Origin of the sequence: Hymenobacter persicinus, from assembly GCF_004167665.1 — a bacterium.
GTDB classification, from domain to species: domain Bacteria; phylum Bacteroidota; class Bacteroidia; order Cytophagales; family Hymenobacteraceae; genus Hymenobacter; species Hymenobacter persicinus.
Window position 1 is genome coordinate 1 of sequence record NZ_SEWE01000012.1, and the last position, 55,682, is coordinate 55,682.

A 55,682-nucleotide genomic window follows, 5' to 3' on the forward strand; every position below is an offset into this window, starting at 1 on the left:
GCCCAGCACGACCGTGCCCAGGGGTGGGGATATGGCTTCGTCGGCCACCTGCTGATTCCCGTACCGGTCAGTGGACGAGACGGGTAGGGCCAGTGTCAGGCCGGCTATAAACGGCAGCGTGTAAAGCCAACCCGCCGTGCGGCGCTTCCGAAACAAGCTCAGCAGCGCCCCCGTGGAGTCGGCCTCCCCGGCCCGGGGCTCGTAGCGGGGCAGATACCAGCCGTTGAACAGCAGCACCGCGCCCGAGTCGGCAGGTGCCACGGCGCGGGTAGCTGCGGGAGCCGGCGCCTGGGCCAGCGCGGCCGGGCCGCTCAATAGCAGCACAGCCAGCAGCCAGAGCTTAGGACCCGCCACGGTGCGGGGACGGCTACTTGGCGGGAACGGCTTCAACGGGCTTGTAGTCGATGATGGGCTGATTGAAGAACCGGGGCTTGAGCTTGCGGCGCAGGGACCGGGCCAGGGGCTTACCGGCGGCGTAGTTGGTCAGCACCATTTCGAGCTTGCCGTTGCTGTAGTGCAACAGCTTACCGGCGCCGTAGGCTGCGAAGGGTGCCGCAAACACGAAGGCCAGCGCCCCGTTGTTCGTGTTTTCCTGCACCACGTAGCCGCCGCCCACTACTTGGTTGTTGCTGGGGGCCGTGGCAATGCGGGCCGCTGCCAGGGCCGAACCCACAATCCAGCTCACCCCGCCGCCCTGCCGCCGGCCGTAGAGGTTGATAATGGCCTGGGCCGTGTCGTTGTGCAGGTACTGATTGCGCAGCCCCTGTTTGCGCGTGAGGGATTCGAGGGACTCTTGCTGGGCGAACAGCGGGGTGCTGCTCAGGCTTAGAAATAACAGAGCCAGTATTCGTTTGGTCATAAAAACGGAGGATGGGTAAATACCCGCAATATAAGGCGCGAAAATCAACGCGTAGCAACCATTCAGCCCTGCTGGTCCGCCACGCTGCTCCCAGCAAATCGGCCCTGGGAGGTCCGGCTGGTGCAGGCGGCAACATGGGGGAAGTAATAGTTGTCTACTGATAATGCAACTCCCTGAAAAAGGCAGCATCTTTACTGGCCTGCTACCGTGCTATTTTATCCGTTCGTCCGTACAAGGTTTTTTTGAGCTTCCTACGCGCTGCCTGCGCAGCGTTGCCCGCCTTTCCGGCTTCCCCGGTTATCCCCCCTCCGCCCAAGCTACTGAGCCTGGGTCAGCCTGCTTTTCATCCTTTCTTTTCTCACTTTTCCCCGCTTTATGCCCCTTTCCTTACCCATTACTGGTGCCGCTCAGCCTTCCCCGCGCGAGCCCCGGACCACTTCCGCGGGCCGGCGCACCTGGCGGCCCCTGCTGGCTGCCACCCTCGGCCTGTTTTCCCTGACGGGCGCTTTGGCCCAAAACCAGCCCTTGCCCCTGCCGACTAGCTTAGCGGAGCGCGTTGCGCTGCCCCAGCCGGCCGCCCCCCGCGCGGAGCTGCCCGCCAAGACGGTGAAAGCCCGGCAGGTGCTGGCCAGCATTTCTTCTACCGCCACCGGCGGCAACTGGAGCGACCCAGCCAGCTGGGCCGGGGGCGTCGTGCCAACCAGCGCCGATGACGTGACCATCGTGGGCGGCGCCACCGTCACGCTCGACGTGGCTGCCAGCTGCGCCTCGCTGACGGTAGCGACGGCCGGCTCCCTGCTGACGTCGGCCACCACGGCTTACTCCCTGCAAGTGGGCGGCAGCATCACCAACAACGGTACGCTCGATCTGAGCGCCAACCCCACCACCGGCTCCGACCTGCGCTTCACCGGCGCGGGCAGCGTGACGTTCTCCGGCTCGGGCACCACCGACCTGCAGACGGTTTCGTTGGCCAAGTCGGCGCGGATTGACGTGGTGGACATGAACCTGCCGACGCTCTCGGTGAAGGGCAGCACCACTTCCGGCGACGGTTTCCTGACGACCGTAAACAGCGTTCCGGCCGCCGACATGGCCGGTACGCTCAAGATTTCGGGTACCGCTACTATCAGCAACAAGGTATTCGCCAGCGGCACCTCCTACACCATTCCGACCACCGGCGGCTTCTGGCTGAGCAACCCCAACTACACGGTGGTAGCCCAGAACGGCACGACCACCATTTCCGGCTCCCTGCGCGTGACGGCCGGCACCTTTAACGTGGGTACGGCCATCGGCAACTCTTTGGCCCTGACGGCAGCCTCGGTGCTGACCGTGGACGGCGGCACCATCAACTCGGCCAGCCGCGTGAGCTCATTTACGGCTGCCGCTTCGGCCTTCTCGACCACCTTCACGCTCAGCGCCGGCACCATCAACGTAAACCAGGTGGGCAACGCCGACCTGATTCCGTCCTTCGGCATCAACGGCACGACCGCCATTTCGGGTGGCACCATCAACTTGGTGCAGCGCAGCATCGGCGCCACGCCCCTCGACTACTACGTAGCCGGTACCTACACCTACTCCGGGGGTACCGTGAACGTGGGCACGGCGGCCACGGCCACCAACTTCGACTTCCGCGTCCGCGGCACGTTCCCGAACCTGACCCTCGACAACACGACCAACCCGAAGAGCGCCTTGCTCCAGGGCCAGACCAACGTGTACGGCACCACGCTCACCACGCCCGGTTCCAACCTCAACCTGAATGGTCAGCTGCTGCTGCAACTTGGCGCGGCCATCACCAACAACGGCACCATAACCGGTACGACCACCGCCAGCACCATCTACTTTGCGGGCAGCGTGCCCCAGACCCTGGGCGGCAGCGGCACCTACACCCTGATCCGGACCATTTCGGTGGATAACTCCGGCGGCGGCGCCACGCTGACCGTGCCCGTGACGACCACCCGCGTGAACCTGTTTACGGGCAACCTGAACGGCACCAACAACCTGACCATCGGCGACGGCTCGGCGGCTTTCTTCGTGATTCAGATCGGGGTGGCTTCCAACGTGAACACCAGCGGTTCGCTGACTTCGGCCCCGACTTTCAACATTGGCAGCGGCGCCCTGCAGCTGATTTACGCCCAGGAAACCACCGCCCGCACCACGGGCTTCGAGATTCCCTCGGCCCGCATCGTGGACGCGCTGACCATGGCTAATCCCGCGGGCCTGATTGTGGCCGGCGGCAACCTGACCATCAACGCCAGCGGCGTTTCGACCGGCTCGCTGATTCTGACCAGCGGCATCATCACGACTTCGGCTGCCAACAAAATCATCATCGGCAAGGCCGCGGCTACCCTGCCCACCGGCTCGGCTACTTCGTACGTGAAAGGCCCGCTGGGCATCACTGTGAACAGCGCTACCGCCGTTAACCGCACGTTTGCCGTGGGCGACGCTGGCGGCTGGCGTCCGGTTGTCGTGACGGGTATTACCACCAGCGCCGACCAGATTTTCACCGCTACGGTTATCAACGGAGCCACCGGCGGCACGCCGGTTCCGCCCGTTACCAACCTGAACCCGACCCGCTACGTGCGCCTCGAAAACTCGGCTAACCTGCCGGCTACGGCCCGCGTGCAGCTGAGCTTCGGCGCCGACGACTTTGCCGGTAACGCTGGCACGGCTACCATCGCTCAGGCTCCTTCGGCAGCTGGTGCTTACGCCTCCATCGGCGGCGCCGCCGCCGCCACGCCCACGACCGGTATCATCTCGACCCAGAACCTGACGCCCGGCAACGACTACTTCGTGCTGGCCAACACCGAAGGCGGTCAGCTTTCCAGCTCGCCCGTAGCCGTGTGCACCGGCACTAACGCCGGCACGATTTCGCTGACCAACTTCGTGGGCACCGTAGTGAAGTACCAGTTCGACAACGGCTCCGGCTTTGTGGACGTGCCCGGCAACAACAACAGTCCCACGCTGGCTTTCACCAACCTGACCGCGACGACCACCTACCGCGCCGTTATCCTGACCAGCGACGGCCGCACGGTCTTCTCGGCTCCGGTAACCGTAACGGTAAACCCGCTGCCCCTGGCTTCGCTGACCGCTACCTCGCCGACCACGTTCTGCGGCCCCGGCACGCTGACGCTACAGGCTAACGCCCTGTCGGGTGCGACCTACCAGTTCCTGCTCAACGGTAACCCCATCAGCGGCGCTACCAACGCTACCTACTCCGTGACGGTGGCTGCCAGCGGCAGCTACGCCGTAATCGTGACCAGCGCCGCCGGCTGCTCGGCCACCTCGTCGGCCGTGAACGTAACGGTGAACCCCGCCACTTCGGCCACATTTGCCTACGCCAGCGGCACGTTCTGCAAGAGCGGTACCAACCCCGCCCCAACCATCACCGGCACCACCGGCGGTACGTTCTCCTCGACCTCGGGCCTCGTGATTGATCCGGCTACCGGCACTATCAACCTAGCGGCCTCCAACACGGGCACCTACACCGTGACTTACACCGTGGGTGGTCCTTGCCCCGTTTCGAGCACGGCGACCGTAACGGTAACCAGCGCTCCGGTAGCGACCTTCTCCTACGCCAACGCGGCTTATTGCGTGGGTGGAACCAACCCGGCGCCAGTCTTCCCGACGGGCGCCAGCGGCGGCACGTTCACGACTTCGGGCTCGGGTCTGGTTATCAACGCCACCACCGGCGTTATCAACCTGGCGACCAGCACGGCCGGCACTTATACGGTGGTTAACACCGTAGCGGCTTCGGGCGGCTGCACCGCGGCTTCGGCCACCACGACCGTGACCATCAACGCCCGTCCGGCCACGCCGACCATCAGCGTTGTCTACAACGGCGCCACCACCACGCTCACCTCGAGCTCGGCTACCGGCAACCAGTTCTACCTGAACGGCAACCTGAGTCCCGGCGCTACCGGCCAGACCTACGTGGTGAACACCCCGGCCCAGTTCGGCACCTACTCGGTGGTTGTGACCAACGCCAACGGTTGCGCCTCGCTGCCCTCGGCTACGCTGACCGTGACTTCGGCCGTGAAGCCGCTGGCCGGCTCGTCGCTGAGCGTATTCCCGAACCCGACCCATGACGGCAAGCTCAGCGTGGAGCTGACCGGCTACCGCAAAGCCGTGGAGCTGACCGTGCTCAACGCCCTGGGTCAGCCCGTATTCACGACTTCGGTACCGGCCTCGGCTGGCACGACCGTGAAGGCCGTGAACCTCTCGCAGCTGCCCGCCGGTATCTACATCCTGCGCGCCAAAACCGAGGGCGGCCTCGACACCCGCCGCATCGTGAAGGAATAGTTGGGTAGTACTTCCTGCCCTTAGAAAAGCCCCGGCCGCATTGGCCGGGGCTTTTTTTGTGCCCGTCGGCGCTGGCCGCGGAGGCGCCGAGTTTCTGCCCGGCGCCGTAGCTTTGCCTTATGTCCGTTTTCCAGACCTACCTCCAGCTCGGCTTCTTCCACATCTTCAACCTGCAGGCTTACGACCACCTCGTGTTTCTGCTGGCCTTGTGCGCGCCCTACGTGGCGGCCGACTGGCGGCGGGTAGTGGCGCTGGTCACGAGCTTCACCGTGGGCCACTCCGTCACGCTGGCGCTGGCTACGCTGGGCTTTGTGCGCTACAGCCCCAAGCTGATTGAGGTGCTGATTCCGCTGACCATCCTGCTGACCTGCGCCCTGAACCTGAGCCGGGCCGGGCTGCGCGAAGCTGAACAAAACCGCCGGCCCCTGGTGCTGGCCCTACCCAACGCGCTGGCCGCCGGCTTCGGGCTGATTCACGGGCTGGGCTTCTCCAGCTACCTGCGCGAGCTGCTGGGCCACCAGAGCCGTCCGGTGCTGGAGCTGCTGGCTTTCAACGTGGGCGTGGAGTTGGGCCAGCTGCTGATTGTGGCCCTGATTCTGCTGCTGGGCCTGGTGGTGCTGCGGGCCCTGCGCGCCGCCCGGCGCGACTGGGTGCTGGTCGTCAGCGGGGCGGCGGGAGGCATTGCGGCCGTGCTGCTGCTGCAGAATTTAACCGCCTGAAAGGAATTACGGCCCGCCGTGCAGCGTTGGCCCCTGCACCCGCGTCCTTGCTTTCCGGCCGGCTATGGGCTGCGTAACTTGCCGGACGTCTGATTTGCTTCTTACCACACTGACATATGCTTAAAAAACTTCTCCTGGGCGCTGGCCTCGTGGGAATGGCCGCGGCACCACTGCTGGCCCAGACCACGAATTCCGGCACCGACAAATTTGCCCAGCTCGGCACTACCCTGCCCACCCCGAACACCTACCGCACGGCCTCGGGCGCGCCGGGCTCCGATTACTGGCAGCAGCGCGCCGACTACAACATCCGCGTCAAGCTCGACGACGACAAGCAGGCCATTTCGGGCTCCGAGGACATCACCTACACCAACCTGTCGCCCGACGTGCTGACCTACCTCTGGGTGCAGCTCGACCAGAACATCCTCGACAAGAACTCCATCACGGCGGCCACCCAGGTGAATGCGGTGCAAGATAAAATGTCGTTTCAGGCTCTGGACTACCTGGTCAAGTCGGACTTCGACGGGGGCTTCAAGATTGAGTCGGTGAACGTGAAGGGCGGCAAGGCCCTGCCCTACGTCATCAACCACACCATGATGCGCGTGGATCTGCCCATGCCCCTGCGGCCCAAGCAGGCGTTTACGTTCAGCATTGCCTGGCACTACAACGTGAATGATCAGCTGAAAATCAACCAGCGCAGCGGCTACGAGTTCTTCCCCGACGACAAGAACTACCTCTACGAAATTGCCCAGTTCTACCCCCGCATGGCGGTGTACTCCGACAACCAGGGCTGGCAGCACAAGCAGTTTCTGGGCACCGGCGAGTTTACCCTGCCCTTCGGCGACTACCGGGTAAGCATCACCGCCCCCGCCGACCACGTGGTGGGGGCCACCGGCACGCTCCAGAATCCCGACCAGGTCCTCAGCGCCACCCAGCGCAAGCGCTTTGCCCAGGCGGCTTCGGCCACCAAACCCGTGCTCATCGTGACCCAGCAGGAAGCCGAGAAGGCCGAGCAGGGCCGCGCCAAAGGCACCAAAACCTGGACCTACGCCGCCAAGAACGTGCGGGACTTCGCCTGGGCTTCCTCGCGCAAGTTTATCTGGGATGCCATGGGCATCAAGCAGAACGGCGTGCCGGTGATGTGCATGAGCTACTACCCGAAGGAGGGCAACCCTCTCTGGGGCAAGTATTCCACCGAGGTCGTGGCCCACACCATCAAGACCTACTCCAAGTTCACGATTCCCTACGCCTACCCCGTCGCCATTTCGGTGCACGGCCCGGTGGGCGGCATGGAATACCCGATGCTGTGCTTCAACGGTGGCCGCCCCGAGAAGGACGGCACCTACTCCGCCGACCGGAAATACGGGATGATTTCGGTGATTATCCACGAGGTGGGCCACAACTTCTTCCCCATGATCATCAACTCCGACGAGCGGCAGTGGTCGTGGATGGACGAGGGCCTGAACACCTTCGTGCAGTACCTGACCGAGCAGGAATGGGAACGGGACTACCCCTCGCGCCGCGGCGAGCCCAAGAACATTGTCGACTACATGAAAACCGACAAGAGCCTGCAGACCCCGATTATGACTAACTCGGAGTCGGTGCTGCAATTCGGCCCCAACGCCTACGCCAAGCCCGCCACCGGTCTGAACATGCTGCGCGAAACCATCCTGGGCCGCCAGCTCTTCGACTACGCCTTCAAAACCTACGCCCAGCGCTGGGCCTACAAGCACCCCGAGCCCGCCGACTTCTTCCGCACCATGGAAGACGCCTCGGGCACCGACCTGGACTGGTTCTGGCGCGGCTGGTTCTACACCACCGACCGCACCGACCTTGCCATCGAGGGCGTGAAGTGGTACTCGGTGGATTCGAAAAACCCCGAAATCGAAAACGCCCGCAAGCGGGAAATGCTCAACGCCGAGCCCAAGACCCTCTCCCAGCAGCGCAACCTGCAGGACATCCAGAAAACCCTGGTCGACATCAAGCCTGACCTGAAGGACTTCTACAACTCCTACGACCCGATTGCCACCACCGACGCCGACAAGACCCGCTACCAGCAGTACGTGAGCAAGCTCACGCCCGAGCAGCAGACGCGCCTGAAGGCCGGGCTGAACTTCTACGAGATGGATCTGCGCAACGTGGGCGGCCTGGTGATGCCCGTTATCGTGCAGATGACCTACGAGGACGGCAAGCAGGAAATCGTAAACATTCCGGCCGAAATCTGGCGCAAAAACAACGAGCACGTCACCAAGGTGTTCGTGACCGAAAAGCCGGTGGTGAGCTTCGTGCTGGACCCCTATCTGGAAACGGCCGATACCGACCTGTCGAACAACGCCTACCCGCAGCGGGCCGCGCCTTCGCGCTTCGAGCTGTTTGAGCAGCAGCAGCGCGCTCAGCCCAACCCCATGCAGCAGCAGCAAACGTCGATGCAGCAGAAGGAGCAGAAGCCCGGCACCAGCGCCGGCGGCGCCAACTAGCCCCGCTCTGCTTACCATAGAAAAGCCAGTTACAGCACGCTGTAACTGGCTTTTTTGTTTTTCGCCCCTGGTAACTATTGTTGCCCAAGGGACTGTTTTATTGACGCGCCCGCTTCAAAATTGGCTTAGCTTTACCGGGAATACTTATCCCTGCTATGTCCGACGAGCCAACCGTTCCGATAAACAATCCTTTGACCACTATCTGGTTTCAGCCCCGGCGCACGCTGGAGTCTATTCTGCTCTACCACCCCGACAAGTACGTACCGGTGCTGCTGTGCCTGGGCGGCATTGCGCGGGCCGTGGACCGGGCTTCGCAACAAAATGCGGGCGACAAGATGGGGACGGTGGCCGTGCTGCTGCTGACTTTCGTGGTAGGCGGACTCACGGGTTGGATTTTCTACTACTTCTACGCGTGGATGCTCAGCCTGACGGGCCGCTGGCTGAACGGGACGGCCGGGTCGGAAACCTTCCGCACGGTCCTGGCCTGGTCGCTGGTACCGACTGTGGTTTCCTTGGCACTGCTGCTACCCGAAGTGCTGCTATTCGGCGACGAGTTGTTTAAGAGCACGCCCGCCGATATCTCCTTTTCCGACAGCGTCATCTGGATAGTTATTAGCCTGATTCAACTGACGCTGGGAATCTGGAGCCTAGTGATTTTGGTGCACGGAATTTCACTGGTGCAGCATTTCACGGCTGGCCGAGCCATTCTCAACCTGATTTTGCCCGTGGCCGTTATTCTGGTGCCCATTGTGCTGCTCATTCTGCTAGTGCAATCATTCTGAGTTTTCAGCGCCAACAAAACGGATGAAGTTGTCCGGCTTTGTTGGCGCATGCAACCATCTTTCCGTTCAGCAGCCTCCCGATTATACGCCCTGTATCGGCTCCACTTTTCCTCTGCTGTTATGCGACACTTTTTCCCTGCGCTTGGCTTGCTGGCGACACTGGCCGGCTGTACTACCTGCGGCCCCGACGAGACACCCGCGCCAACCTGCTACTCCGCCAAAGTAGTGGGCGCCGCCTGCATGGATGGGTTGCTGCTGGAAGTAGACCGCCGGTATGCCATTGGCGCGCCCTCGGGTAATTACACCAACCTCGTGGCCGCCGTCAATCTGGAATCTACGGACAGCCTGCGGGTGGCCGGCCAGGTGGTGCGCGCCGGCCAGACTATCTACTTCACCTACCAAACCAGCCCCACGGCCCGGCAGGCTTTCTGTCCCCAAAACACGGTTCCCCTGGCCGTGCCACACGTGGTACTGAGCAATGTTTCTCTCGTGAGCTGCCTTGCCAGCAAGCTCCCGGTTGGGAACTAACTGACCTGGCCCGGTGGGCGCTGACGGAAGTTTTTGGTAGCTTGATGCCCTAACCTTTTCCTCTTAGCCATGGGCCTCCTCGACGCACTACTCGGCAACGCTTCCGCCAACGACATTCAGGAAACGCAGAACGATTTGAACCGCCTGCTCGCTGCCGATGAGCGGGTGGAAAAAGCCTACGCCGTTTTCCGCGACCAAATCATCTTCACCACCAAGCGCCTGATTCTGGTGGATAAGCAGGGGCTAACGGGCACGAAAAAGGAAATCATGAGCGTGCCCTACCGCAGCATCGAGCGGTTTAGCATGGAGACTACCGGCCACTTCGACCTCGACGCGGAGCTCAAGATTTGGGTGCGCGGCCAAACCGAGCCCATCAGCAAAACTTTCCGCGACAACCAAAGCATCCACGACATCGGCAAAGCCCTGGCGGAACACGCGCTGTAAGTGGTGAACTGGTGAGTTGTCGTTCCGCTGGCGCTTTTGGGCTGCCTGTCATTGCTTCGGCTTTGCCTCACAATGACAGCGTACACGGCCGTAACCGCAACGCTGGAACGACAAACTCACCACTTCACCACTTCACCTCACGCTGGCGTCTGAATAGCGGGCGGAGTGGGGTTGTACTCGGGGGTGGCAGTGGCGTGCTCGGCGGCTTTTTTGCCCTTGTCGTCTTTCACGTCGCGGCGGCTGAAGGGGCGGATAATCAGGCGCAGGGCCTGGTCGGAGCTGAAGTAGCTGAAGGCCCAGTCGATAAAGGCCACGACCTTGTTGCGGAAGCCCACCAGCGTCATCAGGTGGACAAACAGCCAGGTCAGCCAGCCAAAGAAGCCGTTGAAGTGCACGTCCTTGGGCAAATCGACCACGGCCTTGTTGCGGCTCACAATGGCCATCACGCCCTTGTTGTTGTACTTGAACGGCTCAGGCTGCTGGCCCAGCAAGATGCGCTGCAGATTTTTGGCCAGCAGGTCGGCCTGCTGCTGGGCCACGGGCGCCAGCATGGGCAGGCCCCGGGGCATGTCCTCGGTCACCATGTTGGCCACGTCGCCGATGGCAAACACGTTCTGGAAGCCCGCCACCTGATTCCACAGGTTCACGTTGATGCGCTTGTTGCGGGCCACGACTTCGGCCGGCAGGCCGGGTACTTCGGCCCCGTTCACGCCGGCAGCCCAGATCAGGTTTTCGGTCGGGATAAAGTCGGTATCAGAGTAGTAGGCGCGGCAGTTTTCAAACCGCTTGATGGACGTATTGAGCCGCACCTGCACGCCCAGATCCTGCATGTAGCGCAGCGCGTCCTGCTGCGACTTCACCGACATGGGTCCCAGCAGCTCCTTGCCGGCTTCCACCAGAATAATCTGCATCTGGCTCAAATCCAGCTCGGGGTAGTCCTTGGGCAGCACGTGCTTGCGCATTTCGGCCAAAGAGCCGCTGATTTCTACGCCCGTCGGGCCGCCGCCGACCACCACAATGTTCATCAGGGCCTGCTTTTCGTCGGGGTTCTCCGTGAGTAGGGCTTTTTCGAAATTCTGGAAAATAAAGCTGCGCAGGTTCAGGGAATTGGGAATGCTCTTGATCTGCATGGCATTCTTCTCCAGGCTTTCGATGCCGAAGAAGTTGGTAAGGGAGCCGGTGGCCAGTACCAAGTGGTCGTAGCGGATTTCGCCCACGCTGGTGTGCACCATGTTGCGGGCCGTATCCACGCGCTCCACGTCGGCCATGCGGTAGAAGAAGTTCTTCTGGCCCGCGAAAATCTTGCGGATCGGGTAGGCAATGCTGTCGGCCTCCAGCGCGCCGGTAGCTACCTGGTAGAGCAGGGGCTGGAAGTTGTGGTAGTTGTTGCGGTCAATCATGACCACCTGCACCGGGGCATCGCGCAGGGCCTTGGCCAGACGCAGCCCCCCAAAACCACACCCCACAATGACGACGCGCGGATGCGCGGAAACCGGAAGATTCGTATCCATAGAAAGGTCAGTAAGGCGGGGCGAAGAAAGGGCTCGGCACAAGCATAGCCCCGCCGGAGTATTTACCGCAAAACCTTCCGTCTTGTTACCGTGGAGCTGCACGCCGCCGCGCGCACCCCCACCTTTTCCCGCCGCGGCCGGCCATGAAAAAGCCCGCTCGGAGCGGGCTTTTCCACAATATGCGGCCTCAGGAGCAGTTGGCGGCTAGTAGTCGACGCCTTCCTTTTTCTTGAACTCCCCGCTTTTCACCTGGTTGATAAGCTGCAGCCAGCTGAACGGGTTCAGCAGCGGGTTGTTGGTCTGGGGCGTGGGCGCCGTGCCCATGCGCCGCGACTGGTCGTACTGCTGGTTTTGCATGGTCTGGCGGTAGTTGCCCATGCTGGTTACCGGCAGGTTGTTGAACATGCGCCGCATTACGCTGGCGCTGAGATTTTCGGCGGCCGCGGAGCCCCGCTCGGTGGGCAGGCGCAGGGCCAGGAAAGCTTCCTTAAAGGCTTTTTCGGTGGCGTAGGGGAAAATGCGTACCTCGGGCAGCACCGTGGCGTCCTCCTTGAGCTGCACAATAACGGAGTAGCTCTGGCGCTGGTAGCCTTCGGGAATGACCACGGTCTGGTTGCGGTAGCCCAGGGAGCGAATCACGATACTGTCGCCGGTGAGCACGGGCAGCGAGAAGTAACCGTAGGCGTTGGTGGCGGTGCCGCGGCCGGCCTTGGGCACGAAGATGGTAGCCCCGGGCACGCCCAGCAGACTGTCGCCGGTGGCAATGATGCCCGAAAACTGCACCACGCGGCGCTGGCCCTGGGCGCGCACCTGCGTCGGGGCCCCGCTCAGCCAGCCAAGCAGGACCAGCGTGAGCGAAAGCCAGAGCGTGCGAAAACGAATAAGATCAGGCATACAAAGCATTACAGACTACAATAATACGGCACTTTGGGGGCCAAAGCCCGGCGCGGGTGTAAATTTGTTCCGTTTTCGGCCCTGCGCCGCCACCCAGACAACAGATGCGTCTCAAACACTTCAACGTTGCATTTGGTCAGCAACTATTCAAAGCTTTCGGCGACGAGTCGCGCGTGCGGATCCTGCACCTGCTGTGGCGCAATCAGGAAATGTGCATCTCCGACCTCGAGCAGGTGCTGGACTTCACGCAAACCAAAACCTCGCGGCAATTATTGTACTTGAAAAATGCGGGTTTGGTGAATTTTCGGCGCCTCGACAACTGGGCCTTCTACTTTCTCAAGGACGAAGCCGCCGACTTGGTTCAGCAGCTGCTGAGCTTCATGGAAAAAGACGCCCAGCTCGTGCACGACCAGCAGATTTACCAGACGCTGTGGTCGAACCGGGAGCTGGCCGCGTACAAGCTGCAAAACCGCCGCTGGACTGGCAAGCCGCTGTAAGTAGGGCGGGCGCCAATTCGAGCCGGTTTTTGTTGTTGTGTTTCGTAAGCCCAAACCCCGCTTTCCCGCCTGCCATGCCGCTCGACTACCACATCTTCGTTTGCAACAACCAGAAAAGCGAGGTCGGCAAGGACGTGGCCAAGGCCCTGAAAATTGCCCTCAAAAAGCAGGGCCTGAAAAACTTTCTGGTGGGCGGGCAGAAACGCCACAGCCGGGTGCAAACCTGCAACTGCCTCGACGTGTGTAAGCAGTGCAAAAAAGGCCCCGGCGCGGCCCTGGTCATCTACCCCGAAGGCACGTTCTACGGCGACGTGAAACCCACTGATGCGGCCGAACTGGTGCAAAAGCACCTCGGCGAGGGCCGGCCGGTGAAGCGCCTGCTGCTGGAGTAGCCCGCTGCCATTACCGCCCGTTGTTAACTTACTTCCCTGAATTTTTCGCTCGTGAAAACCTACCGCCACCTCTTCTTCGACCTCGACCATACGCTGTGGGACTTCGAGAAGAATGCCGACGAAACCTTGCGCCACCTCTTTGAACTCCACCAGCTAGGCCGCTACGGCACGTTTGGCGTCGAGGAGTTTATCGGCGTCTATAGCAGCATCAACCATGCGCTGTGGCGGCTTTACCAGGGCAACAAGATCAGCCAGCAGCAGCTGCGGGCCGTGCGCTTCACCCGGACGCTGACCAAGCTGGGCGTGCCGGAAAATGAGGTTCCGGCCACGATTTCCCAGGAGTTCACCAACCTTCTGCCCCGGAAGGCGGCCGTGTTTCCCTTCACCCACGAGGTGCTCGACTACCTGCAAACCAAGTACACGCTCCACCTGATTACGAACGGCTTCCAGGACGTGCAGCACATCAAGCTTACGTCTTCGGGCCTGACGCCGTACTTTCAAGAAGTTATTACCTCCGAGCACAGCGGCTTTCTGAAGCCCGACCGCCGCATGTTTGCCCACGCCCTGGAGCGCACCGGCGCCACGGCCGCCGAAAGCTTGATGATTGGCGACAACCTGGAGTGCGACGTGCTGGGCGCCTACAACGCCGGCATCGACCAGGTGTACTTCAACCCCGAGCGCCGTCGCCACTTCACCTCCGTCACCCACGAAATAGCCTGCCTGAGCGAGCTGAAGAGCTTTTTATAGTACAGCGTACAAAGTTGACACTACTCCGGGTCCGGCTGCCGACCTTTGCCCGACTATGATTCAACTCCTGGGCATCTCCGGCAAACGAGGCAGCGGCAAGGACACCGTGGCCCGCCTGATTCAGCAGCTCCAGCCCGAGCGCAACTGGCAGATCATGTCCTTCGGCGACGCCATCAAGGCAGTGTGCGCCACGCTGGCCGGCGAAGACGTGGCCCCTTATTACACGCAAACGGGTAAAACCGAGTTGCTGCCCGCCTTTGGCCGCACCCGGGGCGAGATGCTCCAGCAGGTGGGCGGGGCGCTGCGGGCCTGGAACTACGAAATCTGGGTGCAGGCCTTCTTTGCCCGCCTGCCGCCCAACAGCTTCGTCATCGTGCCCGACGTGCGCTTTCCCAACGAGGCCCAGCCCATCCTGGACCGCGGCGGCCTGATGCTGCGCGTGGAAGGCGACCCGCTCAAGCAGCAGGGCGACGGCACCCGCGACGACACCCATCCCTCGGAAACGGTGATGGACACCTACGACCAGTTTGCGGCCGTGCTGCACAACGTGGGTTCCCGCGCCGCGCTGGAGCAGCAGGTGCGTCAGCTGCTGGCCCAGCTCTAAGCCAGGCGGATGAGGCAGGACTCTTCCTTTGCGCTTTGGGGCCGGGCCTGGCTGCTGGTGCCCTTGTCTGTGGTGCTGGCGGCTTCGGTTTCCTGGAAGGCCTGGCAGCGCTGGCAGATTCTGCACGGCACCCGGGCGGCGGCTCACGTGTACCAGAAGCTCGGCAAGGACGGCTCCGGCAGCAGTGGCAAATACCACCTGATAGTGAAGTACGACCACCCGCAGGGCCGGGAATTCTACGCCCGGGTGGAAACCGACCGGAGTACCCACCACGACCTGGCGCTGGACGCCCCGGTGGAGGTGTGCTACCATCTGGACCACCAGCAGGCGCTGCTGGCCGACGAATGGAGCCTGAGCGCAAAGCTGCTCTGCCTGCTGCTTATCAGCCTGTTTCTGCTACACGACGGCTGGGGCGCCAACCACCGCTGGCGGCACCGGCGGCGGGACGGGTATCTGCCGGATTAGCGCTCGGCTACGTAAGCAGCCCGGCGGCTGGGCCAAACCGGCATTCTCTCTACCTTTGCCCCGTCTCCTCCCCAAACGAAAAACCAACACCCAACACCCAACCTATGGCTACCGGCTTTTTCAACGTCCCCGCCCCGATCAACGAGCCCGTGAAGGGCTACGCCCCCAATTCGCCCGAGCGTGTGGAGCTGCTCAAAACTCTGAAGGAGCTCAAGCAGCAGGAGCGCGACATTCCCATGCACATCGGCGGCCAGGAAATTCGCACCGGCAAAAAGAAGAATATCACCCCGCCCCACGACCATCAGCACGTGTTGGCTCAGTTCCACGAAGGCGACGCCAGCCACGTCCAGCAGGCCATCGACGCGGCTCTGGCCGCCCGCGACAACTGGGCCACCATGCCCTGGGAGCACCGCGCCGCCATTTTCCTGAAGGCCGCCGACCTGCTGGCCGGCCCCTACCGGGCCCGCATCAACGCGGCCACCATGCTGGGGCAGAGCAAGAATGCTTTCCAGGCCGAAATCGACGCGGCCTGCGAGCTGATTGACTTCTTCCGCTTCAACGTGCACTTCATGCAGGAAATCTACAAGCAGCAGCCCGAAAGCCTGCCCGGCATGTGGAACCGCCTGGAGCACCGCCCGCTGGAAGGCTTCGTGTTTGCCCTGACGCCCTTCAACTTTACTTCCATTGCCGGCAACCTACCCTCTTCGGCGGCCATGATGGGCAACGTGGTGGTGTGGAAGCCCGCCAACACCCAGATCTACTCGGCCCAGGTGCTGATGGAGCTGTTCAAAGAGGCCGGCGTACCCGACGGCGTCATCAACCTGGTGTACGTCGACGGCCCCACCGCCGGTGAGGTTATCTTCAAGCACCGCGACTTTGCCGGCATCCACTTCACCGGCTCCACGGGCGTGTTCAACGGCATCTGGAAAACCATCGGGGAAAACATCAGCAACTATAAGAGCTACCCGCGCATCGTGGGCGAAACCGGCGGCAAGGACTTTATCCTGGCTCACCCCACGGCCCACGCCAAGGCCGTGGCCGTCGGCATCAGCCGGGGCGCGTTCGAGTTTCAGGGCCAGAAATGCTCAGCGGCTTCGCGGATATACCTGCCCTCGAACCTGGCCGACGAAATTCTGGGCTACGTGAAGGAAGACCTGGCCTCGTTCAAGATGGGCGACGTGGAGGACTTCTCGAACTTTATCAACGCCGTCATCGACGAGAAATCCTTCGATAAGCTGGCCAAGTACATCGACGGCGCCAAGGCCGACGCGGGCGCCGAAATTGTGGCCGGCGGTGGCTACGACAAGTCGAAGGGCTACTTCATCGAGCCCACGGTTATCGTAACCAAGGACCCGAAGTACGTGACCATGTGCGAGGAGCTCTTCGGCCCCGTCGTGACCGTGCACATCTACGACGCCGAGCAGTTCGACGACGTGCTGACCCTGGTGGACACGACCTCGCCCTACGCCCTGACCGGCGCCGTCTTCGCCCAGGACCGCTACGCCATCGACTACGCCTCGAAAAAGCTGGTGCACGCGGCCGGCAACTTCTACATCAACGACAAACCCACCGGCGCCGTGGTCGGCCAGCAGCCCTTCGGCGGGGCCCGCGCCTCCGGCACCAACGATAAGGCCGGCTCCATGCTGAACCTGCTGCGCTGGGTGTCGCCGCGCGCCATCAAGGAAACCTTTGTGCCCGTCACGGACTACCGCTACCCCTTCCTGGGCTCAGCCCCGGCTGAGGATTTGAACCGGGATAAGGGGCTGTAGGCCGCTGTTAGGTTTTAGGTATTGAAAAGGCCGCTTCGGAATTCCGGGGCGGCCTTTTTTCAATTTATAAGCGTCATCTTACCCGCATGAAATTGCTCTACCTATGCGGGCTATTCACCTTGGCTTTTAGCAGTTGTTCACAACCGCCGCCTTATCATCTGCCTGATTCCACCTACTATCGACAGCAGGAAGCAACAGTGCTAACGGCGGTAAGCGGACAAGTTATGACGCATCAGTTTTTCATTGCGCCTTCTACCAAATCGGATACCATTGGCATCTACGATTCTCTAGCCTTCCCGAGCCGCCTGAAGGAGCAGGAAATCAGCAGAGTTATGCGCGACCACAATTTGCCTGCGGAGTTTGCAGAATTGCTGCGTGATACTGTGAACTGGCATCAGGCTCGCCATCCTATTGCCAACTTGCCAATCAGCCAGTTTGGAAAGACCGTGAGCTTTACGCCGAAGTATATTTCCTCTCACAGAGAAGCGTATCCCATTTATCGACTTTCCAGAGCGGTCTTCAATCCGGACTTCACCAAGGCCTACTTTCAGCTCACCTGGGAAGATCCAGGAGGTGGAGTTAAGCAATACATTTTGTGCCGCAAGGAAAATGGCCGTTGGATTGTAAAGGCAGTGGACCGTTGGAATTCATTTAAAATATGAAAAGCAAAAGGCCGCCCCGGGATTCTGGGGCGGCCTTTTTTGTTGCGCAATATGCTATGGCATTCACCTTGGCTTACCAGGGCCGGGCACCTAGCTGCTATTGAAAGTATGCCATTCCGGACCCTGGGCCCCGTAACCTTTGTTCCCAAGCCCCTAAGCCCTACCTTTGCCCTCCAATGCCCGTCCGTACGGGCCTTTAACTGCTGAATCGTATGCTTCTCGCTGTAACCACTAATTACCAGCCGGTTGATTTTCTGCCCATTGTGGTGCAATTCGGCTTGGCCATTGCCTTCGTGGCCTTCGCCATGATTGTGTCTCACCTCGTGGGCCCCAAGCGCCAGAGCAAGGTGAAGGACGCCTCGTTTGAGTGCGGCATCGAGTCGGTGGGCAACGCCCGCACCCCGATTTCGATTAAATACTTCCTGACCGCCATCCTGTTCGTGCTCTTCGACGTGGAGGTTATCTTCATGTACCCCTGGGCCGTGAACTTCCGCACCCTGGGCTGGGACGGCTTCGTGCAGATGATTGTATTCCTGACGCTGCTGATGGCGGGCTTCGTCTACGTCATCAAGAAGGGCATCCTGAAGTGGACCGGCACCCACGCCTAAGTCCAATTCTCCCAAACTTTTGCCGGCGGGCCGGTGTTCGGAAACGGGGACTTCCCCTTCCAAAACGATACTTCCGATGAGTGATATTCGTGTTCCTGAAATAAAGATGGTGGACGCGCCCGACGGCGTGGAGGGCGCGGGCTTCTTTGCCACGTCCCTGGAATCAGTGGTGGGCATGGCCCGGGCCAACTCGCTCTGGCCCCTGCCGTTTGCCACCTCCTGCTGCGGCATCGAGTTCATGGCCACCATGGGCTCCCACTACGACATTTCCCGCTTCGGCTCGGAGCGCCCCTCCTTCTCGCCCCGGCAGGCCGACCTGCTGATGGTAATGGGTACCATTGCCAAGAAAATGGCGCCCATTGTGAAGCAGGTCTACGAGCAGATGGCTGAGCCCCGCTGGGTGCTGGCCATGGGCGCCTGCGCCTGCTCCGGCGGCATCTTCGACTCCTACTCCGTGCTGCAGGGCATCGACCGGATCATCCCCGTCGACGTGTACGTGCCCGGCTGCCCGCCCCGCCCCGAGCAGGTGCTCGACGGCCTGATGCGCGTGCAGGACCTGGCCCGCACCGAATCGATTCGCCGCCGCAACGCCCCCGAGTATCAGGCGCTGCTGGCTTCTTACAACATCAAGTAGTTTGAAACCCGGCCCGTTCGGCAACCTGTCGAACGGGCCGGGTTTCGCCTCTTAGCTTCTCTTACAGGAATGGCTGAAAACACCGAAGAATCGGCTGCCGCGCAGGAAACGGCCGCCGCTCAGGACCCGCAGGCGGCCAAGAACGCCCAACTGCTCGCGCTGCTGCACCGCCAGTTTGGCGCCGACGCGTTTACCGACGTGGAGGAGCCCTACGGCCTGCTGACGGTGACCACCACCCGGGAGCGGATTCACGACATCATGGCCGGCCTGCAGCAGGATCAGGAGTTGCAAATGAACTTCCTGACCACGATGTGCGGCATTCATTACCCTGAGAACGAGGGGAAGGAGCTAGGCATGATTTACCACGTGCACAGCCTGGTGAACAACCTGCGTCTGCGCCTGAAGATTTTCTTCCCCATTGCCGACCCGACGGTTCCTACGCTTACCGACCTTTACGCCACGGCGAACTGGATGGAGCGCGAGGCCTACGACTTCTATGGCATCATCTTCACGGGTCACCCCAACCTGATCCGCATCCTGAATGTGGAAGACATGGATTACCACCCCATGCGCAAGGAATACGCGCTGGAAGACGGTACCCGCGAAGACAAAACCGACCTTTTCTTCGGCCGCTAGGCCCCTGATACCTACATCATGGCAGTAAACGACACGCTGGAAGGCACCCGCAAGATTGTGGAGGAAGCCCGGGAGCAGCAGCACCACACCGGCCTGATTCCGACCCTCAACGACTTCTCCCAGGAGCTGACGACCCTGAATCTGGGCCCGACGCACCCGGCCACGCACGGCATTTTCCAGAACATCCTGCAAATGGATGGGGAGCGGATCATTTCGGGCGTGCCCACCATCGGCTACATCCACCGGGCCTTCGAGAAGATTGCCGAGCGTCGGCCCTTCTACCAGATTACGCCCCTGACGGACCGGATGAACTACTGTTCCAGCCCCATCAACAACATGGGCTGGCACATGACGGTGGAGAAGCTGCTCGGCGTGACGGTGCCCAAGCGCGCTCAGTACATGCGCGTCATTGCCATGGAGCTGGCCCGCATCACCGACCATTTGATCTGCAACTCGATTCTGGGCGTGGACACCGGGGCTTTCACCGGCTTCCTCTACGTGTTCCAGGAGCGCGAGAAGGTCTACGAGATTTACGAGGAAATCTGCGGCGCCCGCCTGACCACCAACATGGGCCGCGTGGGTGGTATGGAGCGTGACTTCTCGGACGTAGCCATTAAGAAGCTGCGCGACTGGCTGAAGACTTTTCCCGCGGTGATGAAGGAGTTTGAGCAGATGTTCAACCGCAACCGCATCTTCATGGACCGCGTGGTGAACGTGGGCCCGATTACCGCGGAGCGCGCCTTGAACTACGGCTTCACCGGCCCCAACCTGCGCGCCGCCGGCGTCGACTACGACGTGCGGGCCATGAACCCCTACTCTTCTTACGAGGACTTCGAGTTTGAAATCCCGGTGGGTACCAAGGGCGACACCTACGACCGGTTTATGGTGCGCAACGAGGAAATCTGGCAGAGCCTGCGCATCATCAACCAGGCCCTGGAAAACCTGCCCGAAGGCCCCTTCCATGCCGATGCCCCGCACTACTACTTGCCCCCCAAGCAGGCCGTGTACAAGAACATGGAGGCCCTGATCTACCACTTCAAGATCATCATGGGCGAGATTGAGGCCCCGGTGGGCGAGGTCTACCACTCCGTGGAAGGCGGCAACGGCGAGCTGGGCTTCTACCTCGTCTCGGACGGGGGCCGCACGCCCTATCGCCTGCACTTCCGCCGCCCTTGCTTCATCTACTACCAGGCTTACCCCGAAATGGTGGTGGGCAGCAGCCTCTCTGACGCCATCGTGACCCTGTCGTCGATGAACGTGATTGCCGGCGAGCTGGACGCGTAGTTTTTTGCTGAATTTGACTTATGGAATCGACCAACGCGCCCGCTAAGCCCCAGTTCTCGGAGGCGGCCAAGGCTGAAATAGACCGTATCTGCAAGCAGTATCCCGCGGAGCGCCGCAAGTCGGCCATGCTGCCGGTGCTGCACATTGCCCAGGCCGAATTCGGAGGCTGGGTGGCGCCCGAGGTGCAGGATCTGGTGGCCGAGGTGCTGGGCGTGAAGCCTATCGAGGTGTACGAAGTTTCGACCTTCTACACCATGTTCAACCTCAAGCCGGTGGGCAAGCACGTGCTGGAAATCTGCCGCACGGGCCCCTGCCAGCTGCGCGGCTCTGACGAGCTGACGGCTGAGCTGGAGCGCATCACCGGCGCCAAAGTCGGCGAAGGCCCTTCGGCCGACGGCCTGTTCACGCTGAAAGAGGTGGAGTGCTTGGCCGCCTGCGGCTTCGCCCCCGTGGTGCAGGTCCGCGAGAAATACTACGAGCAGCTCGACACCGAGGAATCGGTGAATGCCATGCTCTCGGAGCTGCGAAATATGGTGCACCGCCCCGCCCTGCCCTGGGAGGAAACCGGCCTGCCCAACGCCGTAGCCAACAATTAACCGCTTGCCGCTAACCGCTCAGACACTATGGGACGCAAACTGCTGACCGAACATATCAACGTTGAAGGCATCGACACCCTCGAGGTGTACCGCAAGCACGGCGGCTACCGCTCGGTGGAGAAGGCCATCAAAACCATGACCCCCGACGAGGTGGTGGAAGAGGTGAAGAAGTCGGGCCTGCGGGGCCGCGGCGGCGCCGGCTTCCCCACGGGTATGAAGTGGAGCTTCCTGGCCAAGCCCGAGGGCGTGCCGCGCTACCTGGTCTGCAACGCCGACGAGTCGGAGCCGGGCACCTTTAAGGACCGGCAGCTGATGTCGAAGCTGCCCCACCTGCTCATCGAGGGCATGATTACGAGCTCCTACGCCCTGGGCGCCAACACCTCGTACATCTACATCCGCGGCGAGCTGTTGTACGTGCTGCGCATCCTGGAAAAGGCTATTGCCGAAGCCTACGCGGCCGGTTTCCTGGGCAAGAACATCCTGGGCTCGGGCTACGACCTGGACCTGTACGTGCACCCCGGGGGCGGCGCCTACATCTGCGGCGAGGAAACGGCTTTGCTGGAATCCCTGGAAGGCAAGCGCGGCAACCCGCGCAACAAGCCCCCGTTTCCCGCCGTGCAGGGCCTCTACGCCCGCCCCACGGTGGTCAACAACGTGGAGTCCATTGCCGCGGTACCGGTTATCGTCAATGACGGTGGTGATGAGTACGCCAAAATCGGCATTGGCCGGAGCACCGGCACCAAGCTGATTTCGGCCTGCGGCCACCTCAACAAGCCCGGCATCTACGAAATTGAGCTGGGTGTGCCGGTCGAGGAATTTATTTACTCCGACGAGTACTGCGGCGGCATCTGGAAGGGCCGCGACCTGAAGGCCGTCGTAGCCGGCGGCTCCTCGGTGCCGATTCTGCCCAAGGAGCTGATCCTGAAAACCGCCGCCGGCGAGCCCCGCCTGATGACCTACGAGTCGTTGTCGGATGGCGGGTTCGTGACGGGCACCATGCTGGGCTCCGGCGGCTTCATTGCCATGGACGAGACGACCTGCATCGTGCGCAACACCTGGAACTTCTCCCGCTTCTACCACCACGAGTCGTGCGGGCAATGCTCGCCCTGCCGCGAGGGCACGGGCTGGCTGGAGAAAATCCTGCACCGCATCGAGCACGGCCACGGCACGGAGCGCGACATCGACGTGCTGGCCAGCGTGGCCAAGCAAATCGAGGGCAACACCATCTGCCCCCTGGGCGAAGCCGCGGCCTGGCCGGTTTCGGCCGCCATCCGTCACTTCCGCGACGAGTTCGAGTGGCACATCCGCCACCCCCAGGAAGCCACCCGCCCCGGCGTGGTGTATCCGGGCAAAGCAGTACTGGCCTAGCGGCAGACTGTTCCGCTAAAAAGGAACGTCATGCTGAGCGTAGCAAAGCGCAGCCGAAGCATCTCTACCGCTTCGTTGCCAGAGTAATTAATTACCGTTGCGGTAGAGATGCTTCGACTTCGCTCAGCATGACGGTCAAGATTAACATGTGTACCCATCCCAATGGCTAAAATAACCTTCGACGGCATCGAGGTGGAAGTTCCGGACGGAACCACCATTCTCAACGCAGCCCGCACCATCGGCGGCAGCATCGTGCCCCCGGCCATGTGCTACTACACGCCGCTGAAAGGCTCGGGCGGCAAGTGCCGCGCCTGCCTGGTGCGCGTGGCGGCCGGCTCGGCCAAAGACCCGCGCCCCATGCCCAAGCTCGTCGCCTCCTGCGTGACGCCGGTGCAGGACGGCATGGTGGTCGAGAATACCACCTCCCAGCAGGTCCTCGACGTGCGCAAGGGCATCGTGGAGATGCTGCTCATCAACCACCCGCTGGACTGCCCCGTGTGCGACCAGGCCGGGGAGTGTGACCTGCAGAACTTCGCCTTTGAGCACGGTGTGAGCACCACCCGCTACGAAGAAGAGCGCCGCACCTTCGAGAAAATTGACATCGGGCCGCTGATTCAGCTGCACATGACGCGCTGCATCCTGTGCTACCGCTGCGTGTACACCGCCGACCAGCTCACCGAAAAGCGCGTGCACGGCGTGCTGGGCCGCGGCGACGCCGCCGAAATCGGCACCTACATCGAGAACATCATCGACAACGAGTTCAGCGGCAACGTCATCGACGTGTGCCCGGTGGGCGCTTTGACCGACAAGACCTTCCGCTTCAAGCAGCGGGTGTGGTTTACCAAGCCGGTAAATGCCCACCGTGCGTGCGAGAACCCGAAGTGCTGCGGCAAGGTGGTGCTCTGGTACAAGGGCAAGGACGTGATGCGCGTAACGGCCCGCAAGGACCAGTACGGCGAGGTGAAGGAGTGGATCTGCAACACGTGCCGCTTCGACAAGAAGGAAACCGCCGACTGGACCATCGAGGGCCCTGCCCACATCGACCGGTCGTCGGTCATCTCGGCCAACCACTACGAGCTGCCCGTGCTCAACGCCCAGGTTATTGCCGACCTGCCCGAAAGCTCCGTCCGCGACCTGGAGCAGAATCCTCCCATGCGCTTAGGTAACTAACCAATGATCGAACTACCAACCTTAGGCTGGCAATCCATTGTTATCCTCGTCGTATTCGGCGTTTCGCTGCTGATTGCGACCTACTGCACCTACGCGGAACGGGTTATTGCCGCCTTCCTGCAGGACCGCGTGGGCCCCGACCGGGCCGGACCGTTTGGTCTGTTGCAGCCCCTGGCCGATGCCGTGAAGCTCTTCACTAAAGAGGAGTTCTTCCCGGCCGGCGCCAACAAAGCGCTGTTTATCCTGGGTCCCTGCCTGGCCATGATTACGGCCCTGATGTCGTCGGCGGTTATTCCGTTCGGCAACGTGATTCAGTTTGGCAACAACGTGTTTAACCTGCAGGGCATTGAAGTCAACATCGGCATGTTGTGGGTGTTCGGTATCGTGTCGCTGGGCGTGTACGGCGTGATGATTGGCGGCTGGGCTTCCAACAACAAGTTCTCCCTGCTCGGCGCCATCCGCGCTGGCTCCCAAAACATCAGCTACGAGCTGGCCATGGGCATGTCCCTGATTGCCGTGCTGATGATTTCGGGCACCTTGAGCCTGCGCGAAATCACGCTGCAGCAGTCGGCGGCCGGCGAGTGGCACTTCTGGAACATCGTGAAGCAGCCCCTGGGCTTTATTATCTTCCTGGTTTGCGCCTTTGCCGAAACCAACCGCACGCCCTTCGATTTGCCCGAGTGCGAAACCGAGCTGGTGGGTGGCTACCACACCGAGTACAGCTCGATGAAAATGGGCCTGTACCTGTTTGCCGAGTACGTCAACGTATTCGTGGCCTCGGCCGTGATGAGCGTGCTGTACTTCGGCGGCTTCAACTTCCCCTTCCAGTACGAGCTGCGCGACTGGTTCGTGAACAACCAGGGCTGGGCGCTGACTTCGGCCCAGAACCTGATTTCGGTGCTCGGCCTGCTGGGCTTGTTCGCCAAGATCTTCGGCTTCATCTTCTTCTTCATGTGGGTGCGTTGGACCCTGCCCCGCTTCCGCTACGACCAGCTGATGCGCCTGGGCTGGACCATCCTGATTCCGCTGGCCATCTTCAATATCCTGCTCACCGGCGGCCTGATTCTGGGCGGTATCATCAAGTAATACGACCTATGCAGTCCTTAAGCAACAGAGCGAAAAAGCTGGAGGCCAAGCCCATGACGCTGGCCGAGCGGGCCTACCTGCCGGCTATCTTCCAGGGGTTGAGCATCACGATGCGCCACTTTTTTCGGGCCGCCACCAAGCGTCAGGTAACCGTGCGCTACCCCGACGAAGTGCGCCCCTTCTCCCCCATCTTCCGCGGCCTGCACGTGCTCAAGCGCGACGAGCAGGGCCGGGAGCGGTGCACCGCCTGCGGCCTGTGCGCCGTAGCCTGCCCCGCCGAAGCCATTACGATGGTGGCCGGGGAGCGGAAAAAGGGCGAGGAAGGCCTCTACCGAGAGGAGAAGTACGCCGTCAGCTACGAAATCAACATGCTGCGCTGCATCTTCTGCGGCCTTTGTGAGGAAGCCTGCCCGAAAGCCGCCGTGTATTTGCAGCCCGACAAGATGGCCCCGCCGCGCTTCGAACGGGACGAGTTCATCTACGGCAAAGACCGCCTCGTGGAGCCCGTCGACCCGCAGGCCCGCAGCATCCGCGGTATTCAGCTCACGCCCGAGCAGGCTGCGGCCCTGGCCCAGCGCATGGCTCAGCCTGCCTAAGCCACCCCGCCGGTTTTCACCTCTCGTTTGCGCTACTTTCCGCCCATGGCTTCTTCTCCTTCCCTGTTTTTCTTTCTGTCCTTCGTGGCCCTGTTTGCGGCCCTGGGCGTGGTGCTGGCCAAAAACCCGGTGCACAGCGTGCTGTTCCTGATTCTGACGTTCTTCTCGCTGTCGGGGCACTACCTGATTCTGAACGCCCAGTTTCTGGCCGCCGTCAACATCATTGTGTACGCCGGTGCCATCATGGTCTTGTTCCTGTTCGTGATGATGTTTTTGAACCTGAACGTCGACACGGAACCCCACAAACCTTTGTTGTCGAAGGTAGCGGCGGCCGTGGCCGGCGGCTCGTTGCTGCTGGTGCTGGTAGCCGCCCTGCGCGACGTGCAGCCCGGCACCACCTACAACGCCTCGGTGTTCGATTCGCAGATTGGCATGGTCAGCCAGCTGGGCATGATTCTCTACACCAAGTACCTGCTGCCCTTCGAGCTGGCTTCGGTGCTGTTCCTGGTAGCTATGGTTGGCGCGGTGATGCTGGCCAAGCGCGAAACCGGGGAGCGGAACTTCTAGAATTCCGGTAATTTCTTCCATATTGAAAGCGGCACCTGAAGCATCAGGCGCCGCTTTTTTATTCCTATAGATTTCCTTAATCCCGGCTATGCGGCCTCGGTCCTATTTACTTATTCGTTCGAAGCGCACATTCTTTACTACCCTCCTCATTGCTACTCTAACGCTGCTGGGAGTTTGGTTTGTGGGCCTGCGGCAGGATTGGAGCCTGTTTAAAGACTCGCTTGTTGCCGTTTCGATTCTTGCCATTTCGCTGCTTTCCTTTCTTACCGCTGGCTTGTACTTCGGCGTCAAGCTGCGCGACACGCTGGGCAGCGTGACCGAGCACATCAAGAAATTACCCATGCCCGACAGCCTATCCAACCTGAATTTAGGCGATGGGACGGTCAATGCCGGCCACGGCGAGGGCTGCCTCGAAGCAGTAGCTGAAATTTTCATGTGGCTTATCATTGCCCTTGTCGCCGTGTTTGTGCTCTGGATTGCCGCTGCTGTGGTCTGGGCTACTTTTCTTACCTGCACGGCAATCCTGTACTGGCTGTTCTTCCGCGCCCTGCGGTTCGTCTTCCGCCATTCCATGGAATGCAGGGGCCGTTTGGGGCTTAGCCTGCGCTATGGCCTTACCTATGCCACGCTGTACGTAAGCTGGCTGTACGCCATTATTCTGGCGGTCCATTATTTGCACTAACCCTGCCACGACATATAAAAAAGCGTCTCATCAGGCATCATAAGCCCCTTTTCGCTTCTACTTTCCCGTCATGAAATATTTCCCTATTCTACTCGTCCTATTCTTTTCTTCATTGTCCCTGTATGGGCAAAAGAAAGACAACCTTCGGTTCGATATCAAAGCGTTCAGTGAGAAGCAGGAACTCGCTTCTTGGCTAAACCAGTACGACCAGGTAGCCTGGCACACCAGTGACAGCGTTGCCGCGCAGCCACAAAGACGAAAGCAGTTGGATGGAAGCTGGTTTTGCTTTCAAGACCAGCAGCAAGTGTGGCACGCCCTGTATGGCAAATACCAGCAGCACGCCTTCGTGCCTGAATTTCACTATACGGTAATCAACGGTATGATTTCCGAAACCAAGCAAGGCATCGATACTGCCCGGTGCAATGCGTATGCACGAGCTTTACGACTGGTGAACAGAGAAATCAAACCGTTGCGGGATAGCACCGGTGTGCAGTTCAACCCGTTTGTCCGACTTAATCCTGACAAGAGCATTTCCGTCTGGATTTTTCCAGCTTACCAGCCCGATGGCACGGCCGTTTACGGGGGCGAATTTGCTTATAAGCTCAATTCGGCGGGTAATCGGATTGTAGAACGCACCCATTACTTTAAAGGCAAGTTCCTCGGTTTCAAGACCGACAAGCCCCAAGACATCCGGCTGAACTATCGGGACCTGAAAGAGCCAACTCTGGGCAGCATTTTCTTCGTCATCTACTACCGGGAGTATTTCACCCGAATAGTTATTGACAATAGTGAGAGTATTAGCACGCTTTTTCGCGGTGAAAAGGGTGACTACTCGTGGGTTCATACCCAAAAGGCGCTTACTCCCGGGACCAAATCAGGTAACTGACCCCAATTAAAAAGCGGCTCCTGATTCCTCAAGAGCCGCTTTTCGTTTCTACTCAGTTACCGGCGCGTTAAACGCTGTTTCGGCCGCGCCGCGGCGCATCCAGGGCGGGCCGCAGCTGGCGCGCATCTTCTGGCGGAATTTCTCCTGCTCTTCCGGCGTCATGCCGGCCAGGCGGGATTCCATGCGCTGCTTCCAGTCGTTTTTGTGCTGCTGCCACTTGCGGCTGAAGCCCGGGCGCCCCCCGCCCCCGCGGAAGCCGGTGAGCAGACGGGTGAGCAGGAGCAACCCCAGCGTCTGCCAGAAGGTGATGACCGGGCCGTGGAACAGCACGGGCACGAGCCAGTTCCAGAGGCTCATCGTGACGTAGCCCATAGCGGCCACGAACAGCACGCCAAGGAGAATGAATTTGAGGACGCGAAGCGGCCAGGATTTCGGATTCATGTCGTTGTTGCTTTTATGAAGGGCGTCCTGCTAAGCTATTCGCGGCACGACGTTCTTGTTGGTGGGAAGTAGACGGCTTTAGTCCGTAAACAGGTTGTTGTAGAGCACTTGCAGGCGCTGGCGCAGGTGCTGCACGGCGTAGTGCTTGCGCGAAATCAGGGTTTTGAGCGGGACGCCGGTTTCCTCGGCCAGCTCCTTGAAGGTTTTGCCCTCCAGCTCGTGCCACACGAACACGTCGCGCTGGTTTTTGGGCAATTCGTCGAGAGCCTCGGCCAGGGCTTCCATGAGCGTTTCGCGCAGCAGCCGGTTTTCGGGGGCATCGTCGGCGGCGGGCAGCACGTCGGCCAGCAGCAGGGCGCCTTCCTCGTTGTCGTCGGCGTAGCGGAGCATTTCCTCTTCCAGCGAAGCCGTCTTCTTCTTGCGGTAGAGGTCGGTGATACGGTTGCGGGCCACGCGAAACAGCCAGGAAGCCACCTTCTCCACGGGCTTGAGCATCCGGTAGCTCTCGACCAATTCCCCGAACACATCCTGCAGGATGTCCTCGGCGTCGTCGGGGTCGGGCACGCGGCGGCGGATGAAGGCCAGCAGGCGGCCGCGCTGTTCCTGCACGGCGGCTTGAATCTGCTGGTCCTGTCCGCGCATTGAGCCTAAGGGTAAGGTGGGTAGGGCTAGTGCTTCCATTCTGACCAAGCAGACGAAGCGCGGGGAAAAATACTTTATCAGGCTCAGAAAATTTTGCCTGAGGGATATCCGCACCCAGAAGTACGTCATTCTGAACCGGCCGAAGCATCTCCCCTGCTTCGCTGAATTACCAAGCCGACGACCCCACGCGAGATTTCTGAGCAAGCTCGGAATGACGTTCGAAAGATGGCGTGCGACTAGGGGGCGGCTCTGCCCGTTGGCAACGGCCAGCTTACCCTGCCAATTTTTGCGTCATTCCTTGCGACTTCCGCAATCTGCACCTTGCCGGGCCCGCCTGTACTTTTCCCTGTGGATTTCCCGATAGTCTGGCTACCTTTGCCAGCTAAATAACCCCGGCTACGCCTTAGTCGGGCTCTTTGCCTTGTCCGCTGACCCCACTGCATGGAACAGACCATCCCGGAAGTCATTCGCACCGTCCCGCTGGAGTATTACGTGTACTTCGCCACGGCGCTATTTGCCATCGGCGTAACGGGCGTGCTGACCCGGCGCAATGCCATCATCATCTTTATGTGCGTAGAGCTGATGCTTAACGCGGTAAACGTGCTGCTGACGGCCTTCTCGGCCTACCGCTCCGACCCCAACGGGCAGATTTTCGTGTTTTTCATCATGGCCGTGGCCGCCGCCGAAGTATCGGTTGGGCTGGGCATTATCGTGATGATTTACCGCAACTTCCAGAACACCGACGTCAACCTGCTCAACCGCCTGAAGTGGTAATGAGACTCCCGGCCCCGCCGGTCTGGCCCCGCCGGACCTGAAGGGCTGGGTTTTCTTTTAGCATACCTTTCTATGCAAGAAACTGTAATCCCCGCGGCCAGCGCCCCGTATTCCACGCTGCTGTACGTTCTGATTCCGCTGCTGCCGTTTCTGGGCTTCCTGATCAACGGCCTGCTGAACAAAAAGCTTTCGGGCACGGTGGCCGGCGCCATCGGCTCCCTGACGGTGCTGGGCTCCTTCCTGATTTCGGTGTACCTGTTCACCACCTTTCAGTACCAGTACACGGTGAAGCTGTTCGACTGGATTTCGGTCGATACCCTGCAGATTCCTTTTTCCTACCAGATTGACCAACTCAGTCTGATTATGCTGCTGCTGGTCACGGGCGTGGGCTTCCTGATTCACGTGTACAGCATCGGCTACATGCACCACGACGAGAACGTGGGCAAGTTCTTCGCCTTTCTGAACCTGTTCGTGTTCAGCATGCTGGTGCTGGTGCTGGGGGCCAACTTCGTGATTCTGTTCATCGGCTGGGAAGGCGTGGGACTGTGCTCCTACCTGCTCATCGGCTTCTGGAACAAGGAAACGGCCAACAACAACGCCGCCAAGAAAGCCTTCATTATCAACCGCGTCGGCGACCTGGGCTTTCTGCTGGGCATCTTTTTGATCTACCTGAATTTCGGCTCGGTGCAGTACGCCGAGGTGTTCCACAAGGCCAGCACTCTGCAAATCGGGACGGGCGTCGTGACGGCCATTACCCTGCTGCTGTTCGTGGGCGCCATGGGTAAGTCGGCCCAGCTGCCGCTCTACACCTGGCTGCCCGACGCCATGGCCGGCCCCACCCCGGTTTCGGCCCTGATTCACGCCGCCACGATGGTAACGGCCGGTATCTACATGGTGCTGCGCTCGAACGTACTCTTCACCCTGGCTCCCGACACGCTCAACGTCGTGGCCTGGATTGGCGGCATCACCGCGTTGTTTGCCGCCACCATCGGTCTGGCCCAGAACGACATCAAGAAGGTGCTGGCCTATTCCACGGTGTCCCAGCTCGGCTACATGTTCCTGGCCTTGGGCGTCATGGGCTACAGCACGTCGCTGTTTCACGTGCTCACCCACGCCTTCTTCAAGGCCCTGATGTTTCTCGGTGCCGGCTCGGTGATTCACGCCATGAGCAACGAGCAGGACATCCGCCGCATGGGCGGCCTGCGCAAGGCCCTGCCGATTACGTTTATCACCTTCCTGATCGGCTGCCTGGCTATTTCGGGCATTCCGCCGTTTTCGGGCTTCTTCTCCAAGGATGAAATCCTGGAGCACGTGTATCAGCACAACAAGATCCTGTGGGGCATCGGCATGGTCACGGCCTTCCTGACGGCCTTCTACATGTTCCGCCTGCTGTTCCTGACTTTCTTCGGCGAGTTCCGCGGCACCGAGGAGCAGAAGCACCACCTGCATGAGTCGCCGGCTAGCATGACGCTGCCGCTGATTATTCTGGCCATTCTGGCGGCCGTGGGCGGCTTTATGGGCGCCCCGATGTTCGTGGGCAAGCATTACCTGGCCGACTACCTCGCCCCGCTGTTCACCTACTCGAAGCGCCTGAACCCCGAGGCGTTTGCCACTGAGCTGGACCACGGCACCGAGCTGATGCTCATCGGCCTGTCGGTAGCCGCTGGGGTGCTGGGTATCCTGTTTGCCTACGTGCAGTACGTGAGCCGCCGGGTGCGCCCAGCCGAGGACGACGCCCACCGCTCGGCCGCCGAAAGCCTGGTCTACCACAAATATTACATCGACGAGCTGTATAACGCCCTGTTCGTGCGCCCCGTCATGTGGCTCTCGACCGGCCTGTACCGCTTCGTGGAGCAGGGCATCATCGACCCGATTGTCAACGGCTTCGGCCGCGTCACGCTCGGAGGCGGGCAGCTCTTGCGCTACGTGCAAACCGGCTACGTGGGCCTCTACCTGATTCTGATTGTGGTCGGCATCGTGCTGGTGCTGGGCCTGAACCTGATGCGGCTCTAACCCTGCGACCTATGAAAGGCTTTCTTACCCTGTGCCTGCTTTTCGTTGCCAGCGCGGCCTTCGCCCAGAAGGTGGAGGTAAAGGACGATGCCGTGCTGGTCGACGGCGGCAAGTACGCCTTGGTCGAGCAGGACGGCTGCAAACTCATGGACACCCAGTGCATCTACTACCTCAAGTCGTTGGATGGCAAGCGTCAGCTCGCCGTCAAGCAGCTTGAGTTTGTGGATCCGGCCACGATGAGTGCCTCCCACCCCGACGGGCGCACGCTGTTTCTGCAGTTCGTTTTCCTGGGTTCGGGCACTAAAGCGGAAATTCCGTTTCCCGCCACCCTGCACCTGCGAGCCCTCGACGTGGCGCGCAGAGTGGCCAAAGCCCAGCTGTTTGCCAACGGCAGCCTCAACGATCAGGCCGCCGCAGACTTCGTCACTACCCACGGCATGCCCTTTTCCGAGCGTCGCAGTGAGTTGGGCGGTCCTAAGGTTATTGTCATCGAAAAAAACTAAGGCCGTTTCGGCACCCTCCTCGGCGTCCGCAGCTATTCTGCTCGCGTGAAACTTGATTTTCCACATGCTGACTGTCTTTCTCCTACTCTTTCCCGTCGCGGCGGCCCTGCTGCTGCACTTTGCCAAAGGCAATGCAGCCCGCGTAATGGCCCTGGGCGCGGCGCTGGTCGAATTCGCGGTGGCGGTGTACGCCGCCGTTATTTCCCAGCTCACGGCCCAAACCCAGTTTGAAGTCAACGTGCCCTGGATTGCCTCCTCGGGCATCAACTTCCACGTCGGCATGGACGGGCTGAGCTTGGTGCTGGTGCTGCTGACGGCCTTTCTGGTGCCGCTCATCATCCTGGCTTCCTTCCGCCACGACTACCCCAACGCCTCCGCTTTTTACGCCCTGATTCTGTTTATGCAGACGGGCCTGATTGGGGTGTTCGTGTCCCTGGACGCCTTCCTGTTCTACTTCTTCTGGGAAGTGGCCCTGATTCCGATTTACTTCCTGGCTGGCGTCTGGGGCTCGGAGCGCCGCATTGCCGTCACGTTTAAGTTCTTCCTGTACACCATCATCGGCTCGCTGTTTATGCTGGCCGCCTTCGTGTACCTCTACTTCCAGACCGGCCTGCACGGCGCCGCCCGCTCGTCCGACCTGCTGGCCTTCTACAACCTCACGCTCAGCTCCGACCAGCAAAGCTGGGTGTTCTGGCTGATCTTCATTGCCTTCGCCGTGAAGATGCCGATTTTCCCCTTCCACACCTGGCAGCCCGACACCTACACCGAGTCGCCGACGCCGGCCACCATGCTGCTTTCGGGCATCATGCTCAAGATGGGTATCTACGGCACGCTGCGCTGGCTCTTGCCCATCGTACCCAAGGGCGTCAGCCACTGGGGGCCGCTGGTGATGGTGCTCTGCATTATCGGTATCATCTACGGGGCCATCATTGCCATCCGCCAGCGCGACGTAAAGCGCCTCATTGCCTACTCTTCCCTCTCCCACGTGGGGCTGATGGCCGCCGGCGTGTTTTCCCTGACCATGATAGGGCTGCAGGGCACCGTGATTCAGATGCTGGCCCACGGCGTGAACGTGGTGGGCATGTTCTTCATTGCCGACATCATCCAGCGCCGCACCGGCACCCGCGACATTGCTGAACTCGGGGGCCTGACCAAAAACACTCCCGCTCTGTCCGTGACCTTCCTGGTGCTGCTGCTCAGCACCGTGGCCTTGCCTCTCACCGCCGGCTTCGTGGGTGAGTTTCTGCTCCTGGGCGGCGTGTACCAGTACAATCACTGGATGGGCGCCGTAGCCGGCCTGACCATTATTCTGGGCGCGGTGTATCTGCTGCGCATGTTCCAGCGCGTGATGCTCGGTCCCGACACCCAGTTCACGGCCACTATCAAGGACCTGACCGGTTCCGAGCTGGCCGTGCTGGTGCCCTTGATTGTGCTGGTGTTCTGGCTGGGCCTGTTTCCCGGCACGTTTATGCGCATCTCCGAGCCGGCCATCACGCAGATCATGACGATAGTCACCCGCTAAGCCCCCGATTCCGACGACATGACTTCTATTATTCTGCTCTCCGTCCTTGGCATCATCAATCTGTTTCTGGGCTTTCTGCGCTCCAACAAGATTCTGCTGCCGGCCGCCATGGTCATCCTGGCCCTCGTGTTCGGGGCCAACCTGCTCGACTGGAACGCGGCTCCCGAGTCGTACTTCAGCGGTATGCTTACCATCGACCGGTACTCGGTAGCCTTCACCGGCATCGTGACCCTGACCACGCTGCTGCTGATTCCTTTTTCCCAGAAATACGTGCGCGACGGCCAGGAAAACCTGGCGGAATACTACTCGCTGCTGCTGTTCTCGCTCGTGGGCGCCATCATGATGGTTAGCTACGACAACCTGCTGATGCTGTTCGTGGGCATCGAAATCCTGAGCGTGGCTATGTACGTGGTAGCCGGCTCCGACAAGCGCAACGTGCGCTCCAACGAAGCCGCGCTGAAGTACTTCCTGATGGGTTCCTTCGCCACCGGCATCCTGCTCTTCGGCATCGCCCTGGTCTACGGCGCTACCGGCGCCTTCAGCCTGATTGACATTGCTGGCGCCGTCGTGCAGCCCGCCAACGCCACCTTCCGCCCCATGCTCTACATCGGCATGCTGCTGATGTTTGTCGGCATCAGCTTCAAGGTGTCGGCCGCGCCCTTCCACTACTGGACGCCCGACGTGTACGAAGGCACCCCGACTTTCTTCACGGCCTTTATGAGCACGGTGGTTAAGACGGCCGGTTTCGCCGCCTTCTTCAAGCTGCTGATGGTGGCTTTCCAGGCCGCCGAAAGCTTCTGGATTCCGACCATCATGGCCATTACGGTTCTGACCCTGCTCATCGGCAACGTGGGCGCCGTGGCCCAGACCAGCGTGAAGCGCATGCTGGCTTACTCGAGCATTTCGCACGCCGGTTACTTGTTCATCGGCCTGGTGGCCCTGAACGGCAAGCTTTCCGCCAACGGTATTTTCTTCTACTCCCTGGCCTACTCGGTAGCTACGGTGGCCTCGTTCGGGGTGCTCAAGCTCGTGGCCGACCAGCGCCAGCGCGAGGATTACGCCGTGCTCAACGGCCTGGCCAAGACCAACCCCCTGCTGGCTTTCGTGATGACGGTGGCCATGCTGTCGTTGGCCGGCATTCCGCTCACCGGTGGCTTCTTTGGCAAGTTCTTCATCTTCGGCGCAGCCATGGACAAGGGCTACATCGGCCTGGTGGTTTTCGCCGTGCTCATGTCGATGGTCAGCATCTATTACTACCTGCGGCCCGTCATTGCCATGTACATGCGCCCGGCCGAGGAAGACATGACCGAGCCGGTGGCCGTGGGCCCGTTCCAGTCCGCTATTCTGGTGCTGCTGGCGTTGCTCACGATTCTACTGGGCGTGCTGCCCGGTTTGCTGAGCAAGGTGCTGTAAGCAGCCCCGACCAGTACTAAAAACAAAGAAGAGCGGCCTGCGGGCCGCTCTTCTTTGTTGCTGCTTGCATCTTCAGCCTTACTTGTGGGTCACCCGGATGCTGATCCGGCGGTTTTGTGCCCGGCCCAGCGGGGTGGCATTGTCGGCCACGCCGTGTTTGCCCCCGTAGCCTTTGGCCTCGATTCGGCTCAGTGGAATGCCCATCGACACCAGTTCCGACATGGCTGCGTTGGCCCGGTCCTCGCTTAGCTTCAGGTTGGCCAGCACGTTGCCGGTGATGTCGGTATAGCCCCCAATCTTGACCCGCGCGTTGGGGAAGCTTTTCAGGATGCTGGCTACGTTGCGCAGCTGCTGCCGCGACTCGTCGGTGAGCGTCGCTTTCTTGGTGTCGAAGTACACCCGGTCAAAGTTGATCCAGCCCTTGGTGCGGTTGATGGAGTCGACCTGGGTGGCGTCGTCGGCCAGAAAGGCGTAGAGCCGATTTTCAGTCGAATTCACCCCAACCGTCTGGGTCGTGCCATCCACCAGGGTCAGGGTGATGGGACGGCCGGGGTCGTAGATGTAGTTGCCGGTGGCTGCGTCGTAGCGCCCGGCCGGATCTTCGGCCGGGCGCTGGGCCGGGGTTGGCGTGGTCGTAGCCGCCGCGGCCGGTACCAGACTCACCGGCACGCCTTCCGCGGCCGGATTTTTCAGACGATTCTGCACAAACAGGTATTCGAGCACGCCGCCGGCCACCACCAGTAGCAGTAGCAAAGCCCAGCGCATGGCGCTACTCGTCGTGGCCGGAGCCGCCACGGGGCGGTAGTCCCGCTCACTGCCGAGCCGGGGCGTCACGTCGGCCGGGGCCAGCGGGGCGGGGCTCTGGGGCTCGTAGCGCGGGGCCGGGGCCGGCGGGTTCAGGCTGCTCGTATTCAGCTGCAGGGCCTCCAGAATGCTGGCTTTCTGCTGCTCCAACCAGGCGAATAGTTCGGGCGCGCTCAGTTCTTTCTGGTGGGCGTGGGCGCCCAGAGTGTGGAGCACGGCCTGGGCCACCATGCTCAGCAGCGTCTCAACTGAGGACGATTTCAGGCGGGTACCCTCGGCAATCTGACTAATGGTTGGGCCATAATTTTCACCCAGCAAGCCCCACATGAGTTCCGTACGCCGCTTGAGCCGGTCGGCGGTGAGTAACTCCGGCAGGCCGCCGGTATCGGTGGCCTGGTCGGCCAGGGTCCAGAGGGCTTCCACTCCCCCGGGCCGCTCGGCGCGGGCAATAAAACTGCTGAGAACAAGCGGGATAATCTTCGCCAATGCTTTGCCGACTCCCCGCTCATTCTCCCCGACCACCGCACTGGCCTGACTCACGGTATCTTCCGTAAAGTACGTCTCGACCTCTTCCAACAGGTTTTGTTGCATAGCAGTAAAGTTTACACGTGTACGTTTAAGTAATAATACTAATTTTTAAATAAAAAGTAATATGATCAACCCAATACGCACTCCCACTTGCCGGCATAAAATTATGCCCGGGCAGTTATAGCAGAGCCAGCAAGTGGGATTATATGCGGCGCATTACGGCGCTGGGTTCGTCAGCGTAAATCACGGCCTGGTCGGGGAAGGGCTCCTCACCCCGGAACTTCTGCAACAGCCGGGCAGTGGTAATGATGTCCTTCTGGCAGTAGTGCACGATGCGGGGCAGGTCCTTGTCGGTGTAGAACACGCGGGCCACGTCGGCGCCGGTGATGTCGTCCTTGGGCGTGGGAATGTTGAACATGGCCGCCAGCAAGGACAGCGACGTGTACGATTTCCGGTCGCCAAACTTCCAGAGCTCCATCGTGTCGAGGTGGGCTACCTCCCAGGGTTTACGGCCGGCAATGTCGAGTTGGGGCGGCAGGGGCAGGCCGTTGATGAGCAGGCGGCGGCCCAGGTAGGGAAAGTCGAACTCCTTGCCGTTGTGGGCGCAGAGCAGAAAGTTGGGCTTGCGGGCCAGCAACGCCGAAAACTCCCGCAGCATAGTCGGCTCATCGTGGTCGGCGAAGCTCTTGACGCGGAAGCGCCACTGCTCCTCCTGCCGGTCGAAGGTGAAGCAGCCCACCGAAATGCACACCACGCGGCCAAACTCGGCGTAAATCCCGGCTTGCTCAAACAGGGTGGCCGCTTCCAGGTACGAGGGCATTTCCTCCACGTCGGCGCGGCTCGAGCTCCAGCCTTTTTCCCGGCGCAGGGCGTGGCACTTGTGCTCCCAGAGCAGACGCAGCATGTCGTTGAGCTCGTCGTGGCAGCCCACGCAGGGCACCGTTTCGATATCGAGCACGAACAGCTGGTCGAGGGGAGTTTTGTGCAGAATCTGCATAACGGGGGCCTATAATCGTATCCGGATACCGAAGATAGGCTATTCGGCCGCTTGCGGGGCGTTTGAAACGAAATTTTCTCCGCGGCGCAGCTGATCCGGCAGCCCTTGCCCTGGCCCGGCCAGCCCGGATTTCAGCCAGCCTCGGCGGGACAGATTTCTCAACCGCCCGAAAAAAAACCGCCCTCTCCCGGCGGTGTGAAACCGGGAGGGGCGGGAGTCGGTCGGAATGTCCGGGGCACGACGGCCGCGAAGTTGCCGGACAGCGAAAGGGCTGAGCGGAGCAGGCTTAGGCCAGGGCGGGACGCCCGGTAAGCCAAAGACCCATCATCATCAGAAGCAATTGGCGGCGTGGCTTGGACATGGCGACAGACAGTTGGCGGGATATCCAGTGGCTCCGGAGGCCGTCCGCGGAAGCGGAGTTGCCGGGGTCATTGGTCGACATGAAGGTGCGGTTTTCCGGGGCCCAGCACAATCACATGATAATGTGAGCCGGGCGCGGCGGCCTAGGTCAGCCCCTGGCGCAGGGCCTTGGACACGGCCTCGGTCATGGAGCGCACGTGCAGCTTTTCGTAGATTTTTTTGATGTGGGAGCGGACCGTGTCGATGCTGATGCCCCGGTCGGCGGCAATCATCTTGTAGCTGTAGCCTTCCACGAGCAGCCCCAACACTTCCTGCTCCCGGGCGCTGAGGCTGGCCAACGACTCTTCCTGCTGGGCCGCCACCGGGGCCTTGGTGCGCGGAAACAGGCGCAGCACCTGCCGGGCAATGCCGGGCGTCATCGGGGCCCCACCCTGCCGCACCTCCCCGATGGCTTCGAGCAGCTTGGCGGGCGGCGTTTTCTTGAGCAGGTAGCCGTCGGCGCCGGCGCAGATGGCCTCAAACACCCGGTCATTGTCCTCGAACACGGTCAGCATCACCACGTTCACCTTGGGTGTGGCCACCTTGATGTGGCGCAGCCCCTCGATGCCGGTCATCCCGGGCATGTCGATGTCCATCAGCACCACGTCGGGGGTGAAGCGGGCCACGTCGGCGGGGGCCTGCATGCAGTTGCCCAGCGCCCCGACCAGCTCCAGGCCCGGGGAGCCGGCCAGCAGCTGGCTCAGGCTGGTGCGCAGGTCGTAGTTGTCTTCGTAAATCAGGACGCGCGTCGGGGTTTGCATGGCGGAGATGGATAAGGGGTTACCAGTCCTCAAGTTACGAAGCCCGGCAGTAGCCGGCCGCTACATGATGATGTGGCCTAGCTGGTCAGCGGCAGGCTCAGCCGCAGCGTGGTGCCCTGGCCGGGAGTGCTGTGAATGGTCAGCTCCCCGTGCAGGGCGGCGGCGCGGGCCCGCATGTTGGTCATGCCGTTGCCCCCGCCCTGGGCCGGGGCGGCGGGGTCGAAGCCGATGCCGTCGTCCTGCACCAGCAGCACGAGACGGGTGTGCTCAAAGGTTAGGGCAATGGTGGCGTGCTGGCAGTGGGCGTACTTAGCCAGGTTGTTCACGGCCTCCTTGAAGAGCAGAAAAAACTCCCGGCGCGCGCGCATGGTCAGCTTCAGGCCCGCTACCGAGGGGTCGGTGCGGAAGTGCAGGTCGATGCCGCGGGCTTCGAGCACGTCGGAGGCGAAGCTGCGCATGCGGGCCGTCACGTCTTCCAGCGAGTCGTGGGCGGGGTTGATGGTCCAGACGATGTCGTCCATGGCGTCGAGCATGCGGTGGGAGCTTTCCCCGATCTGCTCGAGCACCGCCGCGGCCTGCTCGGGGCGGTCCTGGCGCTGGTGGTTGCGGGCAATCTGGCTCAGGATGGAAATGCTGCTCAGCGTGGAGCCCATGTCGTCGTGCAGGTCGCGGGCAATGCTGTGGCGCACGCCTTCCAGGGCCAGCACCTGCCGGATGCGCAGCTGGTAGGCCAGAAACAGCAGAGCCAGCACCACCCAGCTGATCAGAATTCGAAACCACCAGGTGCGGTACCAGGGCGGCTGCACCACCACCACCAACGCCGTACCCTGCGGATTCCAGACCCCATCGTTGTTGGCCGCCCGCACCCGGAACGTATAGGTGCCCGGGTCGAGGTTGGTGTAGGTGGCCTCGTGCCGGGTGCCGGCCAGTACCCAGCCCGGGTCAAAGTTTTCAAGCTTGTAGGCGTAGCGGTTCTTGTCGGGCAGGCGGTAGTTGAGGGCCGCAAACTCCAGGGAAAAAAAGTAGTCCTGGGGCGAGAGGCGGATGCTGCGCCGCTCCGTGATGCTGGTATCGAGCTCCACGAGCTGGTCGAATTTGCGGAAGCCGGTGAGTACCACCGGGGGCGGCACGGCGTTGGTCGGCACGGTGGCGGGCCGGAAGCTCACCAGCCCCTTGACCCCGCCGAAATACAGCCGGCCGCTGCCACCGCGGTGGAAGGCGCCGGCATTGAACTCGTCGTGGGGCAGCCCGTCGCGCACGTCGAAGGTGTGAAACTGGTTGGAAGCGGGCGTGAGCCGGGCCAGGCCCTTGTTGGTCGACATCCACAGGTCGTGGTGCTCGTCTTCCAGAATGCCGTATACCACGTCGTTGGGCAGGCCCTGGGGCTCCCGAAACGTGGTAAAGTGCTGCTCCCCGTCGTAGCGGCACAGCCCCCCGCCCTCGGTGCCGAACCAGACGCGCCCGGCTTGGTCTTGCATAATGCAGCGCACCCGGTTGCTGCTCAGGCTGGTCGGGGTGCGGTTGTCGGTGCGGAAGGTTTCGAAGGTGCGGGTGGCAGGATTGTAGCGGCAGAGTCCGTCGCCGGTGCCCACCCACACGGCGCCGCGCTGGTCCTGGAGCACGGCGCGCACGAAGTTGTTGCACAGGCTGCGCGGGTCGCGCGGGTCGTGGCGAAACACGGTGAAGCGCTGCGCATCCGGCTCAAAGAGCGTCAGGCCGGCCTCCGTCCCGATCCAGAGGCGGTTCTGGCGGTCCAGGTACAACGAGCGGATAAAGTCGGCGCTGAGCGAATTGGGCCGGGCCGGGTCGTGGCGGTAGTGGGTGAAGCGGGTGGCGCCGGGCTCCAGGCAGTCGAGCCCCTCGCTCTGGGTGCCCACCCACAGGCGGCCCTGCTGGTCGAAGCACAGGGCCCGGATAAAGTCCTCGCTCAGGCTGCCGGGGTCGGCGGGGTCGTGGCGAAACTGCCGCCGCTGCTTCGTGACCGGGTCGTAGCACACCAGCCCTTCGCTTTCGGTCCCGACCCACACCCGGCGCTGGGCGTCCTCGCTCACGGCCCACACCGAGTTGGGCAGCCCCGGCGTAATCGGGTAGCGCGTGAAGGCGGCGGGCCGGGCCTCGAAGCTGCACACCCCGCCTTCGGTGCCGGCCCACAGCAGCCCCGAGCGGTCCTGAAACAGGGAAAGCACCACATTGTCGGCCAACGAGTGGGGCGTGGCCAGCTCGTGCCGGTACGTGACAAAGCCCCCCGACCCGGGCAGGTAGCGCGCCAGGCCCGCCCCCGTGCCCACCCACAGCAGGCCCTGGGCATCGAGCCACACGGCCTTGATGGCATCGCTGGGCAGGCTGCCCGCCGCGGTTGGGCTGGCCCGGAAAAGGCGGGGCCCGGCTAATCCGGCGGGCAGGTAACCCAGCCCGTCGGCTTCGGTGCCCACCCACAGGCCCCCGCGGGCGTCGGGGCACAGCGCCGTGATGGACGAGGAAGCCGGCCAGCGGCCCGCGGCCTCCAGCGTCCCGGTTGCCTCGTTCAGCCGGCTCACTTGCCCTTCGCCGGTGCCCACCCACAGCTCCCCCTGCCGGTCCTCGGTGATGGTACGGATGGAGTTGCGGCGGGCGGTGGCCGACTCGGCGAAGCGGTGGCGGAACAGCTGAAAGCGGCCGGTTTGGGGGTTGAAGCGTTGCAGGCCGGTTTCGGTGCCCACCCACACCTGCCCCCGCCGGTCGCAGAACACCGACCACACGAAGTTGTCGATCAGGCTGCCGGCGCTGTCGGCGTCGTGTTGAAAGGCGCGAAACCGCTCGGTCAGCGGGTTGTAGCGGCACACGCCCCCGCCCCCGGTGCCCACCCAGAGCTGGCCCTGCTGGTCGGGGGCCAGGGCCCGGATAAAGTTGCTGCTCAGGCTGCCGGCCCGCTGGGCGTCGTTGCGGAAGATGCGGAAACCGGTGCCGTCGTAGCGGCTCAGCCCGTCTTGGGTGCCCAGCCAGAGGAAGCCCCGGCGGTCCTGAGTCAGGCAGTACACGCTGTTTTCCGACAGGCCGTTGGTGCTCGACAGGGTGCGAAACGTGGGACTCGGCGCCGGCTGGGCTAGGGCGCCGCGCAGCCCGGCCAGGCTCAGCACCAGCCCCAGCACGCTCCACCGCAGCCAGTTAACGAGAGAATTACGCATGCGCACAACAGATAGCCCCGGAATACTTCGGCCGTAGGTCGGGTGCCGGCCCACGGGGCTGCAACCTAGGTATTTCCCGCCGTTTGCCCATACTCCAGCCCGGCAGCTTGGGCCCCGCCAGCTCGGGTGCAGCGTGGCCTCGACCAGCCAGTCTGCTCCGCACGGCCCACATTCGGGCGCAAGCCTTATCTTGTCTGGGCGTCGGTGGGGCTACTTCCGCCTGGGCACTTTAGTCGACTACTGCCACAGTTTCCTACCCTTCGGGTACGGCCAGCTATTCTCCGAAATCAATGCTCATACCATCTTCTCCCCTGCCTTCCCCTACTATCAGCTCCGCCGAAATGGGCAGCCTGGGCGTTCGGCACTTAAAGCGCTTCTGGGCGCGCCAACTCGCCAACGGTACCGGTCAGGCGGCCGACAGCACCGAGCAGGACTGGCGTTTCGACAACCTGGTGCTCAATGCCCTGGGCCTGGCGCTGGGCGAAACCCTTAGCTACCTGATGCAGGCCCGCCCCGACTTTGCCGAGTTTGAGCGCTGGGTGCTGGCCCGCAACGAAGGACCGCTCGACGCTGGACTGCTGGCGCGCCTGAACAGCACCCTGGCCGGGCAGCCCTACACTGCCGCCGCCCTGGCCCCCCTGCACGCCCTGGATGCCCTCGACGACGTGCTCAGCCCGGAAGATTTGCGCCACTGGGATGAGCATGGCTACGTCATTGTCCGCAATGCGGTGTCGCGGGAGCAGGCGCGGGCCACCGAACAGGCCGTCTGGGAAATGCTGGAAATGCGGCCTGACGACGTGGCGTCCTGGTACGAGAAGCCCATTGGCAGGGGTATCATGATGGATTTCTACCACCACCCTACGCTGCGGGCCAACCGCCACGCTCCCCGGATCCAGAAAGCCTATGCCCAGCTCTGGCAGACGTCCGACCTCTGGGCGACTACCGACCGGACCAGCTTCAACCCGCCCGAAACGCCGGCCCTACCTCACCAAGGCTTCCAGCTGCACTGGGACGTGAGCCTGCAGCCCCCTTTTCACTTCGGTACCCAGGGCCTGCTCTACCTCTGCGACACCCCGGCGGAGCAGGGCGCCTTTCGCTGCGTGCCCGGCTTTCACCGCCGCCTGGAAAGCTGGCTGCGGGAGTTGCCCGCCGGTACCGACCCGCGCGACGTCACCCTCGACGCGCAGGCCGTACCCATTGCCGCCCAGGCTGGCGACTTCATTATCTGGCACCACTTTCTGCCCCACGGCAGCAGCCCCAACCGCGGCACCTACCCCCGCATCGTGCAGTACCTGAACATGTACCCGGTGGACTTCCGGGAGACGATGGCGTGGCGGTAGGCAGCTTATAGGCTTTTATAGAAATGACGTCTACAAGCCCATTTGAGTACGCCGAAGTAATCAACATCTTAGCTGAAGGACTGCGTCTAGGTTTGTTTACTAAGCAGCAAGTAACGCAGTGGGCCGACAGCTTCATTTTGCGGGACGAGCAGCCAGATATCTTCTTTATTGAACTCGCCCTGAGCCCTAATGATGATGAGGCACTTACGGTTTTAACCGAAGCCGTCGGTAGTATGTCTGCGGAGACAACTCCTCGGCCCTTGTTTGGCGCTATCTACGGGCAAGTACTGAGACAGGAGAAATCCATTGTAGAGGCGGCCCTTAGCTTGTCACCCTTTACATGGGAGGGTGAGCTGCTGACCAAGCGGGAATTCGACGTTGTAAATGACCTTTACTATACCGCTGACCTCGCCGATGCAGTAGGTGAATCCGATCTGGCAGTATTGGAAAAAAACACGTTAGAGTTTCTTGCTCCCTATCAGAACTACACCATCGAGAACTATGCTCACTGGAATGAGCTCGACCAAGAAATCAATTTAAAGCTCGCTCCCCCATCCTTATCCGATGACGTAATTCAAAAAGCGGCAACTCTCCAAGGGCCGGCAACTCCCGTCAGAAAACATTGGTGGCAGTTTTGGAAATGACAGCAACGACAAGCGGCTCCTGATCTACCAGGAGCCGCTTCTGCATTTTGCGCTAAAAAAATATTTACTTCTTCTCCACCACCTTCGTCTCGATGCTCAATTCCTTAAGCTGAGCATCGGAAATGGTGGAGGGCGAGTCAATCATGACGTCGCGGCCGGAGTTGTTTTTGGGGAAGGCAATGAAGTCCCGGATGGAGTCGGCACCGCCGAAGAGGCTGCAGAGCCGGTCGAAGCCGAAGGCAATGCCGCCGTGGGGCGGAGCGCCGTACTCGAAGGCGTCGAGCAGGAAGCCGAACTGGGCCTTGGCTTCTTCGTCACTGAAGCCCAAGAGGCTGAACATCTGGGCCTGCACGGCCCGGTCGTGGATGCGGATGGAGCCGCCGCCCACTTCCACGCCGTTGATGACCATGTCGTAGGCGTTGGCCCGCACCTGCCCAATGGTATCGGGATTGTTGAGCAGGTGCATGTCCTCGGGCTTGGGCGAGGTGAAAGGATGGTGCATGGCGAAGTAGCGGCCTTCCTCTTCCAGGTATTCGAGCAACGGAAAATCAACCACCCACAGCGGGCTGAACGTGTCTTTGTGGCGCAGGCCGAGGCGCTGGCCCATTTCCAGGCGCAGCTCCGAGAGGGCCTTGCGGGTTTTGTCGATGGGGCCAGCCAGCAGCAGCAGCAGGTCGCCGGGGTTGGCGCCCATGGCCGCGCTCCACTTCTGGAGCTCTTCCTGGGAGTAGAACTTGTCTACCGACGACTTCACGTTGCCATCGGCTTCCACGCGGGCGTAGACCAGGCCAGTGGCGCCCACCTGGGGCTTTTTCACAAAATCGGTGAGTTCATCAATCTGCTTGCGGGTGTAGGCGGCGCAGGTAATGGCGTTGATGCCCACGACCAGCTCGGCGCTGTCGAAAACCGGGAAGCCCTGGCCTTTCACCACGTCGTTGAGCTCCACGAAGCGCATGTCGAAGCGGGTGTCGGGCTTGTCGTTGCCGTACTGACGCATGGCGTCGGCGTAGGTCATGCGGGGCAAAGTCCCGATGTCGATGCCCTTCACTTCCTGAAACAAGTACTGCACCAGGCCCTCAAACGTGTTCAGGATGTCTTCCTGCTCCACGAAGGCCATTTCGCAGTCGATTTGGGTGAACTCGGGCTGACGGTCGGCGCGCAGATCCTCGTCGCGGAAACACTTCACGATCTGGAAGTACCGGTCGAAGCCCGACACCATCAGCAGCTGCTTGAAGGTCTGGGGCGACTGGGGCAGGGCGTAGAACTCGCCGGGGTTCATGCGGGAAGGCACCACGAAGTCGCGGGCACCTTCGGGCGTGCTCTTAATCAGCACCGGCGTCTCGACCTCGATAAACTCCTGGCCGTCGAGGTAGCGGCGCACGGCCTGGGCCAGGCGGTGGCGCAGCATCAGGTTCTGGCGCACCGGGGTGCGGCGCAAATCCAGGTAGCGGTACTTCATGCGCAGGTCGTCGCCCCCGTCGGTTTCGTCCTCAATCAGGAAGGGCGGCAGCTTGGCCGGGTTCAGCACCTCCAGCTTCTCAACCCGGATTTCAATGTCGCCGGTGGGCAGCTTGTCGTTTTTGGAGTAACGCTCGGCCACTTTGCCGGTCACGCTAAGCACAAACTCGCGGCCCAGGTTACGGGCTTGCTCGCGCACCTCGGCGCTTTCCACGCCTTCTTCCAGCGCCAGCTGGGTCAGACCATACCGGTCGCGCAAGACAATCCAGGAGATGCCACCCGCGTCGCGGGTGCGCTGCACCCAGCCGGTGAGCGTAACGGTTTGGCCAACATGGTCGAGGCGAAGTTCGCCACAGGTGTGCGTTCTGAGCATGGTAAGGAGCACTGAGTTCGGTAACTCCGGCGAAGGTAGGCAAGAAAAATAAGTCGGGAAGGGCAGCAAACGTGGTCTGGCAGTGGGCCCTGAAGCTCCGCCGCCTGCCGGCGGGGGCCGTCAGACCAGTAGAAACCACTCCGGGCCGCTGGCCAGCCCGGTTAGCATGGCTCGGTCTGGCCGGCAACCCCCACCCCGTTTTTTTGGTACGGAGTATGTAATACACCTTCCAGACCCTGACCTTTTTTGCCTTCCATCACCTTTCCCGATATGAAACGTACCGCTCTGCTGGCTGCCGCCGCTGCCCTGCTTACCTTCTCGGCCGCCCAGGCCCAAACCAGCCCCACCAAGGTCAAGACCAAAGCCAAGTCGGAGACGACCGGAACCGTGGTGAAAACCAAGGCCCAGACCGACGCCGAGCCCGTAACCCTGAGCGGCCCCATCAAACGGGTGGAAACGCTGTCGGGCATCGACGTCTTCCCAGACCCGAACTCGGGCACCATCTTCCTGAGCTTCACCCAGCAGTTTACCAAGCCCGGCACGCTGGTCATGACCGACTATAAGAACAAGGCCATCTACAGCACTACGCTCGATCCGGCCAACAACACTGGTCAGCCCGTGGACCTGGGCCGCATTCCGGCCGGCACCTACCTGGTAGAGGCCAAAACCGGCAACTACGTGTACTGGAAGAAAGTCCGCATCAAGTATCCTTACAAAATGGTGAAGAAGGGCTAAGCCCGCTTTTGCCCCGATTCTGGCCTCCGAAACCCGTCCGGTTTCGGAGGTTTTCGTTTGGGGCCGCCCCCAGGGCACGGCCGCCCGCCGTTTGTCGTTCTGCGTCTCGTAGTACCTTGCCGTTGCAACTATGAAAACCAACCCGCTTTTTTCCCGCCTCGCCGCCCTGCTGCTGGTGCTCACGCTGGCTTCGTTTGCCGGCCCCAAGCTCACCAAGACGGCCATCACCAAAACCCTGACCGTGGGGGTTCCGGCCGGCTTTATGGCCCTGCCCGACGACGGTATTGCCGCCAAGTACCCGGCCGCGCGCCGGCCGCTGGCCGTGTATTCCGACCCCGCCGGCCGCATCGACTTCAGCGTAGCCCAGAAGCCGACCACCTTTACCGACCGGGATTACGCCCTGCTGCTGAAGATTTACAAAGCCAGCATTCAGAACATGTACTCCAAGGTGCAGTTTCTGACCGAGGACATCCGCACCGTCAACAAGCGCGACTTCGTGACGCTGGAGTTTGTGTCCAGCGTGAATGACACCCGGCGCGGTTCCAACCTGGCGCCCATTCGCAAGTACCAGCTCGTGCAGTACGCCATTCAGGGCGACCAGCTCTTCGTGTTCACCTTCGATGCCCCCGCCGACGAGCAGGCTCAGTGGCAGCCCACGGCCCAGGCCGTGATGAAAAGCATCGTTATGAAGTGATTCAGCGTCTTAGTGAGTTAGTGAGTTGTTCTTATTGAGCTATTGACATCAGCTGAACATCAAACTCCCTAATTCACTAACTCACCATCTCACCACCCATGACCCTTTCCCTGTATTCCGACGAGCAGTACATGCGCGAGGCGCTCAAGCAGGCCCGCTACGCGCTGGCGGAAGATGAAATTCCGATTGGCGCGGTCGTGGTGATGGACAAGCAAATCATTGCCCGGGCCTACAACCAGACCGAAAAGCTGCGTGACGTGACGGCCCACGCCGAAATGCTGGCTTTGACGGCCGCGGCCAACTTCGTGGGCAACAAGTACCTGGCCGAGTGTACGCTCTACGTGACCGTGGAGCCCTGCGTGATGTGCGCGGGCGCCAGCTTCTGGGCCCAGGTGAAGCGCGTGGTGTACGGGGCCAGCGAGGAAAAGCGCGGCTTCCGGCGCTACGGCAACCTGCTGCACCCGCGCACCGAACTGGTTACGGGCATCCTGGCCGACGAATGCGCCGCGCTGATGCAGGAGTTCTTCACCCAAAAGCGGAAATAATCTACTTTTGAGCTCTTCCCAGCGGCCCCGCCGTAACCATGCAGCCCGCCGGGCGGTTATTACCCTAGTACTCACCCTCGTTTTTTCCTTCCAACCCTAAACCACTTTCTTATGGCTTTCGAACTGCCCAAGCTGCCCTACGACTATAGCGCCCTGGAGCCCCACATCGACGCGCAGACGATGGAAATTCACCACTCCAAGCACCATCAGGCCTACGTCACGAACCTCAACAACGCCATTGCCGGCACGGAGCTGGAAGGCAAGTCGCTCGAGGAGCTCATGCACAGCATTGCCACCGTGCCCCCAGCGGTGCGCAACAACGGCGGCGGCCACTGGAACCACTCCCTGTTCTGGACCGTGCTGGGCCCGAACGGCGGTGGTGAGCCCACCGGCGCGGTAGGCGAAGCTATTACCAAGGCTTTCGGCTCGTACGAGAAGTTCAAGGAAGAATTCACCAAGGCGGCCACCACGCGCTTCGGCTCGGGCTGGGCCTGGCTCTGCAAGCAGGCCGACGGCTCGGTGCAGATCTGCTCGACGCCCAACCAGGACAACCCGCTCATGCCCGACACCGGCTGCAAAGGCACCCCGGTGCTGGGCCTCGACGTGTGGGAGCACGCCTACTACCTGAAGTACCAGAACCGCCGCCCCGACTACATTGCGGCCTTCTACAACCTCATCAACTGGGACGAGGTAAACCGCCGCTTCAACGAAGCCCAGTAAGCTGCCCGGTTTCCACAAAAAGGCCCCGCCACTTCCGGCGGGGCCTTTTTTTTGCAGTGCAAGCTGGCTAATTCAGGAAGTCGAGCCCGAGTCTGGGGGCTGCAGGTAGCGCTGCAGGGCCTGCACGTAGACTTCAAATGCGGTGATGCCCCGGGGCGTGATGGCGCAGCGGGTGAGCGGGTAGCTGCCGTTCATTTCGCGGGTCATGCTCAGGTAACCGGCCTCCTTGAGCTTGCCCAGCTGCACGCTCAGGTTGCCGGCCGTAGCCCCGGTTTTCTCCTTCAAAAACGTGAATTCGGCCTCCCGCACGCTCAGCAGCAACGACATTACGGCCAGCCGCAGCTGGGAGTGCAGCAGCGGGTCGAGGTCCTCAAACGGCGCGGCCACGGCGGAAGCGTGCTTTGAGCAGATGCCCGGGAATGATATAGGACACCACCACCGCGGCGGCCAGCAGCAGCAGCTGAGTCGGAAACGACACCAGAAAAGCGGCCGTAGCCAGCAGCCAGCAGGCGGCCCCACCGAAGACCAGCGGCCGGAACCGTAGTGCCCCACCGGTGACGAACGTGCCCAGCCCGTAGAGCGCAATCATGAACGGGTAGGCCAGCTGCCAGCCGTGGGTCATGCCGAAGCCCACTATCATCAGCAGCAGCACGCCCATGCCGGCCCAGAAAAAGCCCAGAAACTGGCCCAACGGCGTCTGCACGGTGCGGTGCTTTTCCTGCTGGTAGTGGTAGAAGCCGGTAATAATCCCGCCCAGGGGCATCAGCGCCCAGGGCAGCCAGGGCCGGGCGGAGCCGGTTTGCAGCAGCACGTAATTGGCCAGCGCGGCGCCCAGCACCAGCCAGCCCCAGAACAGAAAGTCGAAGGACCGGTCACTGAGGTCTTCCTTGGCCGCCTGAATCATCTGCTGAATCAGAAGCAGGCTTTCGGCACCGGTCATAGGTTTGTCGGAGGGTTCCATGCGGAAAAGTAGCAGTAAACGAGGAAACGAAGAACGACGGGAGCCGCCTAGCGGCCTTCGGGCTCGTCGAGCAGAAAGTCGAAGAACGGATTGACGCGCAGACGGTCCGGCATTGGCCGCGGGGCCGGGTGAGCCGGGGGCGTCGCTGGGGGCCGGACCGGCGTCAGCAGGCTCAGCGCCGCCGCGGCCAGGGCGGCTACGGCCGCCAGCAGCCCCAGCACCGCCGCCGGCTGGCCGGCTACCAACCCCAGGCCTACCCCGCTGCCCAGCAGCGCCAGGGCCCACCCAGCTTGGCGAACCAGCGGGGCCGGCCCACGGAAGAAGCCGGAACGACGCGAATAAGAACGGACTGGCAGCATGACGAAAGCAGGTTGGTTCCGAAGGATGATGCAAACATAAACCAGTTTACAATATAAACTACATTACCAGACAAACTTTATTTCCGACGCCGGATCAGGGGTGAAAAACGCGGGTTGGCCGTTTCTGATTTTCATTATCTTTGACGGTCCGGTTTTTTCCTACCGGGCGTGCCTTGTTCCTTTCGTTTCTCTTTATGCACAGATTTGCCGGGCTCCTTGGCGCGCCGCCGATTCCGGAACCAGTATTTCCCCGCCGCCCGCGGCGCGGCCCCGGCCTCTAGCCGAAGCCCCGAACCACCGGCCATCCAAGCTCCCGCCCCGCATTTCCCTCCCCGATTTTTCCGGAGCCGGCCCAGGCCCCAACCATTGCGCGGGCCGGCTTAGCGCGTCTCACTTTACTCTGCTCTCCCTTTTCATCTCAATTCCCACGGGAAGGAATCCGGTATCCACAAAAAGCCCCCGCTTCCTTCGTCTTCAACCCGAACCTGCATGAACACCAAGCTGCGCTTAATTGTATTGAGTTTCCTTCAGTTCTTTATCTGGGGCTCCTGGCTGATAACCATTGGCGCGTACTGGTTCCAAACCAAGCAATGGTCGGGAGCGGAGTTTGGCGCCATCTTCTCCACCATGGGCATTGCGGCCATCTTCATGCCCTCCCTGATGGGCATCGTGGCCGATAAGTGGGTGAATGCCGAGAAGCTCTTCGGTGTTCTGCACATTCTGGGCGGCATCGTGCTGTTTACCGTGCCGATGGTCGACAACCCGACCAGCATGTTCTGGGTGATGCTGCTGAACATGATTTTCTACATGCCCACGCTGGCATTGTCCATTGCCGTGTCGTACTCGGTGCTCAAGAGCAAGGGCGGCGACGTGGTCAAGGACTACCCGCCCATCCGGGTGTGGGGCACCATCGGCTTTATCGTAGCCATGTGGACGGTGAGCTTGCTGGGCATCGAGAAATCGGCCAGCCAGTTCTACGTAGCGGCCGGCGCTGCCATTCTGCTGGGTATTTACTCCTTCACGCTGCCCGCCTGCCCGCCCCCGTCCAAGAATGCGCAGGGCCGCTCTTTCGTGGATGCTCTGGGCCTGAAGTCGTTTGCCCTGCTGCGCGACACCAAGATGGCGACCTTCTTCCTGTTTGCCCTGCTGCTGGGCGCCGCCTTGCAGCTCACCAACGCCTACGGCGACACGTTCCTGCACGATTTCGACAAGGTGCCCGCCTACCAGAACACGCTGGCCGTGCGCTACCCGGCCATCATCATGTCCATCTCCCAGATTTCGGAGACGCTGTTCATTCTGGCTATTCCGTTTTTCCTGCGCCGGTTTGGCATCAAGCAGGTGATGTTCTTCAGCATGATTGCCTGGGTGCTGCGTTTCGGTCTGTTTGCCTACGGTAATCCCGGCACGGGCCTCTGGATGATTATCCTGTCCTGCATCGTCTACGGCATGGCCTTCGACTTCTTCAACATCTCGGGCTCCTTGTTCGTCGAAACCCAAACCGACTCCAGCATCCGGGCCAGCGCTCAGGGCTTGTTTATGATGATGACTAACGGCTTTGGGGCCGTGCTGGGCAGCTCGCTCAGCGGCATTATCATCCAGAACTACTTCACCATGGCCGACGGCACCAAGGACTGGCACAGCATCTGGCTGACCTTCGCCCTGTATTCTTTGGTTATTGCCGTGCTGTTCGTTATCCTTTTCAAGCACAAGCACAACCCGCAAACCACCGTCAACGCTCACCCCGAGCCTCTGCTGACGGTAGAGCAGGCTTAGTCATTCGTGAGGGTGAGCTCCAAACTAACGGCCTTATGCTCTTTGCAGTATAAAAAGAGCATATAACTAGTCTACGTTTGGCAAATAAAAAATCCCGCTTTGCAGGCTGCAAAGCGGGATTTTTTATTGTTTTCGCACCGCAGCGCGAACCAAAGCTCCGGGCAGCTTAGAACTGCTCGTCGGCGCCGAAGAAGAAGTTGCCTTCGATCTGGGCGTTTTCGTCCGAGTCGGAGCCGTGCACGGCGTTGGCTTCGATGCTCTTGGCGTACTTCTTCCGAATGGTGCCTTCGGCGGCCTGGGCGGGGTTGGTGGCGCCAATCAGGGTGCGGAAGTCAGCCACGGCGTTGTCCTTCTCCAGGATAGCGGCCACGATGGGGCCCGACGACATGTACTTCACCAGGTCGCCGTAGAACGGACGCTCGGCGTGGACTTCGTAGAATTTGCCGGCGCGCTCGGGCGTCAGCAGAACTTTCTTCAGGGATACGATGCGGAAGCCACCTTCTTCGATCATGCTCAGGATCCCACCGATGTGGTTTTCCTGGGTTGCGTCGGGCTTAATCATCGTGAACGTGCGGTTCGTGGCCATGGGGAGTTGTTTTAAGGCTGAAAAATGAGGTAGCAAAAAGCAGGGCAACGCGCTGAGCGAATTGCGGGCACAAAAGTAGCCGAATATTACCGGAGAAATAACGGCGGACAACTAAAAGCCAAATTCAACGGGCCGCTGGGGCCACTGGCAGCGTCAGGAAGCCGGTTGGGCTGATTTTCCGGGCCGTGGGGCCGGCGGCCCGAACCCAAATCGGGGCCCGGAATGTTAGGAGCGCAAGGAATCTGGAGAATATTTCCGACTTTTGCCGCCTTGCTTCCGGCTTAACACGCCGAATTTCAGCCACCTATCAGTAGGTAATGTCCACTATCAGCGAACTGAAGGAGCTGCTCGCGCAGCCCCGGCAGATTTTCATCACCACCCACCACAAGCCCGACGCCGATGCCCTCGGCTCGTCTTTGGGCCTGGCGGGCTACCTGCGGAAGAAAGGTCACCACGTCACGGTGGTCACGCCTTCCGACTACCCCGATTTCCTGGCCTGGATGCCCGGCAACGACTCGGTCATCGTGTATGACCCGCGGCGCAACGACGCGCAGGTGCGGGAAATCATTGGCACGGCGGAGGTCATCTTTTGCCTCGACTTCAGCTGTCTGGGCCGCATCAACGAGATGGGCGAGTACATCCGGCAGGCCCCGGGCACCAAGGTGCTCATCGACCACCACCTCGAGCCCGAGCAGTTTGCCGACCTCGATTTCTCCAACCCCAAGGCGGCCGCCACGGCGGAGCTGGTGTTTGAGGTAATCCGGGATTTGGGCGACCAGGACTTGATTGACGTGGGCATGGGCGAGAGCCTCTACGCCGGCATCATGACCGACACGGGCTCGTTTCGCCACCCCAGCACCTCGCGCAACGTGCATTTGATCATTGCCGAGCTGCTCAACGCCGGCATCGACCTTTCGTCGGTGCACCGCCGCATCTACGACTCCCACTCCGAGATGCGCCTACGCTTTCTGGGTTTTGTGCTCAAGGATAAGCTGGTGGTGCTGCGCGAATACAACACGGCCTACATTGCCATTACTCAGGACGAGCTGCGCCAGTACCAGTCCAAAACCGGGGACACCGAGGGGCTGGTCAACTTCGCGCTCAGCATCGAGGGCGTCGTGTTTGCCGCCGTGCTCATCGACCGGGGCCAGGCCGTCAAGATTTCCTTCCGCTCGGTTGGCGACTTCTCGGTCAATGAGTTTGCCCGCAAAAACTTCAATGGCGGCGGCCACCACAACGCGTCCGGCGGCATCAGCCACGACCCGCTCGACGTGACCGTGCAGCGCTTCCTGGACCTGCTGCCCGCCTACCAGACCCAGCTTGTGACGGCCCCGTTAGCGGTTGCGCCGCCCGCGGCGTAACTTGCCCCAAAATCTTCTTTCCAATTCTTCCCTTTTCATGCTCCTTCAACGCAATTTTCTGAGCCTGGCCCTGGCGGCCGGCGTCATGAGCCTAGCCTCCTGCACCAAGGGCGGCGGTGATTTCGCCAAGACTCCCTCCGGTATTGAGTACAAAGTCTTCAAAAACGAAGGCGGCAAATACAGCGGCCGGGAAGTAGCCGCCACCGGCGACGAAACCTACAAGTCCCGCCTGGGCAAGATCCTGGCGCTGAACGTGGAGTACCGCACTTACAAAGACTCCATCCTGTTCAACTCGCGCAAGCAGCAGGGCCTGCCGATGCGCATTGAGCTCCAGGACGTGAAAGTGAAGGGCGGCATCGAGGAAGCCATTGCCATGCTCCAGCCCGGCGACTCGGCCATCTTCCGCTTCAACGTGGACACGATTTTCGCCAAGTCGTTCAAGCAGCCCGTGCCACCGTTCATGAAGCCCAAAGCCGGCAAAGATGCCAAGGCTGAGCCCGCTTTCATGACCATGTACGTGAAGGCCGACAAGCTCCAGACCCGCGAGGAGGCTACGGCCGACCAGCAGAAGCAGATGGAGGAGCAGCAGAAAAAGATGATGGCCTACGCGGAAGAGCAGATCAAGAAGGACGACGTGATTCTGCAGGACTACATCAAGAAAAACAACCTGACGGCCAAGAAGGACCCCTCGGGCATCTACTACGTGGTAACCAAGCCCGGCACCGGCGCCGCACCCAAGCAGGGCCAGACCGTGTCGGTACTCTACAAGGGCTCGTTGCTCGACGGCAAAGTGTTCGACTCGTCGGAGAAGATGGGCAACAAGCCGATCGAGTTTCCGCTGGGCGTGGGCCAGGTGATTCCGGGCTGGGACAAGGGCATTGCCCTGCTCAACAAGGGCACTAAGGCCACGCTGCTGATTCCGTCGTCGCTGGCCTACGGGCAGCGCGGCGCCGGCCAGGACATTCCGGCCGATGCCCCCCTGCGTTTCGACGTGGAACTGGTTGACGTTAAGTAGTCGTTAGCGCACATACAGGCCGTCGTACCTGCGCCCTTGGGACGGGTGCGACGGCTTTTTTTTGCATGAAGCACTCCATGAAAAAACGCGTTTTCAGCCCGGCCCGCCGCTTTCTGCTGGTGGCAGTCCTCGGCGCCGGCAGTTTGCTCAGCGCCTGCAAGAAGGACTACGTGAAGATTGATGACAAGCTCATCAACAAGTACCTGACCGACAACCAGATTACCAACGCCCAGCGGCAGGAGTCGGGCCTGTACTACGTGCCCTACACCACCGACAGCGTGGCCGTGCAGGCCAAGGCCGGCCGGACCGTGTCGGTGCTTTACACCGGCAAGTTGCTGAATGGGACCATTTTCGACGCCTCGGCCCGCCACGGCAACGTGCCCATCAGCTTCGTGCTGGGTCAGGGCCGGGTTATCAAGGGCTGGGACGAGGGCATTGCCCTGATGCACAAGGGCGACAAAGGCCTGCTGCTGATTCCGTCGGCGCTGGCCTACGGTGAAGCCGGCTCCCCGCCCTCGATTCCGAAAAATGCGCCCCTGCAGTTTGAGGTGCAGCTCGTGGATGTCCGGTAACTCTGAAACAACGGCGCCCCGGACCCTATGCAACCCGGTCCGGCCGTTTTTTCTCCTTTAAGTATGATGATGAACATTTCAACGAAACAATTCGGGCTCACCCGCCTGGTCGTAGCCCTGCTGGCTCTGACCTCGCTGCTGAGCGCCTGCAAGAAGGAAACCAGCACTCAGAAAGCATTCCGGGAGCACGAAGAGGCCCAGAAGATAATCGACGACGCCGAAATCCAGGACTACTTCACCCGCCACAACATCAACAGCAGCAAGTACCAGCGCCTGGAGTCGGGCGTGTACCTGGTGGATGCCGATACCGTAGCCAATGGGACCGGTCCTAACGTGGTCAGCGGGCAGACGGTGCAGGTGAAGTATACCGGCCGCTTTATCAAGGCCAGCCGCGAAGACGTTATCTTCGACCAGTCGTTCGGCAACCGCACGCTCTGCCAGTGCTTCGAAGTGCTGGTCGACCAGAGCGCCGTTATCAAGGGCTGGCACGAGGCCATCAAGAACATGAAGCTGGGCACTCGTAAGCGGGTGTTTATTCCTTCGTACATGGCCTACGGTCCGACCGGCTCGGCCCTGATCCCCGCCGATGAGCCGCTGATGTTCTACATGGAAATTTCCAAGGTCAAGTAGCGTTGGCAGCCCTGACCCGCCTCTGGCCCGTTGTAGTGCTGGTGTTGCTGCTGACGGCTTCGGCAGCCACCGCCCGCCCCGCTCCCGCCGACACCGTGCGGCTCAGCAGCGGCGTGCGGTACGTGGTGCGCCAGCCCGGCGCGGGCGCCCCCGCCCAGCCCGGCGACCGGATGGCGGTGCACTACACCGGCTTTCTGCC

57 protein-coding genes (1 of these 57 running past the window's edge) are annotated in these 55,682 nt (G+C 61.4%); 42 read left to right on the forward strand and 15 right to left on the reverse strand.

The genetic code is table 11. The features are described from left to right. Window positions 1–354 (reverse strand): hypothetical protein (locus tag EWM57_RS07625; RefSeq protein WP_207218280.1); only part of this gene is annotated, 354 nt, incomplete at its 3' end. Window positions 355–367: 13 nt separating this feature from the next. After that, on the reverse strand, window positions 368–859 hold the full coding sequence (locus tag EWM57_RS07630; protein ID WP_129920547.1) for a hypothetical protein: 492 nt from the start codon (window positions 857–859) through the stop codon (window positions 368–370). Between the two features lie 375 nt (window positions 860–1,234). Between EWM57_RS07630 and EWM57_RS07635 the strand changes: the two genes are divergently transcribed. The 6 genes from EWM57_RS07635 (at window position 1,235) to EWM57_RS07660 (ending at window position 10,102) form a co-directional block, all read left to right on the forward strand. Further along, window positions 1,235–5,155 carry a T9SS type A sorting domain-containing protein gene (locus EWM57_RS07635; RefSeq protein WP_129920548.1) on the forward strand — a complete coding sequence of 1,307 codons (3,921 nt, stop codon included), beginning with the start codon at window positions 1,235–1,237 and terminating at the stop codon, window positions 5,153–5,155. Window positions 5,156–5,274: 119 nt separating this feature from the next. Beyond that, window positions 5,275–5,874 carry a HupE/UreJ family protein gene (locus EWM57_RS07640; RefSeq protein ID WP_129920549.1) on the forward strand — a complete coding sequence of 200 codons (600 nt, stop codon included), beginning with the start codon at window positions 5,275–5,277 and terminating at the stop codon, window positions 5,872–5,874. A 116-nt stretch (window positions 5,875–5,990) separates the two neighbouring features. Continuing rightward, a complete protein-coding gene (locus EWM57_RS07645) occupies window positions 5,991–8,348 on the forward strand; it encodes a M1 family metallopeptidase (RefSeq protein ID WP_129920550.1) in 2,358 nt (785 codons plus the stop codon). Between the two features lie 155 nt (window positions 8,349–8,503). Further along, window positions 8,504–9,130, forward strand: a complete 627-nt coding sequence (locus EWM57_RS07650; RefSeq protein WP_129920551.1) for a Yip1 family protein — start codon at window positions 8,504–8,506, stop codon at window positions 9,128–9,130. A gap of 120 nt (window positions 9,131–9,250) precedes the next feature. Continuing rightward, entirely contained in the window at window positions 9,251–9,658 is a 408-nt protein-coding gene (locus EWM57_RS07655) for a hypothetical protein (RefSeq protein ID WP_129920552.1), read from the forward strand. Between the two features lie 69 nt (window positions 9,659–9,727). Further along, complete coding sequence (locus EWM57_RS07660) at window positions 9,728–10,102, forward strand: PH domain-containing protein (RefSeq protein ID WP_129920553.1); 375 nt, start codon at window positions 9,728–9,730, stop codon at window positions 10,100–10,102. 137 nt (window positions 10,103–10,239) lie between these two features. On the opposite strand, the gene EWM57_RS07665 is transcribed toward EWM57_RS07660, so the two are convergent. Beyond that, on the reverse strand, window positions 10,240–11,613 hold the full coding sequence (locus EWM57_RS07665; RefSeq protein ID WP_129920554.1) for an NAD(P)/FAD-dependent oxidoreductase: 1,374 nt from the start codon (window positions 11,611–11,613) through the stop codon (window positions 10,240–10,242). A 204-nt stretch (window positions 11,614–11,817) separates the two neighbouring features. Beyond that, complete coding sequence (locus EWM57_RS07670) at window positions 11,818–12,507, reverse strand: carboxypeptidase-like regulatory domain-containing protein (RefSeq protein ID WP_165370450.1); 690 nt, start codon at window positions 12,505–12,507, stop codon at window positions 11,818–11,820. A gap of 104 nt (window positions 12,508–12,611) precedes the next feature. On the opposite strand from EWM57_RS07670, the gene EWM57_RS07675 reads away from it, so the two are divergent. The 19 genes from EWM57_RS07675 to EWM57_RS07765 all read left to right on the forward strand — a co-directional run bounded on the left by EWM57_RS07675 (window position 12,612) and on the right by EWM57_RS07765 (window position 27,756). After that, window positions 12,612–13,004 carry an ArsR/SmtB family transcription factor gene (locus tag EWM57_RS07675; RefSeq protein ID WP_129920556.1) on the forward strand — a complete coding sequence of 131 codons (393 nt, stop codon included), beginning with the start codon at window positions 12,612–12,614 and terminating at the stop codon, window positions 13,002–13,004. Between the two features lie 74 nt (window positions 13,005–13,078). Then, the gene (locus EWM57_RS07680) at window positions 13,079–13,396 is read left to right on the forward strand and encodes a (2Fe-2S) ferredoxin domain-containing protein (protein ID WP_129920557.1); all 318 of its coding nucleotides are present in this window, start codon (window positions 13,079–13,081) and stop codon (window positions 13,394–13,396) included. 51 nt (window positions 13,397–13,447) lie between these two features. Beyond that, window positions 13,448–14,143, forward strand: a complete 696-nt coding sequence (locus EWM57_RS07685) for a YjjG family noncanonical pyrimidine nucleotidase (RefSeq protein WP_129920558.1) — start codon at window positions 13,448–13,450, stop codon at window positions 14,141–14,143. 55 nt (window positions 14,144–14,198) lie between these two features. After that, complete coding sequence (locus tag EWM57_RS07690; RefSeq protein WP_129920559.1) at window positions 14,199–14,747, forward strand: nucleoside/nucleotide kinase family protein; 549 nt, start codon at window positions 14,199–14,201, stop codon at window positions 14,745–14,747. Window positions 14,748–14,756: 9 nt separating this feature from the next. Then, a complete protein-coding gene (locus EWM57_RS07695; RefSeq protein WP_129920560.1) occupies window positions 14,757–15,212 on the forward strand; it encodes a hypothetical protein in 456 nt (151 codons plus the stop codon). Window positions 15,213–15,316: 104 nt separating this feature from the next. After that, complete coding sequence (pruA, locus tag EWM57_RS07700) at window positions 15,317–16,981, forward strand: L-glutamate gamma-semialdehyde dehydrogenase (protein ID WP_129920561.1); 1,665 nt, start codon at window positions 15,317–15,319, stop codon at window positions 16,979–16,981. Window positions 16,982–17,067: 86 nt separating this feature from the next. Beyond that, window positions 17,068–17,643 carry a hypothetical protein gene (locus EWM57_RS07705; protein WP_129920562.1) on the forward strand — a complete coding sequence of 192 codons (576 nt, stop codon included), beginning with the start codon at window positions 17,068–17,070 and terminating at the stop codon, window positions 17,641–17,643. 212 nt (window positions 17,644–17,855) lie between these two features. Continuing rightward, window positions 17,856–18,251: an NADH-quinone oxidoreductase subunit A gene (locus EWM57_RS07710; RefSeq protein ID WP_129920563.1), complete on the forward strand. Its 396-nt coding sequence runs from the start codon at window positions 17,856–17,858 to the stop codon at window positions 18,249–18,251. Between the two features lie 76 nt (window positions 18,252–18,327). Next, a complete protein-coding gene (locus EWM57_RS07715; RefSeq protein ID WP_073109614.1) occupies window positions 18,328–18,885 on the forward strand; it encodes an NADH-quinone oxidoreductase subunit B in 558 nt (185 codons plus the stop codon). A gap of 69 nt (window positions 18,886–18,954) precedes the next feature. Next, a complete protein-coding gene (locus EWM57_RS07720; protein ID WP_129920564.1) occupies window positions 18,955–19,521 on the forward strand; it encodes an NADH-quinone oxidoreductase subunit C in 567 nt (188 codons plus the stop codon). Between the two features lie 18 nt (window positions 19,522–19,539). Beyond that, window positions 19,540–20,805: an NADH-quinone oxidoreductase subunit D gene (locus tag EWM57_RS07725; protein ID WP_129920565.1), complete on the forward strand. Its 1,266-nt coding sequence runs from the start codon at window positions 19,540–19,542 to the stop codon at window positions 20,803–20,805. A gap of 20 nt (window positions 20,806–20,825) precedes the next feature. Beyond that, on the forward strand, window positions 20,826–21,401 hold the full coding sequence (locus tag EWM57_RS07730) for an NADH-quinone oxidoreductase subunit NuoE family protein (RefSeq protein WP_129920566.1): 576 nt from the start codon (window positions 20,826–20,828) through the stop codon (window positions 21,399–21,401). Between the two features lie 27 nt (window positions 21,402–21,428). Beyond that, window positions 21,429–22,769, forward strand: a complete 1,341-nt coding sequence (gene nuoF / locus EWM57_RS07735) for an NADH-quinone oxidoreductase subunit NuoF (protein WP_129920567.1) — start codon at window positions 21,429–21,431, stop codon at window positions 22,767–22,769. A gap of 162 nt (window positions 22,770–22,931) precedes the next feature. Next, window positions 22,932–23,939, forward strand: a complete 1,008-nt coding sequence (locus tag EWM57_RS07740) for a 2Fe-2S iron-sulfur cluster-binding protein (RefSeq protein WP_129920568.1) — start codon at window positions 22,932–22,934, stop codon at window positions 23,937–23,939. Between the two features lie 3 nt (window positions 23,940–23,942). Then, window positions 23,943–25,025, forward strand: coding sequence for an NADH-quinone oxidoreductase subunit NuoH (gene nuoH / locus EWM57_RS07745; RefSeq protein WP_129920569.1), 1,083 nt, complete (start codon window positions 23,943–23,945; stop codon window positions 25,023–25,025). Between the two features lie 8 nt (window positions 25,026–25,033). Beyond that, window positions 25,034–25,621: a NuoI/complex I 23 kDa subunit family protein gene (locus EWM57_RS07750; RefSeq protein ID WP_129920570.1), complete on the forward strand. Its 588-nt coding sequence runs from the start codon at window positions 25,034–25,036 to the stop codon at window positions 25,619–25,621. Window positions 25,622–25,666: 45 nt separating this feature from the next. Then, a complete protein-coding gene (locus EWM57_RS07755) occupies window positions 25,667–26,188 on the forward strand; it encodes an NADH-quinone oxidoreductase subunit J family protein (RefSeq protein WP_129920571.1) in 522 nt (173 codons plus the stop codon). 88 nt (window positions 26,189–26,276) lie between these two features. Next, window positions 26,277–26,870, forward strand: a complete 594-nt coding sequence (locus EWM57_RS07760) for a hypothetical protein (RefSeq protein ID WP_129920572.1) — start codon at window positions 26,277–26,279, stop codon at window positions 26,868–26,870. Between the two features lie 70 nt (window positions 26,871–26,940). Further along, window positions 26,941–27,756 carry a hypothetical protein gene (locus EWM57_RS07765; RefSeq protein WP_129920573.1) on the forward strand — a complete coding sequence of 272 codons (816 nt, stop codon included), beginning with the start codon at window positions 26,941–26,943 and terminating at the stop codon, window positions 27,754–27,756. Between the two features lie 48 nt (window positions 27,757–27,804). On the opposite strand, the gene EWM57_RS07770 is transcribed toward EWM57_RS07765, so the two are convergent. Next, complete coding sequence (locus EWM57_RS07770; protein ID WP_207218281.1) at window positions 27,805–28,197, reverse strand: hypothetical protein; 393 nt, start codon at window positions 28,195–28,197, stop codon at window positions 27,805–27,807. Window positions 28,198–28,275: 78 nt separating this feature from the next. Further along, entirely contained in the window at window positions 28,276–28,839 is a 564-nt protein-coding gene (locus EWM57_RS07775; RefSeq protein ID WP_129920574.1) for an RNA polymerase sigma factor, read from the reverse strand. Window positions 28,840–29,280: 441 nt separating this feature from the next. Here EWM57_RS07775 and nuoK point away from each other — a divergent pair, with 441 nt between their 5' ends. From nuoK to EWM57_RS07800, 5 genes are all read left to right on the forward strand, one after another. Beyond that, complete coding sequence (gene nuoK, locus EWM57_RS07780) at window positions 29,281–29,613, forward strand: NADH-quinone oxidoreductase subunit NuoK (protein WP_073109636.1); 333 nt, start codon at window positions 29,281–29,283, stop codon at window positions 29,611–29,613. A gap of 72 nt (window positions 29,614–29,685) precedes the next feature. Beyond that, the gene (nuoL, locus tag EWM57_RS07785; protein ID WP_129920575.1) at window positions 29,686–31,626 is read left to right on the forward strand and encodes an NADH-quinone oxidoreductase subunit L; all 1,941 of its coding nucleotides are present in this window, start codon (window positions 29,686–29,688) and stop codon (window positions 31,624–31,626) included. Between the two features lie 11 nt (window positions 31,627–31,637). After that, window positions 31,638–32,129 (forward strand): hypothetical protein, encoded by a 492-nt coding sequence (locus tag EWM57_RS07790; RefSeq protein WP_129920576.1) that lies wholly within the window; start codon window positions 31,638–31,640, stop codon window positions 32,127–32,129. 64 nt (window positions 32,130–32,193) lie between these two features. Beyond that, on the forward strand, window positions 32,194–33,651 hold the full coding sequence (locus EWM57_RS07795) for a complex I subunit 4 family protein (protein WP_129920577.1): 1,458 nt from the start codon (window positions 32,194–32,196) through the stop codon (window positions 33,649–33,651). An 18-nt stretch (window positions 33,652–33,669) separates the two neighbouring features. After that, window positions 33,670–35,064, forward strand: a complete 1,395-nt coding sequence (locus tag EWM57_RS07800) for an NADH-quinone oxidoreductase subunit N (RefSeq protein ID WP_129920578.1) — start codon at window positions 33,670–33,672, stop codon at window positions 35,062–35,064. Between the two features lie 78 nt (window positions 35,065–35,142). Here EWM57_RS07800 and EWM57_RS07805 read toward each other — a convergent pair whose 3' ends face one another. From EWM57_RS07805 to EWM57_RS07820, 4 genes are all read right to left on the reverse strand, one after another. Next, on the reverse strand, window positions 35,143–36,459 hold the full coding sequence (locus tag EWM57_RS07805) for an OmpA family protein (protein ID WP_129920579.1): 1,317 nt from the start codon (window positions 36,457–36,459) through the stop codon (window positions 35,143–35,145). Between the two features lie 139 nt (window positions 36,460–36,598). Continuing rightward, window positions 36,599–37,393, reverse strand: coding sequence for a 3'-5' exonuclease (locus EWM57_RS07810; RefSeq protein ID WP_207218282.1), 795 nt, complete (start codon window positions 37,391–37,393; stop codon window positions 36,599–36,601). 503 nt (window positions 37,394–37,896) lie between these two features. Beyond that, window positions 37,897–38,553 (reverse strand): response regulator, encoded by a 657-nt coding sequence (locus tag EWM57_RS07815; RefSeq protein WP_129920580.1) that lies wholly within the window; start codon window positions 38,551–38,553, stop codon window positions 37,897–37,899. 77 nt (window positions 38,554–38,630) lie between these two features. Beyond that, on the reverse strand, window positions 38,631–41,717 hold the full coding sequence (locus EWM57_RS07820) for a sensor histidine kinase (protein WP_129920581.1): 3,087 nt from the start codon (window positions 41,715–41,717) through the stop codon (window positions 38,631–38,633). A gap of 290 nt (window positions 41,718–42,007) precedes the next feature. Here EWM57_RS07820 and EWM57_RS07825 point away from each other — a divergent pair, with 290 nt between their 5' ends. Together EWM57_RS07825 and EWM57_RS07830 are read left to right on the forward strand one after the other, a co-directional pair. Continuing rightward, window positions 42,008–43,057 carry a phytanoyl-CoA dioxygenase family protein gene (locus tag EWM57_RS07825; protein ID WP_207218283.1) on the forward strand — a complete coding sequence of 350 codons (1,050 nt, stop codon included), beginning with the start codon at window positions 42,008–42,010 and terminating at the stop codon, window positions 43,055–43,057. Window positions 43,058–43,080: 23 nt separating this feature from the next. Continuing rightward, a complete protein-coding gene (locus EWM57_RS07830) occupies window positions 43,081–43,701 on the forward strand; it encodes a translin family protein (RefSeq protein WP_129920582.1) in 621 nt (206 codons plus the stop codon). A gap of 64 nt (window positions 43,702–43,765) precedes the next feature. Here the strand turns inward: EWM57_RS07830 and aspS are convergent, their stop codons facing one another. Then, window positions 43,766–45,532: an aspartate--tRNA ligase gene (gene aspS, locus EWM57_RS07835; RefSeq protein WP_129920583.1), complete on the reverse strand. Its 1,767-nt coding sequence runs from the start codon at window positions 45,530–45,532 to the stop codon at window positions 43,766–43,768. 270 nt (window positions 45,533–45,802) lie between these two features. Here aspS and EWM57_RS07840 point away from each other — a divergent pair, with 270 nt between their 5' ends. From EWM57_RS07840 to EWM57_RS07855, 4 genes are all read left to right on the forward strand, one after another. Next, window positions 45,803–46,267, forward strand: a complete 465-nt coding sequence (locus tag EWM57_RS07840) for a T9SS type A sorting domain-containing protein (protein WP_129920584.1) — start codon at window positions 45,803–45,805, stop codon at window positions 46,265–46,267. Between the two features lie 130 nt (window positions 46,268–46,397). Next, on the forward strand, window positions 46,398–46,961 hold the full coding sequence (locus EWM57_RS07845) for a hypothetical protein (protein WP_129920585.1): 564 nt from the start codon (window positions 46,398–46,400) through the stop codon (window positions 46,959–46,961). 98 nt (window positions 46,962–47,059) lie between these two features. Then, window positions 47,060–47,506: a nucleoside deaminase gene (locus EWM57_RS07850; RefSeq protein ID WP_129920586.1), complete on the forward strand. Its 447-nt coding sequence runs from the start codon at window positions 47,060–47,062 to the stop codon at window positions 47,504–47,506. 111 nt (window positions 47,507–47,617) lie between these two features. Beyond that, window positions 47,618–48,226 (forward strand): superoxide dismutase, encoded by a 609-nt coding sequence (locus EWM57_RS07855; protein WP_129920587.1) that lies wholly within the window; start codon window positions 47,618–47,620, stop codon window positions 48,224–48,226. A 72-nt stretch (window positions 48,227–48,298) separates the two neighbouring features. Here the strand turns inward: EWM57_RS07855 and EWM57_RS07860 are convergent, their stop codons facing one another. Genes EWM57_RS07860 through EWM57_RS21120 form a run of 3 tightly spaced genes read right to left on the reverse strand, consistent with a single transcriptional unit; the run spans window position 48,299 to window position 49,546 of the window. After that, window positions 48,299–48,613 carry a winged helix-turn-helix domain-containing protein gene (locus EWM57_RS07860; RefSeq protein ID WP_242510012.1) on the reverse strand — a complete coding sequence of 105 codons (315 nt, stop codon included), beginning with the start codon at window positions 48,611–48,613 and terminating at the stop codon, window positions 48,299–48,301. Further along, window positions 48,597–49,187 carry a hypothetical protein gene (locus tag EWM57_RS21115; RefSeq protein ID WP_165370451.1) on the reverse strand — a complete coding sequence of 197 codons (591 nt, stop codon included), beginning with the start codon at window positions 49,185–49,187 and terminating at the stop codon, window positions 48,597–48,599. The genes EWM57_RS07860 and EWM57_RS21115 overlap by 17 nt, the downstream gene beginning before the upstream one ends. Before the next feature lie 47 nt (window positions 49,188–49,234). Next, window positions 49,235–49,546 (reverse strand): hypothetical protein, encoded by a 312-nt coding sequence (locus EWM57_RS21120; protein WP_165370452.1) that lies wholly within the window; start codon window positions 49,544–49,546, stop codon window positions 49,235–49,237. A gap of 489 nt (window positions 49,547–50,035) precedes the next feature. Here EWM57_RS21120 and EWM57_RS07870 point away from each other — a divergent pair, with 489 nt between their 5' ends. Beyond that, a complete protein-coding gene (locus tag EWM57_RS07870) occupies window positions 50,036–51,319 on the forward strand; it encodes a nucleoside permease (RefSeq protein ID WP_129920588.1) in 1,284 nt (427 codons plus the stop codon). 166 nt (window positions 51,320–51,485) lie between these two features. On the opposite strand, the gene EWM57_RS07875 is transcribed toward EWM57_RS07870, so the two are convergent. Next, window positions 51,486–51,905, reverse strand: a complete 420-nt coding sequence (locus tag EWM57_RS07875; RefSeq protein WP_129920589.1) for a nucleoside-diphosphate kinase — start codon at window positions 51,903–51,905, stop codon at window positions 51,486–51,488. Between the two features lie 317 nt (window positions 51,906–52,222). Here EWM57_RS07875 and EWM57_RS07880 point away from each other — a divergent pair, with 317 nt between their 5' ends. The 5 genes from EWM57_RS07880 to EWM57_RS21545 form a co-directional block, all read left to right on the forward strand. Continuing rightward, window positions 52,223–53,266: a DHH family phosphoesterase gene (locus EWM57_RS07880; RefSeq protein ID WP_129920590.1), complete on the forward strand. Its 1,044-nt coding sequence runs from the start codon at window positions 52,223–52,225 to the stop codon at window positions 53,264–53,266. Between the two features lie 37 nt (window positions 53,267–53,303). Then, complete coding sequence (locus EWM57_RS07885; RefSeq protein WP_129920591.1) at window positions 53,304–54,281, forward strand: FKBP-type peptidyl-prolyl cis-trans isomerase; 978 nt, start codon at window positions 53,304–53,306, stop codon at window positions 54,279–54,281. 77 nt (window positions 54,282–54,358) lie between these two features. Continuing rightward, window positions 54,359–54,853: an FKBP-type peptidyl-prolyl cis-trans isomerase gene (locus EWM57_RS07890; RefSeq protein ID WP_242510013.1), complete on the forward strand. Its 495-nt coding sequence runs from the start codon at window positions 54,359–54,361 to the stop codon at window positions 54,851–54,853. Window positions 54,854–54,916: 63 nt separating this feature from the next. Further along, window positions 54,917–55,483, forward strand: coding sequence for an FKBP-type peptidyl-prolyl cis-trans isomerase (locus EWM57_RS07895; RefSeq protein WP_165370453.1), 567 nt, complete (start codon window positions 54,917–54,919; stop codon window positions 55,481–55,483). Window positions 55,484–55,485: 2 nt separating this feature from the next. Next, window positions 55,486–55,682, forward strand: the start of a protein-coding gene (locus tag EWM57_RS21545; RefSeq protein ID WP_129920594.1) for an FKBP-type peptidyl-prolyl cis-trans isomerase. The gene runs 253 nt beyond the window's last position; only the first 197 of its 450 coding nucleotides appear in the window; its start codon is at window positions 55,486–55,488; its stop codon lies beyond the right edge, outside the window.

Bases quoted from the DNA above. Each gene is read 5' to 3' on its own strand.
- EWM57_RS07630 (WP_129920547.1), bottom strand. From the start codon at position 859: ATGACCAAACGAATACTGGCTCTGTTATTTCTAAGCCTGAGCAGCACC.
- EWM57_RS07635 (WP_129920548.1), top strand. From the start codon at position 1,235: ATGCCCCTTTCCTTACCCATTACTGGTGCCGCTCAGCCTTCCCCGCGC.
- EWM57_RS07640 (WP_129920549.1), top strand. From the start codon at position 5,275: ATGTCCGTTTTCCAGACCTACCTCCAGCTCGGCTTCTTCCACATCTTC.
- EWM57_RS07645 (WP_129920550.1), top strand. From the start codon at position 5,991: ATGCTTAAAAAACTTCTCCTGGGCGCTGGCCTCGTGGGAATGGCCGCG.
- EWM57_RS07650 (WP_129920551.1), top strand. From the start codon at position 8,504: ATGTCCGACGAGCCAACCGTTCCGATAAACAATCCTTTGACCACTATC.
- EWM57_RS07655 (WP_129920552.1), top strand. From the start codon at position 9,251: ATGCGACACTTTTTCCCTGCGCTTGGCTTGCTGGCGACACTGGCCGGC.
- EWM57_RS07660 (WP_129920553.1), top strand. From the start codon at position 9,728: ATGGGCCTCCTCGACGCACTACTCGGCAACGCTTCCGCCAACGACATT.
- EWM57_RS07665 (WP_129920554.1), bottom strand. From the start codon at position 11,613: ATGGATACGAATCTTCCGGTTTCCGCGCATCCGCGCGTCGTCATTGTG.
- EWM57_RS07670 (WP_165370450.1), bottom strand. From the start codon at position 12,507: ATGCCTGATCTTATTCGTTTTCGCACGCTCTGGCTTTCGCTCACGCTG.
- EWM57_RS07675 (WP_129920556.1), top strand. From the start codon at position 12,612: ATGCGTCTCAAACACTTCAACGTTGCATTTGGTCAGCAACTATTCAAA.
- EWM57_RS07680 (WP_129920557.1), top strand. From the start codon at position 13,079: ATGCCGCTCGACTACCACATCTTCGTTTGCAACAACCAGAAAAGCGAG.
- EWM57_RS07690 (WP_129920559.1), top strand. From the start codon at position 14,199: ATGATTCAACTCCTGGGCATCTCCGGCAAACGAGGCAGCGGCAAGGAC.
- EWM57_RS07695 (WP_129920560.1), top strand. From the start codon at position 14,757: ATGAGGCAGGACTCTTCCTTTGCGCTTTGGGGCCGGGCCTGGCTGCTG.
- pruA (WP_129920561.1), top strand. From the start codon at position 15,317: ATGGCTACCGGCTTTTTCAACGTCCCCGCCCCGATCAACGAGCCCGTG.
- EWM57_RS07705 (WP_129920562.1), top strand. From the start codon at position 17,068: ATGAAATTGCTCTACCTATGCGGGCTATTCACCTTGGCTTTTAGCAGT.
- EWM57_RS07710 (WP_129920563.1), top strand. From the start codon at position 17,856: ATGCTTCTCGCTGTAACCACTAATTACCAGCCGGTTGATTTTCTGCCC.
- EWM57_RS07715 (WP_073109614.1), top strand. From the start codon at position 18,328: ATGAGTGATATTCGTGTTCCTGAAATAAAGATGGTGGACGCGCCCGAC.
- EWM57_RS07720 (WP_129920564.1), top strand. From the start codon at position 18,955: ATGGCTGAAAACACCGAAGAATCGGCTGCCGCGCAGGAAACGGCCGCC.
- EWM57_RS07725 (WP_129920565.1), top strand. From the start codon at position 19,540: ATGGCAGTAAACGACACGCTGGAAGGCACCCGCAAGATTGTGGAGGAA.
- EWM57_RS07730 (WP_129920566.1), top strand. From the start codon at position 20,826: ATGGAATCGACCAACGCGCCCGCTAAGCCCCAGTTCTCGGAGGCGGCC.
- nuoF (WP_129920567.1), top strand. From the start codon at position 21,429: ATGGGACGCAAACTGCTGACCGAACATATCAACGTTGAAGGCATCGAC.
- EWM57_RS07740 (WP_129920568.1), top strand. From the start codon at position 22,932: ATGGCTAAAATAACCTTCGACGGCATCGAGGTGGAAGTTCCGGACGGA.
- nuoH (WP_129920569.1), top strand. From the start codon at position 23,943: ATGATCGAACTACCAACCTTAGGCTGGCAATCCATTGTTATCCTCGTC.
- EWM57_RS07750 (WP_129920570.1), top strand. From the start codon at position 25,034: ATGCAGTCCTTAAGCAACAGAGCGAAAAAGCTGGAGGCCAAGCCCATG.
- EWM57_RS07755 (WP_129920571.1), top strand. From the start codon at position 25,667: ATGGCTTCTTCTCCTTCCCTGTTTTTCTTTCTGTCCTTCGTGGCCCTG.
- EWM57_RS07760 (WP_129920572.1), top strand. From the start codon at position 26,277: ATGCGGCCTCGGTCCTATTTACTTATTCGTTCGAAGCGCACATTCTTT.
- EWM57_RS07765 (WP_129920573.1), top strand. From the start codon at position 26,941: ATGAAATATTTCCCTATTCTACTCGTCCTATTCTTTTCTTCATTGTCC.
- EWM57_RS07770 (WP_207218281.1), bottom strand. From the start codon at position 28,197: ATGAATCCGAAATCCTGGCCGCTTCGCGTCCTCAAATTCATTCTCCTT.
- EWM57_RS07775 (WP_129920574.1), bottom strand. From the start codon at position 28,839: ATGCGCGGACAGGACCAGCAGATTCAAGCCGCCGTGCAGGAACAGCGC.
- nuoK (WP_073109636.1), top strand. From the start codon at position 29,281: ATGGAACAGACCATCCCGGAAGTCATTCGCACCGTCCCGCTGGAGTAT.
- nuoL (WP_129920575.1), top strand. From the start codon at position 29,686: ATGCAAGAAACTGTAATCCCCGCGGCCAGCGCCCCGTATTCCACGCTG.
- EWM57_RS07790 (WP_129920576.1), top strand. From the start codon at position 31,638: ATGAAAGGCTTTCTTACCCTGTGCCTGCTTTTCGTTGCCAGCGCGGCC.
- EWM57_RS07795 (WP_129920577.1), top strand. From the start codon at position 32,194: ATGCTGACTGTCTTTCTCCTACTCTTTCCCGTCGCGGCGGCCCTGCTG.
- EWM57_RS07800 (WP_129920578.1), top strand. From the start codon at position 33,670: ATGACTTCTATTATTCTGCTCTCCGTCCTTGGCATCATCAATCTGTTT.
- EWM57_RS07805 (WP_129920579.1), bottom strand. From the start codon at position 36,459: ATGCAACAAAACCTGTTGGAAGAGGTCGAGACGTACTTTACGGAAGAT.
- EWM57_RS07810 (WP_207218282.1), bottom strand. From the start codon at position 37,393: ATGCAGATTCTGCACAAAACTCCCCTCGACCAGCTGTTCGTGCTCGAT.
- EWM57_RS07815 (WP_129920580.1), bottom strand. From the start codon at position 38,553: ATGCAAACCCCGACGCGCGTCCTGATTTACGAAGACAACTACGACCTG.
- EWM57_RS07820 (WP_129920581.1), bottom strand. From the start codon at position 41,717: ATGCGTAATTCTCTCGTTAACTGGCTGCGGTGGAGCGTGCTGGGGCTG.
- EWM57_RS07825 (WP_207218283.1), top strand. From the start codon at position 42,008: ATGCTCATACCATCTTCTCCCCTGCCTTCCCCTACTATCAGCTCCGCC.
- EWM57_RS07830 (WP_129920582.1), top strand. From the start codon at position 43,081: ATGACGTCTACAAGCCCATTTGAGTACGCCGAAGTAATCAACATCTTA.
- aspS (WP_129920583.1), bottom strand. From the start codon at position 45,532: ATGCTCAGAACGCACACCTGTGGCGAACTTCGCCTCGACCATGTTGGC.
- EWM57_RS07840 (WP_129920584.1), top strand. From the start codon at position 45,803: ATGAAACGTACCGCTCTGCTGGCTGCCGCCGCTGCCCTGCTTACCTTC.
- EWM57_RS07845 (WP_129920585.1), top strand. From the start codon at position 46,398: ATGAAAACCAACCCGCTTTTTTCCCGCCTCGCCGCCCTGCTGCTGGTG.
- EWM57_RS07850 (WP_129920586.1), top strand. From the start codon at position 47,060: ATGACCCTTTCCCTGTATTCCGACGAGCAGTACATGCGCGAGGCGCTC.
- EWM57_RS07855 (WP_129920587.1), top strand. From the start codon at position 47,618: ATGGCTTTCGAACTGCCCAAGCTGCCCTACGACTATAGCGCCCTGGAG.
- EWM57_RS21115 (WP_165370451.1), bottom strand. From the start codon at position 49,187: ATGGAACCCTCCGACAAACCTATGACCGGTGCCGAAAGCCTGCTTCTG.
- EWM57_RS21120 (WP_165370452.1), bottom strand. From the start codon at position 49,546: ATGCTGCCAGTCCGTTCTTATTCGCGTCGTTCCGGCTTCTTCCGTGGG.
- EWM57_RS07870 (WP_129920588.1), top strand. From the start codon at position 50,036: ATGAACACCAAGCTGCGCTTAATTGTATTGAGTTTCCTTCAGTTCTTT.
- EWM57_RS07875 (WP_129920589.1), bottom strand. From the start codon at position 51,905: ATGGCCACGAACCGCACGTTCACGATGATTAAGCCCGACGCAACCCAG.
- EWM57_RS07880 (WP_129920590.1), top strand. From the start codon at position 52,223: ATGTCCACTATCAGCGAACTGAAGGAGCTGCTCGCGCAGCCCCGGCAG.
- EWM57_RS07885 (WP_129920591.1), top strand. From the start codon at position 53,304: ATGCTCCTTCAACGCAATTTTCTGAGCCTGGCCCTGGCGGCCGGCGTC.
- EWM57_RS07890 (WP_242510013.1), top strand. From the start codon at position 54,359: ATGAAAAAACGCGTTTTCAGCCCGGCCCGCCGCTTTCTGCTGGTGGCA.
- EWM57_RS07895 (WP_165370453.1), top strand. From the start codon at position 54,917: ATGATGATGAACATTTCAACGAAACAATTCGGGCTCACCCGCCTGGTC.